Origin of the sequence: Nocardiopsis eucommiae (genome assembly GCF_965344335.1) — a bacterium.
Classification (GTDB): Bacteria; Actinomycetota; Actinomycetes; order Streptosporangiales; family Streptosporangiaceae; genus Nocardiopsis; species Nocardiopsis eucommiae.
Genome location: NZ_CBDRIY010000043.1, coordinates 1 through 47,832 on the forward strand (window position 1 = coordinate 1; position 47,832 = coordinate 47,832).

Here is a 47,832-nt window from a genome sequence, read left to right on the forward strand (position 1 = left end):
CTCACCGAGGAGGAGAGCGACAGCGTCCGGCGGCTCCTCGCCGTCTGACCCGTGGAACGGGTGGCTGACGCGAACTGCCCCGGTCGGCGCGCGTGCGCCGACCGGGGCCGTTCCCGGCCGCGTGGACTCAGGTGATGTCGGTGGTGATGCTCTGCCCGAGACCGAACATCTCGTCCATCTCGACGGAGGCGACGTCGACGTCGTCACCGACCACCGCGATCTGGCCCTCGACGCGCTGGCCGGGGCTCAGGGTGACGGCGGAGAGCGGGTTGATGTCCGCGAAGATCGCGTCCGCCCAGTCCGACCGGACGGTCCCGTCGGCCAGGATCACGTTGAAGTAGATCGGGTTGACCTCCAGCGGCTCGTCGCCGTTGTTCTCGACGGTGACGTCGATGACGGTGTACACGGTGTCGTCGATCGTGTCACCGGCCGTGCCCGCGTGGGAGGCGGTCAGGACGATGTCGGAGACCTCCTCGGCGGGCTCCTCCTCGGCGGCCTCCTCGGACTCCTCGCCCTCCTCGACCGCGGCCTCCTCGGTGTCCGAGGAGCTGGCACCCGTGGAGGAGGAGGTGTCCTCGTCCCCGCTCAGCGCGACCACGCAGCCGACCATGAGCAGCAGGATCAGGATGACGCCGAGGCACCCACCGCACCCGAGACCGATCTTCTTGCCCGTCGACATGCCGGACTTCGGCGGCACCGGCGGGGCGCCGTAGGGCGGCTGCCCGCCGTACGGCTGGTTCGGGTCGTACGGGGCCTGGTTGGGGTCATAGGGGCCCTGGTTGGGGTCGTACGGACCCTGCTGCGCCCCGTACGGCTGCTGGTTGGGGTCGTACGGGGGCTGCTGGCCGTACGGCTGGTTGGGGTCGTACGGAGGGGGTTGGTTCGGGTCGTACGGCGGCTGCTGGCCGTAGGGCTGCTCGGAGCCGTAGGGCTGGTTCGGGTCGTGGGGGTGGGACATGGGGCTCCCTCTCTGGGGACAGGGCGGCGGAGCGGGAGCCCGCCGGGGGACGTGTACGTCGTTCAGACGTGCGGGCCCGGTCGCGGGTTCCCGCTCACGGCGCGTCTGGGGACCGACGTTAACCGGCTTCGGCGACACTTCGTCACGAAATCGGGACCAGTTCGGTCACAGGGGGCGAAGCCGGTCGAACGCGGGTCGACGCGCGGACCGGCCCGGAACGTGAGAGGGGGCCGCCGACCCGTGGTCGGCGGCCCCCTCGGTCCCGGGTCAGTACTCGACCGGGATCTCCTCGAACTCACCGAACGGACCCGCGCGCAGGGTCAGTTCCTCCACGTCCACGGGGGGCGCGGGGTAGACCGCGACCAGCTCGTGGGTGTTGCCGGGCTGGATCATGTGGACCTCCTCGGCGAAGCTGCTGTAGCGCCCGTCCCCGAAGTCCATCTGGGCCACGTAGCGGACCAGGCCGTTCTCCGGCTCGAAGAGCTGGAAGCCGCCGAGGGTTCCCTTGTTGAACTGCTCGGGTCCGCCCGCGACCGTCTCGGAGCCCCCGAGTTCGGGGGTGAGCGGCTCGTCCGTGGTGTTGGTCATCGCCACCGTGCCGATGACGTACGCACCGTCGCGGCGGAGCGCGTGGATCTCCAGGCGGATGCCGTCCTTCTCCCCCTCGGCGACCACGGAGCCCGGGTCGTCGCTGTACGGCGCGGGCCACGTGACGTTGCGCTGGGCCACGCCCAGGCCGTCGTCGTCGTACTCCTCGTCCTCGGTGGCCTCGACGGTGGGGTTGAAGACGTACGAGAACTCGACGCGGCGGTTGCGGGCGCGGGCCTCCTCGTCGTCGGGACCGCCCTCACGGGCGATCGGCTCGCGCTTGCCCCGGCCCTCGACCTCCAGCTGGTAGTCGGTGCCGAGTTCCTCCGCGAGGAGGTTGCGCACGGTCTCGGCGCGCTCCACGGACAGGTTGTCGTTGTACGAGGCGTCCCCGATGCCGTCGGTGTGGCCGATGACGGTGATGGTGGGGTCGTCGGGGTCGACGTTGTTGGCCAGCGTGGTCGCGGCCCGGCGCACGACGTCGGCGGCGGTGTCGGTCAGGTCCGAGCGGTCGAACTCGAACATGACGTCCGAGTGCAGCGAGATGATCTCGCGGTCGCCGTCACGCGTGGTGGAGGCGATCTCGGAGTCCACGAAGCTCTGCACCCAGCCCTCGTCGGCCACCGCGTCCTCGTCGGGACGGCGGTTGGCGAAGGTCAGGTTCTCGCCGCGCCCGGGCGGGTCGTCGAGGCTGAGGTGGTCCGGCCCGTTCGGGTTCTCGGGGTCCGCCCTCTCCTCGTCCACGTCCTGGACGGGGATGCCGGTCATCGCGCCCAGACCGCTGCCGACGAAGGTCACCTGGGACACCTCGTCGGGGATCCGGGGGAAGTACCGGGTGTACTCGTTGGTCACACCGTCGTGCACGGGGTAGAGGCCGTCCTCGTTCGGGCTCTCGGATCCGTACTTGAGTCCCCCCTCGTCGAGGAACTGCCGGTACACGCGACCGGTCAGGGGGTCGACGAGCGTGTGGGCCATGCTCAGGTTCCGGTTGGGTCCGGCGAAGTCGTCCAGGTAGGTGACCTCGTAGTGCATGACCGTGTACTCGTCGGTGCGCTCCAGGCCGGTGATCGAGAAGCGCATCTCGGCGTCCTGCCCGGTGTCCTGGAAGATCCGGCCCTCGCGGACGTAGGGGAACTCCTCCTTCACCTCCGGCGGGCCCGACGCGTCGCCGAAGGTCTCCGACCACCAGTCGGACACGGGGGTACAGCCGCTGAGCAGGAGGCTGCCAGAGACCATGAGCGCGACCACGGTGAGGGGCGTCTTCCGCGCCATGTGGGGGAACTCCGATCGTTGAGGAGACGTACGGGCAACATCCTCCAGCACTCACGGGGTCGAACCGACCACTGCGTCCCCCTAGGGGCGCCGTCAACCTCCCTGGCCAGGGGTGACCCGTATGGGGGATTCTTCCGCCGTGGCACCGGGCCGCCGCCTCCACCGGGGTGGTCCGCCGGGCGGAGGCGCGGTGTGTTCGTGCCCGTGGAGCGTGAGTCGGGGGCCTCTCGACAACCTACCGACACGTAGCGTCGTATCTCGGTGACGGAAGGGCATCATTCGAAGGAGTGACGCATGCTCAGTTCCACTCTCGCCGCGACGACGACCGCCGTGGCGCTCACCCTCACCCTGGGAGCCTGTGGCTCCGGGGGCGACGACGAGGAGCCCCGGGCGGAGCGGGAGACCGGGAGGGGCACGGCCGGTGTCGGGAGCGCGGCCGAGCACTTCGGCCCCGGATGCTCCGACTTCCCCTCCAAGGGCGGGGCCAGCCTCGACGCGATGGCCGACCAGCCCTTCGCCACCGCCATCACCGGAAGTCCGGTGCTGGGCCGCCTGTCCGACGCCCTGAAGCGGGCCGGACTCGACGGGGAACTGGACGCGGTGGAGGACATGACCGTGTTCGCCCCCACCAACGAGGCCTTCGACATGTACCCGGACCAGGAGATCGACGACCTCCTGGCCAACCCCGACGGCCTGGCGTACCTGCTCACCTACCACGTCGTCGCGGGCAGGGTGGGCAGCTCGGAGCTGGAGGGAGGCGTGTTCGACGCCCTCAACGGCGGCCGGGTGCGCACCTCCGGCACGACCGGCGAGTACACCGTGGACGACTACTCGCCCGTGGTCTGCGCGGACGTGCGGACCGCCAACGCCACCGTGCACGTGGTGGACATGCTCCTCCTGCCCTCCTGACCGGGGCTGGCGGGGGGGAGCGCACCGGGAGCACGGAGAACGCACCGGGGGCGCGGAGAAGAGGTCCCGAAAAACCCGCCCGTCGACCAATCCGGTTCCCTACCGGCCCCGAATGCCCCATGTGACTACCGGGACACGCGGGGAACAGCCCCCGCCACACGACGGGCGGCGCCGGGGCGCCGGGGCGGCTCTCGGCCTGCTCGTCGTGGGGGCCGCGCTCGGCTTCGGCGAACTCGCCGCCGGGCTCCTTCGCGTGACCTCCCCGGTGGTGACGGTCGGCGACGCGCTCGTCGACAACAGTCCCCCGTTCCTCATGTCATGGGCGATCGCGCTCTTCGGCACGGCCGACAAGGCCGTGCTGGTCACCGGAGTGCTGCTCGTGCTGGTCCTGTCCGGGACGGCCCTGGGTGTCGTGGCTTCGCGCCGCCCCGTCGCGGGATACGTGGGACTGGGGCTGTTCACGGCGGCGGGGCTGACCGCCGTGGCCCTGCGCCGCGCCGACGACCTGGGGGCGGCCGCGGCCGTGGTCGTCGGCGGGGTCGCGGGCGCCGTCGCCCTCGCCCTGCTGCTGCGGCGCCTGGACCCGGCTCCGTCCCGTGCGCAGGGACCGGCCGCCGAGCCGGAGCACGGGACGGACGCCGAGCGGGCGCCCGGGGAGGGCGCTGAGGTCGACGATCAGGACCGGGAGCCGCACGCAAGGGATGACGCCCCCGGCGTCCCCCAGGCGGGTCCCGACCGGGGACCGGGCCGGAGGGGCTTCGTGCTCACCGCGGCCGGGGTCCTGGCCGCCTCCGGCACCGCCGGTGCCCTCGGACGCGCGCTGCCGACCCTCCTGGGAGGTTCGGGCTCGGGACCCCAGCTGTCCCTGCCCGCCCCGGCCGCCCCGCTGCCCGCCCTGCCGTCCGGCGCCGACCTCGGCGTTCCGGGACTGGCACCCTTCACCACCCCCAACACGGACTTCTACCGGATCGACACCGCCCTGACGGTCCCCCGGCCGGACCCCGCCCAGTGGACACTGCGCGTGCACGGCAGGGTGGACCGCCCGTTCGAGATCACCATGGACGAGCTGCTCTCCCGCGACCTCGTCGAGGCCGACATCACCCTGGCGTGCGTGTCCAACCAGGTCGGCGGGGACCTGGTCGGCAACGCCCGCTGGCTCGGCTTCCCCCTGGCCGACCTCCTGCGCGAGGCCGGGGTGCACTCGGGAGCGGACCAGATCCTCAGCACCTCCAGCGACGGCTGGACCTGTGGCACCCCCACCGAGGTGGTCATGGACGGCCGCGACGCCCTCCTGGCCGTGGGCATGAACGGGGAGCCGCTCCCCCACGAACACGGCCACCCCGCCCGCCTGGTGGTCCCCGGCCTGTACGGGTTCGTCAGCGCCACCAAGTGGGTCACCGACATCCGGCTGACCCGCTTCGCCGACGACGAGGCCTACTGGGCCCGGCGCGGCTGGGGCGTGCGGGCTCCGATCAAGACCATGTCCCGGATCGACGTGCCCGCCCCGCTGGGCCGGGTCGGGTCCGGCGAGGTGGTGCTGGCCGGGGTCGCCTGGGCCCAGCACACCGGGATCGCCGGAGTGGAGGTGCGCGTGGACGACGGCGACTGGTGGGAGGCCGAGCTCGCCGCCGTCCCCGGGATCGACACCTGGGTCCAGTGGGTCACCGAGACCACCGTCGACCCCGGCACCCACTCGGTGGAGGTCAGGGCCACCGACGCCACCGGCTTCACCCAACCCTCCGAACGCGTGGACCCGATCCCCGACGGTGCCACCGGCTGGCACCGGATCCGGTTCACGGCCACCTGAGGCGAACGGCTCCGAGCCGCCGCCCCCCGCAGACCGACGTCCCTCCGACCGACAAGAACGCAGTCACCGACAAGGGAGTTCACGATGAACCGCATGACCGCCACCGCCCGCAGGAACACGCTCGCCGCCACCGCCGCGGCCGCCGCGCTCGCCTTCGGCCTGTCCGCCTGTGGCGGCATGGACGACTCCGGTGAGAACACGGACGCCGGGGCGGCCGAGGAGACCGAGGGCACCGGCATGGAGGAGGAGACGGACGAGGGCACCGCCACCGCCGGGGAGAACTTCGGTCCGGGCTGCGCCGAGGTCCCCGAGGACGGCGACGGCAGCTTCGAGGGCATGGCTCAGGACCCGGTCGCCACGGCCGCGTCCAACAACCCGCTGCTGTCCACCCTGGTCACGGCGGTGGGCGAGGCCGACCTCGTCGACACGCTCAACTCGGCTGAGGACATCACCGTGTTCGCGCCCACCAACGAGGCCTTCGACAAGATCCCCGAGGAGGACCTCAACGCCCTGCTGGACGACCAGGAGCAGCTCACCGAGGTGCTGACCTACCACGTGGTCGAGGGCGAGCAGGCTCCCGAGGCCCTGGAGGACGGTACCTTCACCTCCCTCCAGGGCGACGACGTCACCGCCGAGGGCTCCGGCGAGGACTTCACCGTCAACGGCGACTCGCGCGTGGTCTGCGGCAACGTGCAGACCTCCAACGCGACCGTCTACATCGTCGACACGGTGCTGATGCCCTCCTGATGAGAGGCTTTCCCGAAGGACACCCGGGCGGTCCGCGCGCTGAGGCCGGGCCGTCCGGGTCCCACGGGGGACCCGACCGGGCCTCCTCCCGGAGCCCGGTCGAGCAGTGAACGAGCACCACATCCCCGAGACGAGAAGGGTCCGGATGGACAGGGCAGCCGCTGTACCGCACGACGCGGCGCACGACGCCGACCCGCCCGGGTTGGAGGAGCTGCTGGGCCTCGTGGCGCGCGGCGACGAGCAGGCCTTCGGCCGGGTCTACGACCTCATCAGCCCCACCGTGTACGGGCTGGTGCGGCGCATCCTGCGTGATCCCGCCCAGTCGGAGGAGGTCACGCAGGAGGTGCTCGTGGAGGTGTGGCGCAGCGCCTGCCGCTACGACGCCCGCCGGGGCAGCCCCCAGGCCTGGGTGATGACCCTCGCCCACCGCAGGGCCGTGGACCGGGTGCGGTCTGAGCAGGCCAGCAGCGACCGGGAGGCCCGTGCGGCGGCGGCCGACACCCAGCGGCCCTACGACGAGGTGGCCGAGGAGGCCACCGACCGGCTCGAACGAGAACGGGTGCGCCGGTGTCTGGACACGCTGACCGAGCTCCAGGAGCAGTCGGTGCGGCTGGCCTTCTACGGTGGCTACTCCTACCGTGAGGTGGCCGGGCTGCTGTCGGCGCCCCTGGGCACCATCAAGACGCGCATGCGCGACGGGCTGATCAGGCTCAGGGACTGTCTGGGGGTGGACTGGTGAGGGGAACGATGGGTCAGGACACGCACACGTTGACGGGGGCCTACGCCCTCAACGCCCTCTCCCCGACCGAGAGCGTCCGGTTCGAGGACCATCTGGCCGACTGCGACTCCTGCGTCCAGGAGGTGCGGGGATTCGCCGAGACCTCCGCAAGGCTGGCCGCCGCGACCGTGCAGGCCCCGCCCGCCGAGCTCAGGGCACGGGTGCTGGAGGAGGTCGCCCGGACCCGGCAGCTCGCCCCGGCGCCCGAACGCCTCCCCGAGCCGCGTGCCCGTCGGACCTGGCCGTGGCTGCTGGGGCTGGCCCTGGCGGCGTGCGTGGCCACGATCATCGCGCTGGGCGCGGTGGTGCTGGACCAGGGCCGCCAGGTGGACGAGCTCCACGCCAACGAGCAGCGGATCGCCGCGGTGATCTCGGCTCCGGACGCGGTCTCCACCAGCGCCGAGCCCATGGAGGGCGTGAGCGTGACGGTGGTGAGCTCCGAGACCCTGGGCGACCTGGTGTTCAGTGCGCACGGCCTGGAGGACCTGCACGAGGAGGACTACCAGCTCTGGCTGACCCGCGACGACGGCAGCGTGTACTCGGCGGGCGTGCTCTCCGTGGACGAGGCAGGGTTCGTGCTGCCGGTCCTGGCGGAGCCGGACGAGGGCACCGAGGGTGTGGCGGTGACCGTCGAGCCTGAGGGCGGTTCGGACCAGCCCACGTCCGATCCGGTGATGGCGATGCCGGTCACCGGCTGACCGGAGTGGCCCCGCCGCCGTGCGGGGTCCGGAGACCGCGGCCCCCGTCCCCCCCGGCGGGGGCCGCACCGTGCCCGGGGAGCGTCGCGGCGTGCGGGCGCCCTGCGCGGCGGCCGGGACCCCACACCGGACTGCCTCCACGGGCGGGCAGGACACGCACGGCGGGGGCCGAGCGTGCACTGTCCGGTCCCGAGGAGCGGGCCGAGGACCTCACCACCGGGCGACGTCCTCCGGGCGGGGCAGGTCGCGCATGGTGGAGCCGAGCGTGAACAGGGCGGCCAGCGCCGACACCACCGCCATCATCAGGAACACCAGGGTGGGTCCGGCGAGGTCGAAGAGCAGCCCGACCATGAGGATCCCGATCGGCTGGGAGAGCAGCGACATGAACGTCACCGCGCCCAGGGCCCGCCCCTGGTAGCGGTCGGGGACCGACGTCGCGACGTAGCTGTAGAACACGGCGTTCACACAGGGCACGGCGGCGAACACGCACCCCACGATCAGTCCGAGCGGCAGCACCCCCGGGGCGACCAGGAGCGCGAGCGCGCACACGGGGGCCGCCCACGCCGTGCAGAGGAAGATCGTGCTGGGCCGCACCTGGCGCACGACCACCCCGGCGGCCAGGGCGCCGAGCAGCCCGCCGGTGCCCGCGAGCGAGACGGTGAGGCCGACCACCAGGTGCGAGGCGCCCCGGTCGTCGGCGGTGGCGATCAGCGCCAGGAACGCTCCCGTCTGTGTGAAGGCGAGGTTGAAGCAGACGATCCACGCGAGCATCGGCCGCAGGATCGGGTGCCGGGCGAGCAGCACGAAACCCAGCACCGCGCCGCGCGGGCTCATCCGCTCGGTCCCCTCGTGGCGGGCCTGCATGGGGCGCCGGATGCGCAGGATCAGCGCCCCCGACACCAGGTACAGGAGCGCCTCCGCCAGGAAGGGGTAGGCGCGGCCCAGGCTGAACAGGAACCCGGCGAGGGGCGCTCCCAGGGCGGTCGTGGTGAAGAAGCGGATCTGGTTCTGCGCGGCGGCGTCGGCCATCTGGGCGGGCGGCACCAGCTGTTTGATCGCGGCCATGGCGACCGGGTTGGACACACCCATGAACGCCGACGACACCACCGCCGTGCCGATCACCGTCGGCGCCGTGGCGTGCCCGCTGAGCAGGGTTCCGGCGAAGGCGAGCAGGAGCAGCAGGCGGCCGAGGTCGCACACCAACAGCACGGCGCGGCGGTTGACGCGGTCGGCGAGGGAGCCCCCGACGACCGCCGCGACCATGGTGGTGGCCACCTGCGCGGCGCCGACGAGCCCGGCCTCGGCGGCCGAACCGGCCAGCGTCAGCATGAGCAGGGGGTAGGCGACCTCGCCGCTCTCCTTGCCCAGCCCGGCGAGGAACCGGCTGGACCACAGGGACTGGAAGTCCTGGTTGCGCAGGAGCGGGGTCGTCGCGGCCGGTCCCGCCACTGCCGTGTCCGGTGGCAGGAGGGGGCGCCGGTGTTCGATCGTCATGGTGTCGGACCACCCGTCGTGATACCCGGTGGGTCCCGGGATGCCCCGAGGCCCCGCTCCGAGCGTCGCCTCGGGCACCCCCGTCGCGGAGTGCGTGCGGGTCGCGGGCGTCAGGAGGGGAAGGCGGGGATCACGAAGGAGGGTCTTTCGGGGGGTGGGTTGCTCAGATCGACATTATGCACCCGTTGGGGGCATTGCGAGCTTCTGAGGCACATCAGTCACATATCCGACTATGTGGCCACTACCGGCCGCACCGCTCACGCGTGGACGCGCGGGAGAGCGGACGGCGCGACCGGGCCCTGACGCTGGGCCGCAGCCTCGATCGTCCAGGGGGTGCGTTCCACGTAGGCGACCACGAGGGCCACCGCCAGCGAACCGCCCGCGATCACCGCGTAGGAGAGGGTCCAGCCGCCGGTCAGCTCGTTGAACAGGCCGAACAGCAGCGGGCCGCCCAGGGCGATCCCGCTGCCCGCGCCCTGCACGAAGCCGGACAGGGCCGCCGCGCCCTGCGGTGTGGAGCTGCGGGCGTTGATCATGGTCATGACGACCACGAACAGGCTGGTGCCGAGCCCGAGGAAGAGCACCCACAGCACGGCGTACCCGGGGGCCACGGCCACGCCGAGGTACCCCACGCCGTAGCCGGCCAGCCCGAGGGCGACGATCGGGAAGGTGTTGGCCGCGCGCAGGGTGACGACCGGCGCGACCAGGCCGAACATCAGGCTGGCGCCGACCATCAGGGAGACCAGGCTCCCGGCCAGGGCGGGGCTGTGACCGGCGTCGTCCAGCAGGGCGGGCAGCCACGTGAACAGCGTGAAGACGTTCCAGGTGACCATGCCGAACAGCAGCGCCATCCGCCAGGCCATGCCCACGCGCCAGATCGGGCGGGCCAGAGCGGGCCCTCCGGAGGGCACCACGGCGCGCGGGGCGCCGCCGGAGCGCCGCCACTGGACGGTCCACAGGAGCGCGGCGACCAGGGCCAGGACGGACCAGGTGCCGAGGGCCACCCGCCATCCGGCGACCTCGGCCAGGGGGATGGCGACCAGCGGCGGGAAGAGGGCGCCCAGGTGGATGGCGACCATCTGCACGGTGCTGAGGGCGGCGAGGCGGTCCGGGAAGTACTGCTTGATCAGCGGCGGCACCACGACGTTGCCCAGGGCGGCGCCGACGAGCGCGACCCCGGTGAGCGCCAGCAGGGTTCCGGTGTCGGGCGCGAAGGAGCGCATCACCTGGCCCGCTCCGGCGAGCAGCATGCTGAGCGCGGCCGTGGCCTCGGGGCCCAGACGGCGCATGACGGCCGGGGTGATCAGGCCGAACACGGCGAAGGCGACCAGCGGCAGGGTGCCGAAAACCCCCACGACAGTGGCGGTGAAGCCGAACTCCGCGCCGATGGTGGTCAGGAGCGGGGAGAGCGCGGTGACCACGAGGCGCAGGTTGAGCGCCGCGCAGACGATGGCGAGCAGGGCCAGGGTGCGGCCCCGCGCTTGCGGGCCCACCGACGGTCGGTCGGTGACGGCCACGACGGAGGAAGGTCTCACGGTGACGGACGTCCCTTGTGTTGCGGTGGTGCGACGGTGCACCAGTGCTGGGCCGACCGGCGGGCGACACTGCCGACCGGGAAAGGATCACTTCCCGGCGAGCCAAATACGACCTTTTCGCTCAGATGTTACGCATGCTCCGGAGTCAAACACAACAACCCGTATTAAGTACGGGTAAACTCCGGTCATGGCTGATCTTGACGAACTAGATACGGCGATCCTGGCCGAACTCCAGTCAGACGCACGAAAAACCAACCGGGACGTGGCCGCGGCGGTCGGCGCGTCGCCCACGACGACGCTGGATCGGACCCGCGCGCTGCGAGAAAGGGGTGTGATTCGTGGCTCACTGCTGGACGTGGACCTCGAACTCATCGGCCGCCCCGTCCAGGCGCTCATCACCGTCAGCGTCGTGAAGCCCTCGCGCCACAACATCGAGGCCTTCCGCGACTGGGTGCGTGCGCTGCCGGACACCCTGTCGGTCTTCGTCACCTCGGGGAACGAGGACTTCCTGGTGCACGTGGCGCTGCCGGACAACAACAGCCTGTACGCCTTCGTGGTGGACAAGCTGACCGAACGCCCGGAGGTGGCCGACGTGCGCGCGTCGATCGTCTACGAGCACCTGCGCAACAGCCGCATCGCCCCGACCAACGTCCGGGCGGACCGCCCCTGACCTCCGACGCCGCGCGCAGGTGAGGGCAGGGGTGACCTGCCCGACCGAGCGGGGGTCGGGGCACCCCGACCCCCGGCGCCGCGTCCTGGTGGGAGCGGGACCACCGCCCCGACCGCCAGTGGTGCGTACCGGTGGAAGCGGGACCACCGCCCCCGCTCCTCGACACCGCGTCCTGGCGGGAGCGGGGGCACCCCGACCCCCGGCACCGCGTCCTGACCGCAACGGGACCACCGCCCCTGATTCCGGCGCGGCGAACGGGTGGGGCCAGGGGCGCCCCCGACCGCCGGAGGGGGTGGGGGCTAGCCTTGCGGGGTTCCCCATCCCCTCTCCGAGACATCCAATGACCACACCAATCGTCGTCGCGGTGCTGGTGGCGGCCCTGCTGCACGCGGCGTGGAACGCGATCGCGCACGCGATCACCGACCGCCTGCTCGGCTTCGCGCTCATCGGGCTCGGCGGGATGTTCGTGACCCTCCCGCTGCTGCTCGTGGTCGGGATGCCCCCGCCCGAGGCCTGGCCCCTCCTCCTGGGCTCCCTGGCCACCCACCTGCTCTACCTGACCCTGCTGATGGTGTCCTACCGGACCGGCGACTTCGGTCAGGTCTACCCCCTCGCGCGCGGCACCGCCCCCTGGGTGGTCGCCCTCATCGGGGCGCTCCTGCTCGGTGAGCACCTACCACCCCGGGAACTCGTCGGGGTCCTGGTCATCTCGGCCGGGCTGATGATCCTGGTGTTCGCGGGCGGCCTGCCGAAGCGGCACCACGTGCCCGCGCTCCTGGCCGCCTTCGCGACCGGCCTGGCGATCGCCTCCTACACCGTGGTGGACGCCTACGGCGTGCGCCTGACCCAGGACCCGCTCGGGTACATCACGTGGATCATGATGCTCCAGGGGCCCGTGTTCTTCCTCGTGGCCCTGGCCACCCGGCGGGGGAGGCTGGTCGAGCAGCTGCGGCCGATCTGGAAGGTCGGCCTGTTCGGCGGCGCGGTCAGCGCGGGCGCCTACGGGTTGGTCCTGTGGGCCCAGCTGTCCGGCGCGGTCGCCGGGATCGCCGCCCTGCGGGAGACCAGCATCGTCTTCGCGGCGCTGATCGGGCTGGTGTTCTTCAAGGAGCGCGTGGGACCGATCCGGATCGTCGCCTCGACGGTGGTCGTGGCTGGCGTCCTCCTCCTGACCCTCTGACACTCCCCTGCGGCGGCCCCGACCAGTGGGCCCGCCCCGGTCCCGAGCCCGGTTCGGATCGGTCGTAGGCTGGCGGATGTGACTGGAATCTCACCGCCCTCCGAGGGCGACGAGGAGGCCGAGCTCCGCCGGATCCTGGGCGGGCTCGGGCTCCCCGGCCTCGTGGACGTGCACACCCACTTCATGCCGGACAACGTGCTGCGCAAGGTCCAGGCCTACTTCGACGCCCTGGGCCCGGGGGTCTGGCCCCTGCACCCCCGTTACCGGGTGTCCGAGGAGGAACGGGTCGCCCTCCTGCGCGGGTTCGGCGTCCTGGCCTTCACCGCGCTCTCCTACCCCCACCGTCCGGCCATGGCCACCTGGCTCAACGGGTGGGCGGCCGACTTCGCGGAGCGGCACCCCGACTCCCTGCGCAGTTCCACGTTCTTCGCCGAGCCCGAGGCGGCCGAGTACGTGGCCGAGGCGATCCGTTCCGGCGCCCGCGTCTTCAAGGCCCACCTCCAGGTCGGCGCCTACGACCCGCGCGACCCCCTGCTCTCCGGCGTCTGGGGCGCCCTCGCGGACTCCGGGACACCCGTGGTCGTCCACTGCGGCTCCGGCCCGACACCCGGGAACTTCACCGGGCCCGGGCCGTTCTCCGAGGTGCTCCGCCAGCACCCGCGACTCACCGCCGTGATCGCCCACGCGGGCGCACCCGAGTACACGGCCTTCCTGGACCTCGTCGAACGGTACGAGCGCGTCCACCTGGACACCACCATGACGTTCACCCCGTTCACGGAACGGCAGTCGCCCTTCCCCCGCGCCGAACTGCCGCGCCTCCGGGAGTTCGGACACCGCGTGCTCCTGGGTACCGACTTCCCGAACATCCCGTACCGCTACCTCGACCAGATCCGGAGTCTGGTCGGGCTGGACCTGGGCGACGACTGGCTGCGCGGGGTGCTGCACGACAACGCGGCCGCGCTGTTCGGCCTCCGCACCGGTTCCGACCAGGCCCCCGTCACCAGGCAGCACCACACAGAGAGGGCACGATGGAACTCACCCTGACTCCCCTGGAGTTCGCCCGCCGGACCCGCAGACTGCACCCGCACCGGGAGGCGGTGGTCGACCGGGAGCTCCGGCTCACCTACGAGCAGTTCTTCGACCGCTGCGACCGCTGGTCGACCGCGCTCCAGGGCATGGGGGTGGAGCAGGGCGACCGGGTCGCCTACATCGCGCCCAACACCCACGCGCAGCTGGAGTCCTTCTACGCCGTCCCGCAGCTGGGCGCGGTCCTGGTCCCGGTGAACTTCCGGCTGACCGCCGAGGACTTCGTGTACATCGTCAACCACTCCGGCGCCAGGGTGCTGTGCGTGCACGCCGACCAGCTCGACGCCGTCGACGGGGTGCGCGACCGCATGCCCGGCGTGGAGCGGTTCGTGGCCCTGGAGGGCGCCCGCGACGGGTGGGAGGACTACGAGTCCCTGGTCGCGGCCTCCTCCCCCGACTTCGCGCGCCCGGAGATCGCGGAGACGGACCTGCTCACGATCAACTACACCTCCGGGACCACCGCGCGCCCCAAGGGGGTGATGATCACCCACCGCAACGCGTACATGAACTCGGTGGGCACCCTGCTGCACCTGCGGATCGGGCTCGGTGAGCGGTACCTGTGGACGCTGCCGATGTTCCACGCCAACGGCTGGACCTACACGTGGACGGTCACGGCGGCCGGGGGCACCCACGTGTGCCTGCCCGCCATGGACCCCGAGCGGGTGTTCGAGCTCATCCGCACCGAGGAGGTCACCTGGCTGTGCGCGGCACCCACGGTGCTGATCATGCTCTCCAACACGCCCGAGGCCGTGCGCGGGGCGGTCCCGCCGGGGGTGCACGTGGTCACGGCCGGGGCCTCTCCCGCCGCCGAGACCATCGAGCGGCTGGAGGAGGACTTCGGCTGGACCGTCACGCACGTCTACGGCCTGACCGAGACCACGCCCTTCATCACGGTCTGCGAGCCCCGGCCCGAGCACCGGGACCTGTCCGTGCGTGAACGGGGCGCCCTCAAGGCCCGCCAGGGGGTCGAGCTCATCACCTCCGGCGAACTACGGGTGGTCGACGCGACCGGCGCCGAGGTGCCCTGGGACGGGGCCACCGTCGGGCAGATCACCGTGCGCGGCAACGTGGTGATGAAGGGCTACTACAACGACCCCGAGGCCACCGAACAGGCCATGGGCGACGGCTGGTTCCGGACCGGGGACGCCGCAGTCACCCACCCGGACGGCTACGTGGAGATCCAGGACCGCATCAAGGACGTGATCATCTCCGGCGGCGAGAACATCTCCTCCGTCGAGGTGGAGGGGGTGCTGCTCCGGCATCCGGCCGTGCTGGAGGTGGCGATCGTGGGCGTGCCGCACGAGCGCTGGGGCGAGACCCCGCGCGCCTCCGTGGTGCTACGGGAAGGGGCCTCCGCCACCGAGGAGGAGATCATCGCCTTCGCCCGCGAGCACCTGGCGCACTTCAAGGCGCCGACCCAGGTGGAGTTCGTGGAGCAGCTGCCCAAGACCGCGACCGGCAAGATCCAGAAGTTCGTGCTGCGCGGCGGGGCCTCGGCCGTCTCACGCCAGTAGGAGCCGGTCCCCGCTCCGTGTGCCCCACGGAGCGGGGGCGCGGCCTACCCCGGGTTCGGGGTGAGCAGGACGTACCCGGCGCCGAACGGGTCGGCGCCCACGGCCAGGCGTCCCACGCCCGGGACGTCGTCCGGACCCATGTGGATGTGGCCGCCGGCGGCGGTCATCTCCGCCACGGTCGCGTCGCAGTCGGTGACGTGGAAGACGGGGTGCCAGTCGGCCGCGCCACGGGTGGCGGGCAGGTCGGCGGCGTCGACCCCCATGATCCCGCCGAAGGCGCGGTCGTCCCCCAGGCCCGCCGGGCGGGCCACGGCGTACACGCCCCCGTCGCCGGGGAGTTCGAAGTCGGCGAACTCCCATCCGAAGAGGCCGCCGTAGAAGTCCCTGGCGCCCTGTGCCGAGGGGGTCCACAGTTCGGCCCACACGAGGGTGTTCGGGTCGTCGGTGCGTTCCATGCCCGGGAGGGTTCCGGCCTCCCAGAGCGAGACCGAGCCGCCCTGCGGGTCGGCCACGTAGGCCATCCTGCCCAGGCCCATGACGTCCGTGGGTTCCACGTAGGGTGTGGCGCCCAGTTCCCGCGCGCGGTTGAACGTCGCGTCCAGGTCAGGGGTGTTGAAGTAGAGGGACCAGCTGACGGGCTGGTCCTCGGACATCTTCGGCCCGAGGCCGCCGATCAGGGATCCTTCGTATCTGATCAGCATGTAGCCGCCGGTGTCCGGGCCCGCGGACTCCGTCGTCCAGCCGAACACGCGGCTGTAGAAGTCGGTCGCACGGTCCACGTCGGAGGTGGTCAGTTCGATCCAGCAGGGCGAACCGATCACGTAGTCGGTGGTGATCATGGTGCCTCCCGTCGTGACTCCACATTCGAGTCTGCTCCCGGGCGCTGCCATACCGGGGCTGAGCAGGGCAAAGTCTTGACAACAAGCCTAAGGAAGGGCCCAGGAATGACCGTTCGCCTGCACCATGTGGGACCGGTGATCGTCGACGTCGTCATGACCGTCGACCACCTGCCGGAGCGGGGTGGGGGTGTGCTCGCCAGCAGTGCGCGGTCCCTTCCCGGTGGGGGGTTCAACGTGATCGCGGCGGCGACGCGGGCGGGGATGGAGGTGGTCTACGGGGGTGCGCACGGGACGGGTCCGCACGGTGACCTGGTCCGGTCGGCCCTGAATGACGCGGGGGTCGCGTGCGCGCACCCGCCTCGTCCCGAGGACACGGGGTTCTGTGTGGCGCTGGTGGACGCCTCCGCTGAACGGAGCTTCGTCACTCGTCTGGGTGCCGAGACTGATCTGCCGCTGGCGGACCTGCGTACCCTGCGTCCGGAGCCGGGGGACTTCGTCTACACGGTGGGGTACTCGCTGTTGCCCGGGGCTCGCGCCGACGAGCTGGTCACCTGGATCAGTGAGCTTCCTCCCGGGGTGCGGCTGGTGCTGGACCCGGCGCCGGTGGTGGGCGATGTTCCGGCCGCGACGCTGGCGACGGTGCTGGGACGGACGGACGTGCTCAGCCTGAGCGCCGCCGAGGCCGTCACGGTCACCGGGACTGCTGACCTGCACGCCGCAGCGGCGATGCTGGTGGAGCGTGTGGCCCCTGGTGGCGTGGTGGTGCTGCGTGATTCGGCCGAGGGCTGCCTCGTCGCCACAGGGGAAGCGGAGCCCGTCCGGGTCCCGGGGTTCGCTGTGGCCGCGGTGGACACCACCGGCGCGGGCGACGCGCACGTGGGGGTGTTCACCGCCGCTCTGGCCTCGGGGAGTTCGGTGCGGGAGGCCGCCCGCCGGGCCAACGCGGCTGCGGCGCTCGCTGTCACCCGCCCCGGCCCCGCGACGTCCCCCGATCGGGAGGAGTTGGAGAAGTTCCTCAGTGCTCGGGGTTGAGGAAGGCCCCGGACACTCAGGTCGGGGCCTTCGGTGCCTGGCTACTCGGAGGCACGAAGCAGCGCGGACCACTCGTGGGAGGGGAAGGTCAGCGTGCCGAGTTCCCTGTTCTGGGTGTCGCGGACAGCAGACATCCCAGGAGCGTCAGCTACCTCCACGCAGTTCTCGGTGCGCGCGCCGCTAAAACTCGACTTGCGGAAACGGGCGACTTCGACGCAGTTGCCGTTACCGCCGCTGTAGCTGGACTTGTTGAAGACGAGTTCGTCGGTGTGGGGGTGCATCTCGGGGACCTCCGCTGGGGGTGAGGGTACTGACTGACTCATACACAGGCCTGCCCGCTGTTTCACCCCGCGCCCAGGAGAGAACGTCCCGATCCCCTGTCCACCTGTGGACAGGGGATCCTGGACAAGGTCCCCGACTCAGTTAAGTCGGGGACCTTCCTCAATACTCAGCTATGGCTGGGTGGTGGACCGCAGCATCGCGGTCCACTCCTTCCCGGGGAAGACCAAGCAGGCCAATTCCCGGTTTTGAGTGTCGCGCACAGCGGCGCCAGACGGTAGATCAGCGACCTCGACACAGTTCTGCGGGGTGCTGTAGCTCGACTTGCGGAAGGCCAGCTGGTCAACGGGTGTGGGAGCTAGACGCATGGGATTTCGGCTTTCTTCTATGTGGTGAGACCGTGCATCAGTTGGACTGAGTCCTGAGGCCCCAAGGCGACGGACTGAGCCTGCTCAAAGAGCCTCCGATACCTGCTGACCTCTTCCTCGCGCTCCAGGTACAGCCCATCGGTGTCAGTCTCAAGGAACACGAACGGCGCAATGTCCTCATCGGCGTACTCCAGGATGACAAACGGCCCTACAAGTCCGCTGTGGAAGGACGTTGCGACCGGTAGGACTTGAACGGTGATCGCGTTGGTGAGGTCTTCGGAGACCGTGATCAGATGATCGATCTGACCCCGCATGACCTCCTGGTCAACCACCATGCGGCGAAGAGCGTTCTCATCGATGATCATCCACAGCTCTGGCGCTGAGCCCTGGAGTACTTCCTCTTGTCGCTGCACCCGTGCTTCGACGGTTCGGTCGATCTCGCTATCGACACGCGGAGCGGATGCCGACTGCATGTGCAGTCGCGCGTACTCCGGAGTCTGGAGAAGTCCAGGGATGACAATCGGCTCGTAGCTGGAGATCCGCGAGGCTTCCTCTTCAAGACCGGCGTACTCACCCGTAAGGACATCTCCGTACTGAGCCCAGCGGCCCCGCTGACGTGACTGCCTCACGAGAGCAAGGATCGTCAGATGGGCGACAACCCCCGGGTGGCGTACATGCTGCACCACGGGCCCCTCCCGCACTGGGTCAAGGTGGCCCGCCACCACCGCGAACACAAGGCCCAAGAGGCCCGGCGCGCAGCCGCCGCCGCTCGGGCCGAACCAGAACCCGCCCGCCCCCGGGGCCGCCACCGGGCACTCCGCCGATGGTGGGGATGGCCCGCCACCGCCATCAGCTCCACCCTCCTCCTGGGCCTGTCCACCCTGGACGCCCTCGGCCGAACCCTCGCCCACGAGATCGGCATCCCGACCTGAACCACCCAGAGGCTGGGGCCCGGAACTTTCCGGGCCCCAGCCACCCCCACAAGCGCACGGAGCAGTGGGCGAAGGCATCCCGGATCGCACCGGCCCCGGGCTCACCCCCGCCCTGGGGAACAGACCCACGAGCACGGACGAACTCACCCGAACAGGCCGATAGCGCTCCTTCGCAGCTCGGGCAGACCAACCCTGTCGCGACCGTGAGCAATCGCGTTGGTCAACAGCACCAGATACCGACCCGTGTCCGGAGCGAGGTACAGGCTCGTACCGGTGAAACCGTGGTGGTACACCACGCCGTTCTTCGAGAGCAGCCACGCCAGTCCCCGGCTGGTCGACTCATCGACACGCACCACTGGGCTCCAGGACTCCGCGACGAACTCAGCCCACGTCCCCGTCTCCCCGTTCACTGCGAGGAGGCGACGGGCCAGCGCGGCGAGCGCCTCGGCGGAGGCGAACACTCCAGCGTGCCCGGCCACCCCACCCAGGGTGTGGGCGTTCTCGTCGTGCACGACCCCGTGCAGCGGTTCCCCGCCCACCAGGCGGCGCTCGGTCGGAGCCACGCTCGGGCTCCTGGGGAGAGGTCCGTACTGAAGACCTGACACACCCAGTTCTCCTGCGAATCCGTCGAGGAGATCGGCCAAGGGTCGACCGTTGACCCGTGCGAGCAGCAGACCCAGAAGGATGAACCCACGGTTGATGTATCTGTGAGCACCCTGGTTGTCGAGGGGCTCGGACAGGATCGCCTCGGCCACGTCACGGTGGTCACCCACGTAGCGGTCGAGCCGGGTCGATGGCATGAGCCCGCTGGTGTGGGTGAGGATCTGACGCACCGTGACCGACATCCCGGCACCGGCCGTGAACTCCGGGAAGTAGGCGGCCACCGGGGCGTCGAGGTCAAGCAGGTTCCGGGTCACGGCGTCACCGACCAGGGGCCACGTCGCGACGACCTTGGTCAGGCTCGCCACGTCGTACATCGTCGAGGGCTCCGGAGCCGCGGGGCCGCTCGGTGTGACGGTCCCCGAGACGGAGAAGCCGACGGTGTCGACGGTCCCGGCCGCGATGACGCCTCCCGGGGTCCGACCTGCCTCCACCATGTGGTCGAGCGCGGCACGCATGGTCGCGAGGGCCGTATCCGCCCACGCGGACGATTGACGGGTGGGCGTTTCGGTCAAGGGTCCTCCTCGGTGATGTCGGCGCCCAACGCGCCGAGGACGCCAGCCAGGTCCTCGTATCCGCGACGCAGGTGTGAGACGCCATGGAGCGTGGTCGTCCCCTCTGCGGCCACTGCCGCGAGGAGCAGGGCGGTGGCTGCCCGGATGTCCTCACCGTGCACCGTAGTACCCCGCAGCCTCGACGGCCCCGAGATCCTCAGTTCCGGTCCGCTGAGGGAGATGTCGGCTCCCAAAGCCACCAGACCGGGCAAGTGGGAGTCGCGCCGCGTGTAGACCCGCTCGACCACACGCGACGTTCCCGATGCCTGCGTCAACAGTGCGACGAGCTGGGGTTGCAGGTCGGTCGGGAAACCCGGGTGAACTCCGGTCTCAACGATGACCGGGCACAGAGCCGAGGGTTCGACACGCACTCTGTCATGACCTGAGGCGACCCTCGTGCGCGACCTGTCGAGAGCGTCGATGAACCCCCGAGGCAGAACGTGAAGGTCGACACCGGTCACCTCGACTTGGCCCTTGGTGATCGCTCCAGCCAGCAACAGGGTTCCAGCGGCCATGCGATCGGAGGGCACCCGTGCGGTCGCAGGGGAGAGTCGGTCGCGCCCTTCAACGAGAAGAGCAGCTCCGGCCTCCTCGATCTGGACCCCCATCCGACGCAGCAGCTCCACCGTCGCACGCACCTCGGGTTCTCCGCTCGGAGACGTCAACCTCGACTCGCCCCGGGCCGAGGCGGCCAAGAGCAGAGCAGTCACCGTCGCTCCCAAACTGGGGCCAAAGCCGCCGACAGTCGAGCAATCGAAGTCGAAGCCGCGTAGGACTCTGGCGTAAGCCGTGACCGTCCCGCCGATGACCCGAACCTCGGCACCGGCCGCGCGCATCGCCCGCAAGTGAAGGTCGACATGCCGCACGGCGAAGGCGTCCCCACCCGGGGTCGGCAGGATCACCTGCCCGGTGCGGGAGAGCAACGCGGCACCGAAACACAGGGTCGGTCGGATCTTGGAGCCGAGGCCGTGTGGGATGACGCTGGTCCTGATGTCGTCCGCGTGGACGATCAGGGTCGTGCCTTCGAGGAGGATCTGGGTGCCGACAGCGGTGAGGATGTCGGCCACGACACCCGTGTCGGAGATTCTCGGAACGTTGCAGAGCCGAACCGGTCGTGCGGACAGCAGCGCCGCCGCAGCCAGGTGCAGGAAAACGTTCTTCGACCCCTGCACGGGCACGGACCCGCTGAGTGGTCGTCCGCCCGCGATCCGTAGGTGGGTCATGACCTCACCCGCGCCTGGGAAGGGTAGAGCCCGCCGAGCTGATCGGTCGGGTAGATGGTCACGTCCGGGCCGATCAGCGTGCCCGGAGCCACGGAGGTCAGTGCGGGGAGTTGGACGCGGTCACCGAGTACCGAACCGAACTTGGTCTGCCCGGTCCCGATCCTGACGTCTCCGACCGTCACGGCCAGCTCATCCACCGCCGGTTCGACCACGGGGCGGTCGACGCGCAGGTTCGCCAGCACCGAGGAGGAACCGATGTTGACGCGGCTCCCGATGATCGAGTCACCGACGAACACGAAGTGCATCGCCCGAGTGTCAGCGAGGACCAGACTGCGAGTGATCTCGCAGGCGTAGCCCACCTTGCTGCCTGGCCCGATCACCGTGTGATCGCGCACCAAGCCGCGACCGACGTAGGCACCCTGACAGATCAGTGCCGGACCCAGGATGACGGCTCCGGCGTCGACGAAGGCGCCGGGCTCCACGATCACGGGCCCCTCCACCTCGGCACTGGGGTGAACGGAGCCCGAGAGGGACCGACGTGCACCGGAGAGCCAGTCGGTCATGGTGCCCTTGACGTCGAAGATGCTCGGTGGCAGTGAGAAGGGGAGGGGCACCCCCGCGCTGTCGCAGTAGTAGGCGAATTCGAGGAACTGTTTGCTGTCGTGGGGGTTCAGTGTTCCTCCAAGGGGAGGCGGACGCGGACCCGTGCTCGGAGACGGCCATCATGCGGGAGGGCCCTGGTGCGGCAGGTCGGGTTGAACGGCGCCTTGGTGAACAGGGCGATCGGCGCCCGGTGGTCCGTGAGCGCTCGGACCTTGTCCGTGGTGTTGGGGACCTGCTCGATGAGGAACGGGGCGCCGTAGGTGTCGTTGACGGAGACGGGGAACCGGTCGGGCCAGTCGCCCACTGTCATGCCGCTCTCCTTCCCTCCCCCGGGTTGGGCACCGGGGGACTGCTTCCAGGGAACGGCCAACACCGCGAGCGCATCAATGCCACCGTGAGTGAGCGAACATTGCCTTCGGAGGCAATGGCCCGAACACCGCACCCCGAGTTACCGTGCGGTCCCCCCACATTCCGACCTTCGGGAGCCGGATTGGTCACCGTCAGCCGCCAGACCCGTGCTCAACTCGCCCGTGACGCCTCCCGCATCCGCGCTGACCTCCAGCGCCGTGGCGCCCCCGTGGCCGCGATCCACGCCGAAATCACCAGGCACCTGCCCATCTCACCGTTGGAGGGCTGGAGACTCGCCTACGGATGGTCGCGCCCCCATGTCGTCGAAGCCGTCGGTGAGCTGTACCAGTCCGACGGGTTGGCCGTGCCCGGTCTGACCACCGCCATGCTCTGCCGGTGGGAGCACGGCAACTCCCGCCCCAGCTCGGAATACGGTCACGCGCTGGCCCGGATCTACGGCGTTCCCTCGGCACGCTTGGGTATCCCTCAGCTCAGAGGCCTCACCGGTTGGTACGGTCACCTCACACCGCACCCGCGACAGGAGGGCCCCATGCAGCCCGACGCCTACCCCGACCTCACCGCGGTCGCCGACAGCATCGCCCTGAACGGCCCCGGTGCCGGGACGGTCGATCTGGCTGAGCGCGCCGTGGAGTTCTACGCGGCCCGATACAGCGACTACCCACCACGGGTGCTCGCAGCAGAAGTCGCGCGCTGCCGCTCCCTGCTCATCAACGGCAACACCACCTCCATGGACATGCGACGGGTCGTCGGATGGTTGTCCGGCCTCCTGGGCAGTCTCGGCCACCACACCGGTGACGTCCCCGCGTCGCTCATCCACTTCGGAACCGCCGCGAGAGTCGGTGAGGAACTGGGAGAACGCCGCCTGGCCGCGTGGGCGCTCGGCGCCCAGTCCATGGTCACCATGTCCCAGGACCGTCGCACCGAGGCTCTGGAGCTCGCCCACCAGGCGGAGGCGTTCGCTGACGACGACCTCCAGCGTGCTCAGATCACCGCGTGGTGCCGACTTCGGCCGTTGGCTGCCCTCGGGGATCGGGCACGGCTCGACGACGCGATCACCACGGCGCGGCGTCACATGGACGCAGCCGACCGCGAGGAGCCAGGACGGTTCGGATTCGACCGCGCCGAGTTCCACCAACACCTGGCCGAGGCCCTCCTCGACCATGACTCCAGCGAGTCCGCCCGACACGCCGAGACGTCGATCCGGTTGAAACGCGTGGGCTCGCCGGGGTGGGCGGCGGCCACGACGATCCTCGCCCGCACCTACGCGACCAGGAGGGACCCGCGCAACGCCTCCGTTCTGGGGATGAGTGTCCTGGAGACGGTCCCGGCCGGGTCCCTGCGGGCGAACACACGCGCCCGGCTGTTCCACCTCGTGGATGACCTCGACGGACACCCCGCCGCAGGGGACCTCGTTGAGGCGCTGGGAGTCTGAGGAATCCGGACGCGATCCCCGCCGCATCTGGATCGAGGCTGGCACTGACGCGAACTCCGCCCCACCCCGGGTCCTCCTGGGGCGGGCCTCAGGTGGCGGGCGAGCCCTGGAAGGACAGTTCCAAGGCCAGTTCCATGCAGCGTTGGCGGGCCGGGGAGAAGTCGTAGGGCATCTTGCCGACAGCTTCGACCGCGCTCATGGAGCCTTCCTCCCGCCTGCCCGAGCCGGGGTCGTCCTCGTCCTCGCCGTCGTGAGCGGGATCGGGGTGCAGAGCGTCCCAGGCGTCGAAGAGGGCATCGTCGTCCTCGTCCAGGCCAGACTCCTCGATGACGGCGTGCAGGGCGCTTTCGAAGGCGTGCCGTTCGGCGGCCACCCGAGCCACCCGAGGATCATCGACGGCGACCCCGTCGTCGAGCGCCTCCTCGGCGGCGTCGACGCGGTCGGAGTCCTCCCGCAGAGGGGGATGCGTGGCCAGGGCGATGAAGCGGGTGGCCTGGACCGCCGCGCCGAGCGGGCCGAAGATCCGCTCCGTGACCAGCAGAGCGTCCAGGTCCGCCTGCCGCAGAGTGCCCTCGGGCAGGTTCCTGAGACGATCAGTGACGAAGTCGGAGAGCAGGCCCATCCGGCTGCCCTCGGTGCGCATCCGCTCCACGGCGGCCCGCTGCCGCCGCAGTTCGGCCTCCCGCTCGGTGAGGGTCTCCTCCAACCGCTCGAGGACGTCCGCGACCCCGCCGCCACCCTCGGCGCCGCCGGAGGTCGTACCGGTCTGGAAGGAGTCGCGGATGTCCTCCAGGGCGATCCCGGCGTCGGCCATCCTGCGAATCCACAGCAGGCGGATCATGTCCTCGTACCCGTAGCGGCGGCGGCCGTCGACGCCCCGCTCGGGCTCGGGGAGCAGGCCGATCTCGTGGTAGTGACGGATCGCCCGTGGAGTGGTGCCGACGAAGGCCGCCGCATCACCGATCCTGACCTGACGGGGTGGCACGAAGGACGCGTGCATGAGCGGGGACCTTTCTCCAGGGGTCGGGGCGTGAATCCACCAGACCACATGCCGCTACGGAAGGTGCAACCCCCTGCTCACCGCCGACTTGGTCCGGTTGGCCGCTCCGTTGGACCTCTCAGTGCTTGAAGTGGACGAACAGGCGACCGAAGTTCTTCGAGTCCTTCTCGACGCGGTGGTAACGAGCCTTGACGTCCTTGCGGTCGAGGAAGCGCAGCACCCGCTTCTTCAACTGTCCCGAGCCCTTGCCCGGGATGATCTCGATGGTCTTGGCCCGCTTCCGTTCGGCCTCGTCCATGATGTCGTTCAGGGCCTTGTCGATGCTCGTGCCCTTGTTGAAGATGTCGTGCAAATCGAGCTTGAGTCGCACTCCCGCCCCTTCTCCGCCAGCCCGGATGACGTGCGGGGAGACGGCTGTCCTGCCTACGCCGACTCCCACGCACATCGCCACCTTCACCAAGCAGCCGGAAATCGTCAAGGCCCCGCTCCCGAAGCGCGGCGCCCCCTGTGGCGGCACGACCCCGAGCCTAGAGCTGGAGCGCGAAGCACATCCGGTCGTCGCCGGGGCCGTCGTAGTCCGCGAACGGGCCGGTCACCGCGAACCCGAGCGACCGGTGGAACGCGATCGAGCGCTCGTTGGAAGGCGAGGTGACCGCGCGCACCAGGGAACGCCCGTCGGCCCGGGCGGCGTCGGTGAACAGGCGGTACATCTCCCGGCCCAGTCCCGAACGCCGATGCCTCGGGGCCACCCCGGTGAAGTGCACGTAGGCCTCCTCCGCCCGGTCGGGGCTGCGGAACCCCACCAGGAAGCCAGCGATCCCCTCGTCGTCCTCGACGGCCAGGGACGTCCCGCCGAAGTGGTCGAGGAACAGCCGGGGCAGGATGTGCGCGACCGGCCTCCCCCACCAGTCGTCGCACACGGCGATGATCCGCCCGTGGTCGTCGGGCACCGCGTTCCGCACCGTGACCCCGCCGGGTCCACGGCTCTCGAACTCACCGCTCCATGCGTTCATCGAAGGCCTCCTCGAAGGGTCTGCGTACCCCGGGGTCCCGGTCCAACACCGCGAAGACCACCCGATCGAACACCCCCGCGAACTCCCCCCTCAGGTGCTTGGCGAACGCCGCGGCCACCGCCTCGGGACGGTTGCCGAACACCCCGCAGCCCCACGCGCCCAGCACGAGCCGGGTGGTGCCGTGATGGGCCGCCACGGCCAGCACCGCGCGGGCCCGTACGTCCAGGGCGGGCGGCACCAGCGGCAGGAGCTCGGGCTGGTTGCGCTGGACCATGCGCCGGTTGGGCGCGGCCGCGGTGAGGAAGTCCACCAGCACCGGCTCCGGCAGCCATTCCGCGCGGTCGTCGCGGAACACCGGCACGCTCGGTGACCAGATCACCCGGTCGCTGTAGAGCAGACTCCGCTCCGCCACATGGTGGTCGTAGTACTCGGGGCAGCGGATCAGCGAGTCGTAGAGCGCGCTGGACCGGGCCAGGCTCTCCTCTTGGGCCTTCGCACCGTTGGCCACCCCGCCCCCGGGCCTGCGGGCCGAGGCGAAGTTCAGCGCCGCCACCCGGCCCGGCTCCGCCGCGACCAGCCTGCGCGCCGCCGCCAGGGTGCTCTCCCCGGTGACCTCGAAGCGGGTGTCACGCCCCGCCGCCGGGACGGGCAGCTCCGCGACCTCCTCGGGCAGGTGGAGCCGCGTGCCCGCGCGCATCGCAGCCAGGGGCCCGGACAGATCCACCCGAACGCCGTCGACCCGGTAGTCCTCCCGCTCGTAGGCGGCCCGGGTCTGGTTCCACACCTCACGCAGTCGCTGGGACACACGGCTCCTCTCGTAGAGCCCCGAAGCTACCGCCCGACCCCGACCGCCCCCAAGGGATTTCCGGGCCGGGCCACAGGAGATCTTCGAGACCACCACAGGAAGCGCCGCGTCCTCGGCCGGACGGCCCACGCCTACGCGACCCCTGGGACCGTTGTGCGGCTGTCAGGCGCAGGGCCCTTCGCTAACCTGCTCCGCGTGACTGTCTACGTGCGCTTCCAGAGCGTGGCCCCCAACCGCAGTGGCCGGTTTCCAGGGGTCTTCGCCCTCGCGAACGGTCTGGCCCGCAGCGGTGGTCTGTCACCGGAGGACGCCGCCTGGCACCGCGCGGCGAACGACCGCGCGAACTCGATGTACACCGATCCGACGACGGTCGAACCCGACTGCTAAGACCCTGTTCTGCACCCCGGAGCCCGGGCCTGGTTCAGATCCTCCTCGGTGGATCTCCTGGACATGACCAAGTCGTATCTGGACCTGCTCGACCGCTACGGCGTCGGCTGGATGGAACTGCGGACCACCTCGCCGGGGCGCATCACCTACTCGGACGAGGTCCAGTGCGTCGCCGTGCCCCCGACCTTCGATGAGGGCGGGCTCCTCGTCCCGGGGCCGAAGGTCCCCGGGTCCGCCCCGCCGGTGCACCCGCGCGGCTGAACGCGGGCGCGGCTACCCCGGCTTGACCGCCGAGAAGATCGCCGTCCCGGGGATCATCCGGCCGCGCTCCGGCCCCCAGCCGCCCCACACCTGGTCGTTCTCCTCCGGCCACTCCGGCTCGACCATGTCCCGGAGCTCCAGCCCGGCCGCCACGATCCCCCGCAGCCAGTCCCCCACGGTGTGGTGGTGCTCCACGTAGACCGCCCGGCCCTCGTCGTCCTCCTCCACGTAGGCGCGGCGGTCGAAGTAGGACTGCCGGACCGTCATCCCGTGCACGGTGGGGTCGTCCGGGAAGCACCACCGGATCGGGTGCGTCACCGAGAACACGAACCGCCCGCCGGGCCTGAGCACCCGCCCGGCCTCGGCCAGCGCGGTCTCGGCGGCGGGCACGAACGGGAACGCCCCGAACGAGGAGAAGACGACGTCGAAGGAGTCCGCGGCGAACGGCATGCGCTGCGCGTCGGCCTGCACGGCGGGCAGCCGGTACCCGGTCTGCTCGTCGATCCTCCGGGAGTGCTGGAGCTGCCGCCAGGCCAGGTCGAACCCCACGACCTCGCGCACGCCCCGGGCCCGCAGCCACCGGCCGCACTGCCCGGCGCCGCAACCGATCTCCAGGACCCGCTCGCCGTCCAGGTCCCCGAGCAGCCGCAAATCGGCCTCGTCCATGCCCTCGGGCGACCAGACGAACCCCACGTCACGCAGGAAGTCACCGTGTTCGGCCTGGTAGGCGTCGGCGGCGCCGTCCCACCAGAGCCGACCGGCCCGGGCGCTCTCGTCGCCCCGCACCGCGCGCCGCTCCACCCAGCCGGGAGCCGGGTAGTCCCTCTGATCGTCCACGTCGCTCCTCGGGCCGCTGTCGGGGCTCAGGTCCGGGACGGCCGACCGCTCTGGGCCGGTGCGACCGGGTCGCGGGGCCCCTCCGGGTCCTGGGCGCTTGCGTCACCAGTCTCCCCGTTCCCCGGGCCCCTCGCGTCGGCTTCGCGGGCGTCGCGCAGCTCACGGCGGATCAGGACGACCCACCCCACCACCGCGACGACGCTGAACACCCACCACTGGAAGGCGTAGGACGCGCTCATCCCGGTGTTCTCCTCGCGCAGGGCGATCCGCTCGGGGGCCACCTCGGGCACCGGGTCCTGGTCGGTGAGCTCCACGTACCCGCCGTAGATCGGGTACGGCAGCTCCTCGGCCAACCGGTCCACGTCCACGAACATGATCTGGCCCTCGGGCATGCCGCCGCGCTCGCGCAGCCCGGTGTTCTCCTCGGTCTCCCCGAACTGGAGGCGGCCGGTCACGTGGACCTCGCCCTCGGGGACGGCGGGCGCCTCGGGGGTGTCCTGGGCGTTCTCGCCGCGCTCGATCCACCCCCGGTTGACCAGGACGGCCGTGCCGTCCCCGGTGACCAGCGGGGTGAGGACGTGGAAGCCGACCCCCTGGGAGCCGTCCCGGTTGCGGAGCAGGAGCTCGTGCTCCTGGTCCCAGGTGCCGGTGGCCTCGACGGTGCGCCAGCGGTCCTCGGGTGGGACGTCCGCGCCCACGGAGGTGAGCTGGTCCACGGCCACGGGCTCGGCGGCGACGTTGTCCCGTTGGAGGTTGACCGCGGCGCTGCGGGTCTCGGCCCGGTCCAGCTGCCAGAACCCCAGCCAGACGAAGGCGGGCACCAGGACCACGACCAGCGCGTGGAAGGCCAGCATGCGTGAGGAGAACAGGACTTTGAGCACGTCTTCGAGGTTATGAGACGTTCCCGGCCGCCCCGCACCGGCCCCGCCCACGCGGACGGGGCCGCCTCAGGGCGGTCCACCCGTCCCGCCTCGTCCCCTCCGGCCCGCCCACGCGGACGGGGCCGCCGGTCTCCCGGCGACCCCGTGGGTCGGGCGCTGGATGCGCGCCCCCGGCCCGGTGCTCCGGGCCGGTGCTCGGAGCAGGTGCTCCGGCGGGTGGGCCTACTCGTCGTCGGCGGCGGCGGTGGCCTTGCGCCTGCGGGCGAAGTACAGACCGGCGCCACCGGCGCCGATCGCGGCCACAGCGGCGGCGACGAGACCACCCAGGGCACCGCCGGTCACCGCCAGCTCCTCACCGGCCTCCTGCTGGGGAGCGGGCTTCTCGTCCGTCTCCTCGTTCTTCTCCGGGACCTTGGGCTTCTCCGACTCCTCGGGGGTCTTCGGCTCCTCGGGCTTCTCCGACTCCTCGGGGGTCTTCGGCTCCTCGGGCTTCTCGGACTCCTCCGGCTCCTTCGGCTCCTCGGGCTTCTCGGAGATGGTCTCCACGCAGGAGGCCTCCGCGATGCCGAGCACGGACACCGCGTTGCCGCAGATGTCGACGGCCGCGTTGACCGGGACCGAGACCTGGTTGCCGCTGGCCACGCCGCCGGAACCGCTCGTGGCGGGCCCGGTGGAGGCGCCCTCGTTGTCCGGGGAGGCGTGGATGATGTTGATGATCGTGGTGCACTGCGCGCTGGAGGCGCCCAGGACGGCGATGGAGTTGCCGCAGATCTCGATGGCCGTGTCCACCGGGACGGTGATCTGGTTGCCGCTGGCCACGCCGCCGGAGCCGTCGGTGTTCATCGTGCTGGGCGCGTCCTCGGACTCCTTCTCCAGGACCTCGACCACCTCCACGCACTCGGCCTCGGAGATCCCGGCCACGGCGACGGAGTTGCCGCAGGCGTCCACGGCGGCGTCCACCGGGAGGACGATCTGGTTGCCGCTGGCCACACCACCGGAACCGTCGGTGGCGGCGCCCTGGCCGCTGCTCTCGTAGAGGACCTCGGAGACCTTGGTGCAGGTGGCCTGGGAGATGCCGAGCACCGCGAGCGAGTTGCCGCACAGGTTGGCCTCGACGTCGACGGGGACGACGACCTGGTTGCCGCTGAGCACACCGCCGGAGCCGTCGGTGGAGGTGTCGGCGAAGGCGGCGCTGAAGGGCGCCAGGACCAGCCCCGCGGTCAGTGCGGTGGCGAAGGAGTAACGGAACGTGTTTCGCATGGTGCGGCTTGGACCCTTTCACGAGGTGCTGCCAGGGGTTGCGCCGAGCGGCGCGGTGCCGTGAGCCCGAACCGGGCGGCCGTCGTCGCGGTCGCCCCGGGTCACACGGCCGGCGGACCCGTCCACGAAGACGTCGGGACGGCGGGGTGGCCCGCTTGCTCAAGACATGGGTGGCGGCCCGGTTATCACGGAGTTCTTTCCGACCGGAACTGCCAACGGACCGAAACGTTAGCAGTCGAAGAGGCCGCGCAGGCCTATTCCGGAAATGTTGCCGCGAATCATGAACACCCTACGCCCATAGGATATTACGTAGAGTCATTATGCCTGTTCAGAGATGCTTGTTCCAACACGCGGAGCGCAAACTCGATCACCATGCGCACCACATCTCCCAAGGAAGAACACGCGGAACCGCCCCGCAAAAGGGAACTAACCGACTTCGTAGATTCGTTTACGGACATCCATCCAACGCCGCATACCCTGCGCACCCAGATACGCAGTTCGCACTTTATGACCGAATAGTCCCGCCTTTTCGCGACCCTCCCGGAGACCCAGGGATCAGCTCACGTGCACCACGGGTCGGCGGTCGGCGTCCGGCTCGTTCTCCCGCAGGATCTCCCGCGTGAACCCGGCGGTGCCACCCGCGCCCAGCACCAGGAAGTGGAGGAACGCCCGCATCGGCGAGTACTCCGACCAGGCGAAGTAGCAGTGCGGAATGCTCCCCGTGGCGTCACGCACGCACAGGAGCACCGCCGCCAGCGCGTTGGGCACCGCCGGACTGCTCACCCTGAGCACGCGGTGCCCGTGGATCCAGGTCCCGTGCACGCCGAGCGTCCCCTCGAAGTCCGAGGGGTGGTGCACACGCACCTCCACGAACAGGGGGGAGACCCGCAGCGACACCGGGTTGAGCCGGTGCTGCTCCGCCTCGGTCGCCGCGTACTCGTCCGCCTCCCCCGAACGCGGCCGGTTCGCGAACATCAGGATCTTGCCGTGGCGGGCCGCCTCCCGGACGAACCGGAGCGCGGTCGGGTCCAGGTCCACCGAGTGCGCGCGCAGCTCGGTGCTGCGCAGGGTCCGGGAGACCAGCGACACCACGATGATCGCCAACACGAACAACAGGGCGATGGCCAGCCCGTCGGGGCGGCTCACGACGTTGTCCACCAGGGCGAAGCCGAACACGGCGGTCAGCACCGCGAACCCGGTCGTCGCCAGCCACGCCCGCCTGCGGTGCACGATGATGGTCACCGCCACGGCGGAGGTCACCAGCATCGCCAGGATGCCCGTGGCGTACGCACCGGCCTGCGAGTCGACGCTCGCGCCGAAGGCGACCGTGATCACCATCGTCACGACCGTGTACACCAGGACCACCGGCCGGACGGCGGTGCCCCAGGCCGGGGCCATCCCGAACCGGGGCAGGTAGCGCGGCACGATGTTGATCAGCCCGGCCATCGCGGAGGCCCCCGCGAACCAGAGGATGAGGATCGTGGAGACGTCGTAGACGGTGCCGAACCCCTGGCCCAGCAGGTCGTGCGCCAGGTAGGCCATCACCCGGTCGGCGGCCGGACCGCCGACCTCCACGTCCTCGCGGGGGACCAGCACGCCGGTGACGAACGTCGTCGCCAGCAGGTAGAAGCTCATGATGACGGCGGCGGTGGTGAGGAGCCTGCGGGTGCTGGCGACGCGCGAGCGCATCCGCTCCTCGGCCGTCTCCCCCTCCGAACGCACCAGCGGCATCATGCTCACACCGGTCTCGAACCCCGACAGCCCGAGGACCAGCAGCGGGAAGGCGAGCAGCACCACGGTGGTGGTCGGCCAGAAGCCGTCCCCGACCACGGACACCTCCCACTGGGCCAGGGTCTCCGGGTGCGCGGCGATGTGGGACAGAGCCGCCACCACGACCACCAGGTTCAACAGGAGGAACATCAGGACCAGGGGGATCGCCAGCCGGACCGCCTCCTTGAACCCCGCGAGGAACACCGCCCCCAGCAGCGCCAGGAGCACCAACGTGACCAGCACCGGGTGGTCGGCCAGCACCCGGGGCGTGTAGGGGTTGGCCCCCAGGTGCGCGGTGGCGTCGGCGGTGGACAGGGTGATGGTGACGATCCACGAGGTCGCCACGAAACCCAGGAGGCACAGGATCAGGAACTTGCCCCGCCACTCCGGCAGCAGGTGTGCCAGCATCGCCACCGAACCCTGGCCGTGCGGGCTGCGCTCGGCCACCCGACGATAGATGGGCAGCATGCCGAACAGGGTGAGCAGCACGATCAGCAGCGTGGCGACCGGCGACAGCGCCCCGGCCGCGAGGATGGCGATGCTGGGGAGGTAGCTCAGGGTGGAGAAGTAGTCCACGCCGGTCAGACACATCACCTGCCACCAGTGGTGCTGGCGTTCGGTGCGCGGACGGGACCCGGGACCGCCCACGTCGTCCACCTGGTGGGCCGTCATCCACCGCCCGAGGGACGCCGGCCAGCGCCCGCGCCGACGCCCCCGGCAGGGGACCTCCCAGTGGTAACCGTCCCGCGTGGCGTCCTGCTCCAACACGCCTCCCCCGACCGCACGTTCACCGCACAAGTCTGCGGGGGCGGACGGTCGAAGAGGGTCAGGTCACGGGTGTGTCGGACGGTCCGGACCAGCCCGGTTCGGGTTCGGGTCACGGGTGTGTCGGACGCTCGGACCAGCCCGGACGGTTCAGGTCGCGTCGGTACCCTCGATCCAGGGGGCGAGGCCGTCCAGGAGGCGCCGCATCCCGGACTCGAACATGCAGTCGACGTCGGGTGGACCGGAGACGCTCAACATGGTGGGGTAGCGCCCCTCCTCGGCGAACCGCTGGAACAGCGGCCCCCGGGAACGCCACCAGTGCTCGGCGTCCATGTCGTGTTCGTGCTCCTCCAGTGCCACCCGCGTGGCCTGGAGCGCCATGCCGGAGTTGTAGGCGGACACGATGGTGAGGATCTCCAGAGCCTCGTCGGGGGTGCGGCCCTGGGCGACGATCACCCGCATCATCCACTCACCGTTCCGCAGGAGCGCCGGGGTGACGACCCCGCCCGCCATCACTGTCAGCCGGGCGACCCAGGAGTGCCTGCGGTAGACCTCCCACTCGGCCACGAGGGCGACCTCCAGGGCCTCCCGCCAGTCCTCGGGCGGCGGTTCGGCCAGGGCGTGGACCGTGTAGAGGTGGTCGACCATCTCGGTGAGCAGCTCGCCCTTGCTCGCGACGTGCCGGTACAGGGCCATGGTGCTCACCCCGAGCTCGACCGAGACCCGGCGCATGGACAGGCCTTCGAGCCCCTCGGCGTCGGCCACGGCGATCGCGGCCAGGACGATGCCCTCGCGGGTCAGCGCCGACTCGGGCTGGGCCCGGCGTTCCACGGCGGGGGTGGACCGGGGGTGGTCGCGCGTGCCGGACTCCGACGCGGGTTCGGACGCCGGGTCGGGGTCAGGACCCGGTCCCCGCTCGGTCCTGGGCTCTGCGGCGGGAGCGGGCCCGGCGCCCCGCTCGGCACCTCGATCGACGCCCCGCCCGGCGGTGGGTGCGGACCCCGGGTCGGGCTCGGGCCCGAGGCCCCGGCCGCGCTCGGGCTCGGGCTCGGGCTCGGGTCCGTCGGGCCTCCGGACGATGGTGCCGACTCCGCGCACCACCTCCACCCGTCCCTCCCCGCGCAGTGTCGAGAGCGCCTTGGTGGCGGTGGCCATGGCCACGCCCCACTGCTGGGTGATCTCCCGGGTGGAGGGCACCCGGCTCCCCGGCGCGAGCTCGCCGGAATCGATGCACGCGCTGATGTCGGCGACGATCCGCCGGTAGGGCGCGAGCCCGTCTCCTGTGTCCATCGTCATCCTCTCCGAACCGGGCCAGGGGCGACCCAAGTGTACTAGTGCACCATCGCGACGAAGACGCCGCAGCCCACGGTGCACCAACGGCCGACACGCCTTCCACCACACCCAGGTGCACTAGTGCATCGTTGCCTTATTCCCTGACCAGTGGGGGTTTTGACAGGTCGGCTTTCTTGTTTATTGTGTACGCACGGGTGCACTACCCACCGATCCCCACACCCTCCCACCCCGGCGTGTACATCGTCCACACGAACGTGACGCCCCACCCCACCGGAGACCACCATGGCCCAGCCGTCCACGTCCGCCCCTCCCGCCCCGGACACCTCCGACCGCCCGCTGCCGCCGGACCGGCGCTCGCTGGCCCCGGACCTGGCGCGCGGGATCATGCTCCTGCTCATCGCGCTCGCCCACGCGCACCTGTTCACCCTGTTCATCGGTGGCACCGAGGTCACCACGACCCTGCTCGACCGGATCGCCACCGGCGGCACGGTCATGTTCGTGGACCTGCGCGCGTACCCGATGTTCGCGGCGCTGTTCGGCTACGGCCTCGCCCAGATCCACCGCCGACGGACCGAACAGGGCCACGAGTGGCGCCTCACACGGGGCCTGCTGCGCCGACGCGGTCTCTGGCTGGTCGTCTTCGGGGTGGCCCACGCCGCGCTGCTCTTCTTCGGGGACATCCTGGGCGTCTACGGGATCGTGGCGCTGCTCTTCGTCGGGGTGCTGCGGTTCCGGGACCGGACCCTGGTGATCCTGGCCCTGGTCTGGCTGCCGCTGGCCGCCGCCGCCCACGCCCTGCTGGCCGCCGGGGACGCCGTCACCGGGCAGAGCACCCTCCTGATGCCCGACGGCTTCGTGAACGAGCTCCTCTTCCGGCTGACCTTCTACTCCGTGCTCGTCGTGCTGATGTTCCTCAGCACCGTGGTCCCGTTCCTGGTCGGCGTCCTCGCCGCCCGGCACCGCGTCCTGGAGAGGCCGCAGGAGCACCTGCGCCTGCTCCGCGCGACCGCGTTCGTCGGCGTCCCGCTCGCCGTGCTGGGCGGGCTCCCCCTCGCCCTCACGAAGGTCGGCGTGTGGACCGACCCCACTCCGCTGGACGTCCTGATCATCTCGCCCCTGCACCAGGTGACCGGCTACGCGGGAGGCCTGGGCTACGCGGCGCTCATCGCACTGATCGCCACCCGCCTCAACGCCAGCCGCGGACCGGTGACCAACGCCCTGTCCGCCCTGGGCCAGCGCTCCATGACCTTCTACCTGGCGCAGTCGGTGGCGTGGACGGTGCTGTTCTCCTCGTACACCCTGCACCTCCAGCTCACGTCCCCGGCCGTCGCCGTCGGCATCGCCGTGGCCGTGTGGGCCGTCACCGTGGTCCTCGCGGACCTCATGCGCCGTCGGGGCCGGCGCGGCCCGGCCGAGACGGTACTGCGCCGCCTCACCTACGGCCCCACCCGCTGAGGGAGGTCCGGGCCCGGGAGCTCCCCGGGCCCGGACGCGGCTCAGGCCACCCCGTGCCGCTCGGCCACCGTGTCGATCTCCGCCAGCAGCGCGTGCCTGCGGGCCGCGCCCAGGTAGGAGGCGTGCACGCCGTTGCGGGCCAACCGCAGCAGCCCCTCGGCGCCCACCAGGTCGTGCGCGATCTCGTACTCACCGCTCAGGTCGCTGCCGAACAGGGTGGGGTCGTCGCTGTTGAGGGTCACCAGCAGGCCCGCGTCGAGCATGGCGGGCAGCGGGTGCTCCTCGATCCGGTCCACGACGCGGGTGCGGACGTTGGAGGTCGGGCTCACGTCCACCGGGATCTGGGCGTCCACCATCCGCTCCACGAGCGCCGGGTCCTTCATCGCGTCGATGCCGTGTCCGATCCGCTCGGCGCCCAGCAGGTCCAGCGCCTCCCGGACCCGCTCCGGACCTGCCTGCTCACCGGCGTGCGGAAGGCTGGCCAGACCGGCCGCGCGGGCCCGCCCGAACACGTCCGCGAACGGGCCGAGCGGGCCCTCCACACCGCCGACCCCGAACCCCACCACGCTGGGCGGCCCCTCCCTGAGCACCGCGTCCAGGGTGCGCTCCGCCGACTCCACCCCGAAGTCCACCGGGAAGTCCGGGATCCACCGCAGCCGGATGCCGTGCTCGCGTTCCGCCCGCGTCCGCGCGTGCTCGATCCCGTCGAACACCACCTTCGCCGGGACACCGCGCATGAGGTGCGTGTACAGGCTCACGTGCACCTCCGCGTAGCGGACGTTCTGCGCGGCCAGGCGCTCGGCCACCACCGACGCCAGCAGGTCGAAGTCGGCCTCCTCGCGCAGGGTGCGCACCGAGGCGAGGTACACCTCGATGAAGTGCGGGAAGTCGGTGAAGACGTACCACTCCCGGAGCTCCTCCAGGGTGGCCGGGAGGTCCTCCACCCGGTGTCTCCCGGCGAGCTCGAAAAGGGTCTCGGCGGGCATGGAACCCTCAAGGTGGACGTGCAGCTCGACCTTGGGCAGATCGCGGACGAGCGGTCGGAGGCGTGACGCGGAGTTCTGGTCCATGGCGCCAACCTAGGAGCCCGGCGCGACCAGTCGCCACCGGAGGCCGACAACCTGACGAAAGTTGGGGAACTCCACCTCCGAAGCCTGACCAAAGAGCATGGTGCCACCCGCCGCCACCTGCGTAGATTCTGGGACGCCACCCCGCAGCCCAGAAGGAGCAGACGATGAACGCGCGGCCCCCGGCCCTTCCCCGACCCACCGCCGCCCAGGTCCTCGGCGCCCGTGTCCGTATCCATGCCGCGCACCATCCGGCCGCCTTCGCGGGCGGCGGCGGACTCGTCGCCGGGGCCTTCGTCGCCCTCCTGGCCCTGCTCTCCGCCGCCCCCGGCCTGACCGACCCGACCGGCGCGCCGGGCTGGCTGCTGGCCGGGGTCGCGGGCGCGATGCTCGTGGGCGCCCTGGTGGTCGCCCTCCTCCTCGGCCTCTACGCCCGGAGCCTCCCGAAGGTGGCCGAGACCGACCCGGTCCGCTACGCCACGGCCCGGATCCAGGCGGCCTCGGGAGAGCTGGGGCCCGACCCGGAGACCAACCGCCTGGCCCACCGGATGTCCACCCACACGGGGTACGGGAGCGACCCCCGTCACCACCTCGCCCCGATGCTGGTGATCCTGGCCTTCGTGACGGTCCGGCCCCTCGCGGAGATCATCGGGCCGGACTTCGCGCCCTCGATGCTGTTCCAGCTCACACCCGCCGTCCTGCTGGTGCTGCTGGTGGTCCCCGCACACCGCCGCGCCATGGCCCGGTACTCCCGGATCACGGCCTTCCGCGACAGGTACGAGTCCGCCCACTCCTGACGTCCGGCGCGAGAGCAGGGGCGTCGCTCCCGAGCGTGACGTGCGGCCGAGCACCCGGGCGCCGCTCACGAACGGAAGCAGGGACGTCGCTCCTGACGGACCTGCGGCGCGCGAGCCGGGGGCCGCTCTCGAACAGACCTGGGCGCGGCACTCGGGGCGTCGCTCCCGAACGGGCGTGCCGCCCACCACCCGGGAGCGCCGCCCGGCACGTTCACCTGAGGGCGGGGGCGCTCACTCCGTCGGCAGAGCGCCGTTCACCCTCCGGGGGACGGACCTCGGGTTGCCGTCCCTCAGCTCCGGGGGCAGCAGCGGCTGCGGCACCGACTGGTAGGTGACCGGCCGCAGGAACCTGCGGATCGCGGTGCTGCCCACCGAGGTGTGCGCGGAGGCGGTCGTGGCCGGGTAGGGGCCGCCGTGGGTCATCGCGTGGGTGACCGCCACCCCGGTGGGCCAGCCGTTCCAGATCACCCGCCCGGCGACGGAGGCGCCCAGCGCCAGGAGCGCCGGCGCCATCGGATCGTCCTCCTCACCGTGGACGGTGACGGTGAGCTGGCCGTGCAGGGCCCCGCCCACCTCCAGCAGACGCCGTTCGTCGGGGTAGGTGACCACGAGGGTGGCGGGCCCGAAGCACTCGGTCAGAAGGTCCTCGGAGTGCTCCAGCAAGGAGTCCAGCCCGGTGCGCAGCAGCGTCGGGGACCATCCCTCGGCGCCCTCCCGGCCCCGGACCAGCACCTCCGTCGCCGGATGGGCGGACAGGGCGTCCACACCCCGCGCGAACCCCTCGGCCACCCGGTCGTTGAGCAGCGGGGCCGCGGCCCGGCCCTCGAAGTCGGCGACCAGGGCGCCCAGGTCGGCCCCCTCGGGGACGAACACCACCCCCGGCTTCGTGCAGAACTGGCCCGCGCCCAGCGTGGCCGAACCCGCGTACCCGTCGAGGATCTCCGCACCGCGGGCGGCCATCGCCGCGCGGGTCACGAAGACCGGGTTGACGCTGCCGAGCTCCCCGTAGAAGGGGATGGGCTCAGGACGTGAGACGGCGAGGTCGTACAGGGCGCGCCCGCCCGGGATGGACCCGGTGAAGCCGACCGCCCGCGTGAGCGGGTGCGTGACCGCGCGCCTGCCCGCCTCGAACCCGTTCACCAGGGCGAACACCCCCTCCGGCACCTCGGACTCGGCCAGCGCCGCCACGACCAGCTCCGTCGTGAGCCGGGCCAGCTCCGGGTGGCCGGGGTGCGCCTTGACCACCACCGGGCACCCGGCCGCCAGCGCGGAGGCGGTGTCGCCCCCGGCCGTGGAGAAGGCGAAGGGGAAGTTGCTGGCCCCGAACACCACCACCGGACCCAGCGGCACCAGCAGGCGCCGCACGTCCGGCCGGGGCGTGCCCCAGTCCGGGTCGGCCGGGTCGATCATCGCCTCCAGGTACTCGCCCTCCTCCAGGACGTCCGCGAACAGGCGGAGCTGGAAGGTGGTCCGGCCCAGCTCACCCCGGCAGCGTGCCTCGGGGTAGTGGGCCTCGGCCATCGCGACGGGGACCAGGGTGTCGGCCGCGCCGTCCAGGGCGTCGGCCACGGCCCGCAGAGCGCGGGCCCGTTCGGAGGCGGGCAGGGCGGCGAGGAGCGGTGCGGCGGCGGCCGCGCGCTCCAGCACGGCGTCGAGTTCCTCGGGCGTGGTGTCGGGGGCTGCGGTGGTCATGGCCAGAACCTCCTGGAGGGGTGCGTGCGCGGCGTCGGGCACGGGCCCCACGATGCCATGGGTGCCCGCGCGGGGCACGGCGGCGCCATTCGGGACGCGACAACCCGACTACCCAAAGCGACATCCGGGAACACAACCGACCAATGGGGCAACTCGGATCCCAGCTCCGCCCACCCGCCCCCACCTGGGAGGACACCGTCCCCACGACCCACCCGCACCCCCGCGCCAGGTTCCTCCGAACGAAACTGGAATTTCCCCGGAACCAGGTGATTCCGGAAAGGCATCATAGGTTTCGTGACGACTAATTCCCGAAGCTCAACGCCCCCTCGCGCACGGCGGGCTCCCGGTGCGACCAACGGGACCGCCGCGACGCGGGAGGGCCGTGGGCCCTCCAGCGTCGCCAACGACGAACTCGCGTTCGCGCAGGCACCCCTGCGCAGGCTCCCGGCCCAACAGCGCAGCATGGTCCGGGTCCAGCGCATGCTCGACTGCTGCGCCGACCTCCTCGACGAGGTCGGATACGACAACCTCTCCACCACCCGGATCGCCGAACGCGCCGGAGTGGCCATCGGCTCCGTCTACCAGTTCTTCCCGGACAAGAAGGCCATCACCCAGGCACTCGGGCTCCGCTTCCTCGACCAGTTCGGCGCCCGGGTCACCGAACGCCTGGCCGACACCTCGTTCACCCACTGGACCATCGCCGTCGACGCCATCATCGACGAGTACATCGACATGCACCGCAACGTGCCGGGCTTCCGCAGCCTGCACTTCGGTGACATCGTCGACCCCCGGCTCCTCAGCGGCGGCAGCGACAACAACCGCGTGATCTCGGTGCGCCTGCGCCGGATCATCGTCTCCGTCACCGGCATCCCCGACGACACCGAGCTCGACCGCGCCATCCACGTGGCCGTCGAGGCCGCCGACGCCGTCCTCAAGCTCGCCTTCCGCGACAACCCCGACGGCGACCCCGCCCTGGTCCACGAGGCCAAGCGCCTGGTCAGCAGCTACCTGTCCCACTTCTCCGAACCGGACGGAGGCAACCGTTCTTGGTAGTCGACACCACGACCGCACCCGTCACCGGCACCGTCGCGGGTGTCCCCTTCCTGGCCCTGCCCCCGGCCTGCGCCGCCCAGGCACCGGCCCCCCTCGTGGTCGGCCTGCACGCCTTCGAGCCGCCGCGCAGCCAGGCCGCCCTGGCCGGAGCGATCCCCATGGCGCCGCTCCCCGCCTGGCGGATCCACCTCGGGCTCCCCGAGTTCGGCGCCCGCCTGCCCGAGGGCGGCGTCGCGGAGATCAACCGGCGCGGAGAACAGGACTACCTCCTCGAACTCTTCGGCCCCATCGTGGAGGAGGCCGCCGCCGAACTGCCCCGCGTCACCGACGAACTCAGGGCCGTCTTCCCGGTGGCGGACACCCCCGTGGGCCTGGTCGGCGTGGGCGCCGGAGCGACCGCCGCCCTCCTGGCCCTGGCCGAGAACCGCCTCCCGGTGGGCGCCGCCGCGGTCATCAACCCCATCGTGGACCCCGCGCACCTGGTCGCCGCCCGCGAACACCGCACCGGCGTCCCCTACCACTGGAGCGCCCAGGCCCACCAGGCCCGCAGCTGGCTGGACCTGACCGCGCACGCCGAGACGCTCTCCCGCACCGGCGTCCCCGTCCTCATCGTCAACGGCGGCCTGGACGACGTCTCGCCGCCCGAGCACGGCCGCGCCCTGCACGACGCCCTCGCCCGTTCGGGCACCGACCGCGCCCCCGAACATGCGCTCCGTCACATCGTGGTCCCCGACCTCGCCCACGCGATCGGCCCCGAGCCCGGCCTTGAACCGGGCCCGCTCACCCCCGCCGGGGTCCTCACCGACCGCGCCCTCACCGAGTGGTTCCACCTGCACCTGACCGCTCCACGGCAGGTCCAGGCACCCACGCGCCCCTGACCGGGACCGACCCGCCCCCGGCCACACCCGTACGCACACGGTGACGGACGGCGTTCACCCGCACCACCCCGCGACCTTCCCCCGCGTCCGTCTCCCGGACGCCGCCGCGACAGTCGGTACGCGTTCCATGGGATCATCCAGTGGCGACCGCGTCCGCGGTCCCACCTGATCCGTTTCGACTCATCCATCAGGAGGGCGAACCACGTGACGGAACCGGCACCGGTCATGGCCAGCGGGGTCGACAACGAGCGGTTGAACGCGCAGCTGCGCTTCATCCTCGAAGTGGACAAACTCAAGCGCGTCCTGCGGCAGAACCTGCTGGTGGACGGGTCCCGGCGGGAGAACTCCGCAGAGCACTCCTGGCACCTGGCCCTGTCCGCCCGAACCTTCGCCGAGTACGCTCCCGAGGGCACCGACATCGACCGCGCCGCCGAGATGCTCCTCATCCACGACATCGTGGAGATCGACGCGGGCGACACCTTCCTCTTCGACCCGGTCAACACCGAGACGCAGGACGAGCGCGAACGCGCCGCCGCCGACCGTCTCTTCCCGCTCCTCCCCGAGGACCAGGCCGCGCGCGCCCGCGAACTGTGGGACGAGTTCGAGGCCCGCCTCACCCCGGAGGCGCGGTTCGCCCGCGCCGTCGACCGTCTGGCCCCCATGCTCGCCAACTGGCACAACGAGGGCGGCGCCTGGGTGCGCTTCGGCGTCACCAAGGCCCAGGTCCTGGAGAAGGTGAAGCTGGTCTCCGAGGGCTCCGAGGCCCTGGGCGCCTACGCCACCGCGCTGATCGACGACGCCGACCGGCGCGGCTACTTCAAGGGCTGAGCCACCTCAGGGGCTGACCGGCTTCGGAAGGCGCCCGGCCGGGATCAGATCCGGCCCATGAGCAGCTGGACGGCGGCCGTCAGGCCGACCACGACCAGAACCATCCGCAGCGCGGTCGGGCTGAGCTTCCGGCCCCAGTTGGCACCCAGGTAGCCGCCGACGATCGTCCCGGCCGCGATCAGGCCCACCACGGGCCAGGCGGGCGAGGCGAGGACGATGTAGAAGACCGCCGCCGTGCAGTTCGCGATGGTGGCGAGGGCGTTCTTCAGCGCGTTCAGCCGCTGGAGGTCGTCGTCCAGGGTCGCACCGAGCAGGCTGACCAGGATGATGCCCTGCGCGGCGGCGAAGTAGCCACCGTAGGTACCGGCCCCGTAGGCGCCCAGCGGCATGAGGACGCCGCCGTTCTTGGAGGCGGGCCTGCGGGCCCGGACCCACTTGGTGATCCGGGGCTGAAGGATGATCAGCACGCAGGCGCCGCCGATCATGAACGGCACCACGGACTCGAACACGCCCGAGGGCAGGTAAATGAGCAGCATCGCGCCGGTCATCGCGCCGAAGAAGGACATGGTGCCGAACCGGATCAGCCGCGACTTCTGCCCCGCCAGCTCGCGCCGGTAGGCGATGGTGCCGCTGAGCGTCCCGGGGGCCAGGCCGATGCTGTTGGACACGGTCGCGGTGATCGGCGGGTAGCCGAGCGCGAGCAGCACCGGGAACGTGAAGAGCGTCCCCGAACCCGCGATGGCGTTGATCCCGCCGGCGGCGACACCGGCGAGCAGGATGGCCAGTGCCTCCCAGAGTTCCATCGCGGCGTCCCCCGATCCGTCGCTCCCCGACCGTCGAGGGCCAGAACAGACTACGAGACCCCGTCGGACGGCCTTCGGACCGGGGCTGGAGAGCCGGGGTGACCGGGAACACACGCGGGCCCCGCCGAACGTGCGTCGGCGGGGCCCGCGTGGTCCGAACGGCTCAGTTCGGGAGCTTCACGACCTCGTTCTGGATGCGGTCGAAGGCGGTGCTGACGCCCTGGAGCGCCTTGCCCATCTCCGCCGGGACCACCCACACCTTGTTGGCGTCGCCCTTGGCGATCTCCGGGAGCTTCTGGAGGTACTGGTAGGCGAGCACGTCCGGGTCGACCCGGCTGGTGTGCAGCGCCTTGAACACCATGTGGATGGCGTCGGCCTCACCCCGGGCACGCAGGGTCTGCGCGTCCGCGTCGGCCTTGGCGGTGAGCATCTGCGCCTCGGCGCTACCCTGCGCCCGCAGCACGGACGAGGAGCGCTCACCCTCGGCCCGCAGGACGGCGGCCTGCTTCTCACCCTCGGCGCTGAGCAGCTGGGCGCGCTTCTCGCGGTCGGCGCGCATCTGCATCTCCATCGCCTCCTGCACGGAGGACGGCGGCTCGATGCCCTTGAGCTCGATCCGGCTGATCTCGATGCCCCAGTCGCGCGTGGCCTCGTCCAGGACGGTCTTGAGCTCGCGGTTGATCTGGTCCCGGGAGGTGAGCGTGCCCTCCAGGTTCATGCCACCGATCACGTTGCGCAGGGTCGCGAGCGTGAGCTGCTCGACGGCCTGGATGAAGTTGGCGACCTCGTAGGTGGCGCGGTAGGCGTCGACGACCCGGATGTAGACCGCGGAGTCGACCTCAACCGCGAGGTTGTCCTCGGTGATGGCGGACTGCGGCGGGAAGCTGACCACCTGGACTCGGCGGTCGATCCGTTCGCGGACCTGGTCCACACCGGGAATCACGATGTTGAAGCCGGAACTGAGCGTTCGGTGGAACTTACCGAAGCGCTCGACGACGTCCTCCATCGAGTGCGGCACGATACGCACGCTTCGCCAGAAGATGATCAGAAGTACGGCGACGAAGAGTACGACGATGATGATCGGGGCCATGGGTTAACCCACCCTCCCGACGTCGAACCGGGTAATGGTGTTCAACAGCGGCATCTGCGGCAGCTCCGGATCTCCTGACGGGGGTGGCAGGCAGCGTGGGAGCGGACCGCCGCACCCTCGCGGCTCGCCCCGGGGGAAGCTCCAAGCGCGCCGAAATAGAGCGATCCGCTCACTGAACGTTGACGCTACCCCATACCCCTCCGGGCCGACCACATCCGGACGGAAATAGGTTTTACGGACAATACATTCCGCGCATATAAACGTCCCCTATTTCCTAGGCGGCCTTCGCCGTCCACCGGTCGCCGTCCCGCTCCACCTTCAACGGCAGCCCGAAGGTCTCACTCAGGTTCTCCGCGCTCATGACCTCGTCCAGCGGACCGGCCTGCACGACCCGTCCGTCACGGAGCAGCAGCCCGTGCGTGAAGCTCGGCGGGATCTCCTCGACATGGTGGGAGACCACCACCAGCGCGGGCGCCGTCTCGTTGGCCGCCAGCTTGCTCAGCCGACGCACCAGGTCCTCACGGCCGCCCAGGTCCAGACCGGCCGCGGGCTCGTCCAGGAGCAGCAGCTCCGGGTCGGCCATCAGCGCCCGGGCGATCAGCACCCGTTTGCGCTCCCCCTCGGAGAGGGTGTGGAAGTCCCGTTCGGCCAGGTCGGCCACACCCCAGTGGCCGAGCAGGGCGCGCGCCCGCCCGTAGTCGGGGGTCCCGTACTCCTCACGGAACCGACCCAGGTAGCCGTAGGCGGCACTGACGACCAGGTCCAGGACCGGCGTCCCCCGCTCGATCCGGCCGGACACGGAGGCCCCCGCGTAGCCGATCAGCGGACGCAGCTCGAACACGTCCACCCCGCCGAGGCGCTCCCCCAGGATCTCCACCCGGCCCTCCGTGGGGAACAGCTGGCTGGAGGCCACGTTCAACAGGGTGGTCTTGCCCGCGCCGTTCGGGCCGAGCACCACCCAGCGCTCGCCCTCCAGCACCGACCAGTCGACGCCCTCGATGAGGCTCTCGCCGCCCCGTCGTACCGTGACCCCGTTCAGGCCCAGAACACGCCCGTCCATCATCCTCCTATCGTCACGTCCCACGCCGGTGCACGGGCCGCCCTACCCTGAAGTAATGCATCTGACGTCCGCACCGCTCGTCGCCTGGGGCAACGCCTGGCTGTCCGGCCACGTCGGGTTGGACGACGCCGTCGACGCCGTCGAGCGCCGGAGCGGCCCCAACCTGATCGGGACAGTACCCCCAGGCGACCTGCCGTTCGACGGCGGCGTACCGCTCCGGACGACACTGGTCCACCTGCGTGGACTGGGACTGTCCGGGTTCCGGCTGGCGCTGCCCACCTGGGGTGACCCGTTCGGTCTGGTGGGACCGGCCGAACTCAACCGGGCCGCCATCGAGGCACAGGAGGGGGTGCTGGTGCGGCTCGCCGAACGCCAGGTGGGACTGGTGCCCACCATCGATCGGCGTGGTTCATCCTACGTGGGGGTCTCGTGGACCCCGTATCCGGCGAACGCGACCGATCCCCAGGTACCCGGCCTGGCCGAGGCCGAGCAGCAGATGAAGCTGACCCTGCTCCGGGTCGTCCAGGAGATGGAGTCCGTGAACGACGTGGTCGGGTTCTCGCCCACCGTGCACGGGGAGCTGGGCGACACGGGAGCCCCGCTCCTCGCCCACGGCTACCCGGCGCGGGCGCACCGGGTCGCCGCGCAGGCGGTACGGCTCTCGAAGATCGTGGAACTGGCCGAGCCGGGATCGGGGCGCGGCCTCAACGCCCACCAGGCCGACGCACGGGCCCGTGCCCTGCGCGACCTCGACGCCGCGGCCCGCCGCGCACTCGTGGCCGCCCACGCCGCCCTCGACCACGGGCGGGGCCGACCGTAGACGGGCCGTGCCGGAAGACACGCGCCAGGCCCCGGCGGATGGACCCTGGGGGGTGCGCCGGGTTTTCTCGGGGTGAAGCCAGGGGATTCACCTGATCCACCGCGGGACCGTTCGGACCGATACTGGAGGGGAGAGGCCGTTCGTGGCCGACCCACCGAGGAGGAGAGCCGTCATCATGCAACCCGAGCACATCCGAGCTTCGGACGCGGACCGGGACCAGGTTGCCGAACGGCTCCGCGAGGCCCTCGCCGAGGGGCGGCTCTCGCCCGTGGAACACGAGGAACGGCTGGACACCCTGTACCGGGCCAAGACCATCGGGGAGCTGGCCCCGATCACCTCCGACCTGCCCGGACCCGGAGGCGTCGCCCACCCCGGCTTCACCTCCCTGGACCGCAGCGACCCGGACAGCGGCATGGAGATCCTCGGCAGCGAGGCCCGCGACCTGGCCGGACAGAGCAAGGGCTCGGAGAACCTCGTGGCGGTCTTCGGCGGCTGCGAGCGACGCGGCCGGTGGCTGGTGGAGCCCCGGACCAACGTGTCGGTACTCTGCGGCGGGGTGGAACTGGACCTGCGCGAGGCGGTGCTGAGCCAGCACGAGGTCACCATCCAGGTCGCCGTCATCATGGGCGGAGTGGACATCACGGTGCCCCACGGGGTCCGGGTGATCAACAACACCTCAGCGATCCTGGGCGGCACGGACCTCCACGGAACGGACCAGGTGACGGATCCGAACGCGCCGGTCGTGCGTCTGACCGGGACCTGCATGCTCGGCGGGGTGGACGTGAAGGCCAAAAAGGTCAAGAAGAAGCGCAAGGGCCGCCGCGACAAGTGAGCGCGGGGTGTCCACATAGTGAACTAGCTGCGAAAACCCCGGACCCTGCCCGTCACTTCCGCCCCACGGCCGAGTACCGTGGGTGGTGCCATGAGTGATGAATCCACGTTGTTGGTCACGATGACCGGGCGCGATCGCCCTGGCATCAGCGCACGCCTTCTGAGCACCCTCTCCGTCTTTCCCGTCACCCTCGTCGACCTGGAGCAGGTCGTCCTGGGCGGCCGCCTCGTCCTGGGTGCGGTCCTGGAGGTCGACCAGCGGGTCGCCCCCGGGGTCAGCGGACAGCGGGTCTTCGAGGAGATCCGCTCCGCCCTGGACAAGACCGCGATCGACCTCGACATGGAGGTCGAGTACGGCGGCGGCAACGGGCGCGTGAACGAGTTCGCCTCGGAGCGGCTCCACGTCACCGTACTCGCCGCGCCCCTGCGCCCCGGGGCCCTCGGCGCCATCACCTCGTGCGTGGCCCGGTCCGGCGCCAACATCGACCGGATCGAACGGCTCTCCGGGTACCCGGTGACCTCCGTGGAGATGGAGATCTCCGGAGGCAACCCGGACCAGCTCCGCGCGGAGCTGGCCATGGAGTCCGCCACCCAGGGCGTGGACGTCGCCGTGCAGTCCAGCGGGCTGCACCGCCGCGGCAAGCACCTCATCGTCATGGACGTCGACTCGACCCTCATCCAGGGCGAGGTCATCGAGCTCCTCGCGGCCCACGCCGGCTGTGAGGAGGAGGTGGCCCGGGTGACGGAGGAGGCGATGCGCGGAGAGCTCGACTTCGAGGAGTCGCTCCGCCGCCGCGTGGCCCTCCTCAAGGGGCTGGACGCCTCCGCCATCGACCTGGTCCGGGACGAGATCCAGCTGACCCCGGGTGCCCGCACCCTGGTCCGGACCCTGAAGCGCCTCGGCTACGAGTGCGGCATCGTGAGCGGCGGCTTCACCCAGATCACCGACGTGCTGGTGGAACGGCTCGGCCTGGACTACTCGGCCGCCAACACCCTGGAGATCGTCGACGGCGAGCTCACCGGCGAACTCCTCGGCCCCATCATCGACCGCAAGGGCAAGGCCACCACGCTCCAGCGCTTCGCCGAGGAGGCGGGCGTCCCCCTGGAGCAGACCGTCGCCGTAGGCGACGGCGCCAACGACCTGGACATGCTCCAGACCGCCGGTCTGGGCGTGGCCTTCAACGCGAAGCCGGTGGTGCGCCAGCAGGCGGACACCTCGGTGAACGTGCCCTATCTGGACACCATCGCCTTCATCCTGGGCATCACACGCGAGGAGATCGAGGCCGCCGACCTCCACGGCTGACCTCTGCAAGGACCCCCGGGACGCCCGACCAAGGGCCCCGGGGGTCCTTGATCCCCAGAGCAACCCCACCGCACCGCCACAACCCCGGTGCTTGAGGTCCTCCTACCTGGAGGCAGGGCTTCGCACACACCCCAGCGCGCTCGTCAAGCCGCGCGAACGCTCAGACTCCCGGGCCAGGTGTCGAGTTGTCCACAGCCCTCCCGTGGCCGCCCCTGACAGCCCCCACCCCAAGCGCCTAACCTCAATACCGGGGGAACCCACGCCTGCGCCCACAGACGGCTGCCCACACCAACATTCACAAACGCACAAACACAGGCAACAAAAAGAGGGAAGAGGAAGAACCCACCAAGTGGACC

At 71.1% G+C, this 47,832-nt stretch carries 48 protein-coding genes; 22 read left to right on the plus strand and 26 right to left on the minus strand.

Annotated elements, in window-relative coordinates; all coding sequences use genetic code 11:
- Positions 1-127 precede the first annotated feature (127 nt).
- On the minus strand, positions 128-958 hold the full coding sequence (locus ACRWK8_RS22560) for a DUF4352 domain-containing protein (RefSeq protein ID WP_378748254.1): 831 nt from the start codon (positions 956-958) through the stop codon (positions 128-130).
- 267 nt (positions 959-1,225) lie between these two features.
- On the minus strand, positions 1,226-2,818 hold the full coding sequence (locus ACRWK8_RS22565) for an OmpA family protein (protein ID WP_378747810.1): 1,593 nt from the start codon (positions 2,816-2,818) through the stop codon (positions 1,226-1,228).
- A gap of 294 nt (positions 2,819-3,112) precedes the next feature.
- Here ACRWK8_RS22565 and ACRWK8_RS22570 point away from each other — a divergent pair, with 294 nt between their 5' ends.
- The 5 genes from ACRWK8_RS22570 to ACRWK8_RS22590 all read left to right on the plus strand — a co-directional run bounded on the left by ACRWK8_RS22570 (position 3,113) and on the right by ACRWK8_RS22590 (position 7,757).
- Positions 3,113-3,727: a fasciclin domain-containing protein gene (locus tag ACRWK8_RS22570; RefSeq protein ID WP_431872728.1), complete on the plus strand. Its 615-nt coding sequence runs from the start codon at positions 3,113-3,115 to the stop codon at positions 3,725-3,727.
- A gap of 112 nt (positions 3,728-3,839) precedes the next feature.
- Positions 3,840-5,534: a molybdopterin-dependent oxidoreductase gene (locus ACRWK8_RS22575; RefSeq protein ID WP_431872730.1), complete on the plus strand. Its 1,695-nt coding sequence runs from the start codon at positions 3,840-3,842 to the stop codon at positions 5,532-5,534.
- Between the two features lie 84 nt (positions 5,535-5,618).
- Positions 5,619-6,281, plus strand: a complete 663-nt coding sequence (locus ACRWK8_RS22580; protein ID WP_378747797.1) for a fasciclin domain-containing protein — start codon at positions 5,619-5,621, stop codon at positions 6,279-6,281.
- Positions 6,282-6,426: 145 nt separating this feature from the next.
- Complete coding sequence (locus ACRWK8_RS22585) at positions 6,427-7,020, plus strand: sigma-70 family RNA polymerase sigma factor (protein WP_378747794.1); 594 nt, start codon at positions 6,427-6,429, stop codon at positions 7,018-7,020.
- Between the two features lie 8 nt (positions 7,021-7,028).
- Positions 7,029-7,757, plus strand: a complete 729-nt coding sequence (locus ACRWK8_RS22590) for an anti-sigma factor (RefSeq protein ID WP_352388059.1) — start codon at positions 7,029-7,031, stop codon at positions 7,755-7,757.
- A 210-nt stretch (positions 7,758-7,967) separates the two neighbouring features.
- Here the strand turns inward: ACRWK8_RS22590 and ACRWK8_RS22595 are convergent, their stop codons facing one another.
- Together ACRWK8_RS22595 and ACRWK8_RS22600 are read right to left on the minus strand one after the other, a co-directional pair.
- On the minus strand, positions 7,968-9,251 hold the full coding sequence (locus ACRWK8_RS22595) for an MFS transporter (protein WP_431872733.1): 1,284 nt from the start codon (positions 9,249-9,251) through the stop codon (positions 7,968-7,970).
- 257 nt (positions 9,252-9,508) lie between these two features.
- Complete coding sequence (locus tag ACRWK8_RS22600; RefSeq protein WP_378747727.1) at positions 9,509-10,786, minus strand: MFS transporter; 1,278 nt, start codon at positions 10,784-10,786, stop codon at positions 9,509-9,511.
- A 187-nt stretch (positions 10,787-10,973) separates the two neighbouring features.
- On the opposite strand from ACRWK8_RS22600, the gene ACRWK8_RS22605 reads away from it, so the two are divergent.
- The 4 genes from ACRWK8_RS22605 (at position 10,974) to ACRWK8_RS22620 (ending at position 15,236) form a co-directional block, all read left to right on the plus strand.
- The gene (locus tag ACRWK8_RS22605; RefSeq protein ID WP_378747701.1) at positions 10,974-11,456 is read left to right on the plus strand and encodes an Lrp/AsnC family transcriptional regulator; all 483 of its coding nucleotides are present in this window, start codon (positions 10,974-10,976) and stop codon (positions 11,454-11,456) included.
- Positions 11,457-11,796: 340 nt separating this feature from the next.
- Positions 11,797-12,636 carry an EamA family transporter gene (locus ACRWK8_RS22610; RefSeq protein ID WP_378747693.1) on the plus strand — a complete coding sequence of 280 codons (840 nt, stop codon included), beginning with the start codon at positions 11,797-11,799 and terminating at the stop codon, positions 12,634-12,636.
- 78 nt (positions 12,637-12,714) lie between these two features.
- Complete coding sequence (locus ACRWK8_RS22615) at positions 12,715-13,680, plus strand: amidohydrolase family protein (protein ID WP_431872736.1); 966 nt, start codon at positions 12,715-12,717, stop codon at positions 13,678-13,680.
- Positions 13,665-15,236 (plus strand): long-chain-fatty-acid--CoA ligase, encoded by a 1,572-nt coding sequence (locus tag ACRWK8_RS22620; RefSeq protein WP_431872738.1) that lies wholly within the window; start codon positions 13,665-13,667, stop codon positions 15,234-15,236. The genes ACRWK8_RS22615 and ACRWK8_RS22620 overlap by 16 nt, the downstream gene beginning before the upstream one ends.
- Positions 15,237-15,280: 44 nt before the next feature.
- Here ACRWK8_RS22620 and ACRWK8_RS22625 read toward each other — a convergent pair whose 3' ends face one another.
- Positions 15,281-16,075: a VOC family protein gene (locus ACRWK8_RS22625; protein ID WP_431872740.1), complete on the minus strand. Its 795-nt coding sequence runs from the start codon at positions 16,073-16,075 to the stop codon at positions 15,281-15,283.
- Between the two features lie 105 nt (positions 16,076-16,180).
- Here ACRWK8_RS22625 and ACRWK8_RS22630 point away from each other — a divergent pair, with 105 nt between their 5' ends.
- Positions 16,181-17,107, plus strand: coding sequence for a PfkB family carbohydrate kinase (locus tag ACRWK8_RS22630; RefSeq protein ID WP_431872742.1), 927 nt, complete (start codon positions 16,181-16,183; stop codon positions 17,105-17,107).
- Positions 17,108-17,148: 41 nt separating this feature from the next.
- Here ACRWK8_RS22630 and ACRWK8_RS22635 read toward each other — a convergent pair whose 3' ends face one another.
- The 3 genes from ACRWK8_RS22635 to ACRWK8_RS22645 all read right to left on the minus strand — a co-directional run bounded on the left by ACRWK8_RS22635 (position 17,149) and on the right by ACRWK8_RS22645 (position 18,383).
- The gene (locus ACRWK8_RS22635) at positions 17,149-17,388 is read right to left on the minus strand and encodes a DUF397 domain-containing protein (RefSeq protein WP_431872744.1); all 240 of its coding nucleotides are present in this window, start codon (positions 17,386-17,388) and stop codon (positions 17,149-17,151) included.
- Between the two features lie 171 nt (positions 17,389-17,559).
- Positions 17,560-17,754, minus strand: a complete 195-nt coding sequence (locus ACRWK8_RS22640; protein ID WP_378747669.1) for a DUF397 domain-containing protein — start codon at positions 17,752-17,754, stop codon at positions 17,560-17,562.
- 17 nt (positions 17,755-17,771) lie between these two features.
- Complete coding sequence (locus ACRWK8_RS22645; protein WP_431872746.1) at positions 17,772-18,383, minus strand: DUF5753 domain-containing protein; 612 nt, start codon at positions 18,381-18,383, stop codon at positions 17,772-17,774.
- Between the two features lie 18 nt (positions 18,384-18,401).
- Here ACRWK8_RS22645 and ACRWK8_RS22650 point away from each other — a divergent pair, with 18 nt between their 5' ends.
- Entirely contained in the window at positions 18,402-18,686 is a 285-nt protein-coding gene (locus ACRWK8_RS22650; protein ID WP_431872748.1) for a hypothetical protein, read from the plus strand.
- Between the two features lie 143 nt (positions 18,687-18,829).
- Here ACRWK8_RS22650 and ACRWK8_RS22655 read toward each other — a convergent pair whose 3' ends face one another.
- The 4 genes from ACRWK8_RS22655 to ACRWK8_RS22670 are packed head-to-tail and all read right to left on the minus strand — an operon-like array spanning position 18,830 to position 22,036.
- On the minus strand, positions 18,830-19,861 hold the full coding sequence (locus ACRWK8_RS22655; protein WP_431872750.1) for a serine hydrolase domain-containing protein: 1,032 nt from the start codon (positions 19,859-19,861) through the stop codon (positions 18,830-18,832).
- Positions 19,858-21,123, minus strand: coding sequence for a UDP-N-acetylglucosamine 1-carboxyvinyltransferase (locus ACRWK8_RS22660; protein WP_431872752.1), 1,266 nt, complete (start codon positions 21,121-21,123; stop codon positions 19,858-19,860). The genes ACRWK8_RS22655 and ACRWK8_RS22660 overlap by 4 nt, the downstream gene beginning before the upstream one ends.
- The gene (locus tag ACRWK8_RS22665; RefSeq protein ID WP_431872754.1) at positions 21,120-21,737 is read right to left on the minus strand and encodes a hypothetical protein; all 618 of its coding nucleotides are present in this window, start codon (positions 21,735-21,737) and stop codon (positions 21,120-21,122) included. The genes ACRWK8_RS22660 and ACRWK8_RS22665 overlap by 4 nt, the downstream gene beginning before the upstream one ends.
- 56 nt (positions 21,738-21,793) lie before the next feature.
- Positions 21,794-22,036: a hypothetical protein gene (locus ACRWK8_RS22670; RefSeq protein ID WP_431872756.1), complete on the minus strand. Its 243-nt coding sequence runs from the start codon at positions 22,034-22,036 to the stop codon at positions 21,794-21,796.
- A 180-nt stretch (positions 22,037-22,216) separates the two neighbouring features.
- On the opposite strand from ACRWK8_RS22670, the gene ACRWK8_RS22675 reads away from it, so the two are divergent.
- Positions 22,217-23,527, plus strand: coding sequence for a tetratricopeptide repeat protein (locus ACRWK8_RS22675; RefSeq protein WP_431872758.1), 1,311 nt, complete (start codon positions 22,217-22,219; stop codon positions 23,525-23,527).
- Between the two features lie 88 nt (positions 23,528-23,615).
- Here ACRWK8_RS22675 and ACRWK8_RS22680 read toward each other — a convergent pair whose 3' ends face one another.
- The 4 genes from ACRWK8_RS22680 to ACRWK8_RS22695 form a co-directional block, all read right to left on the minus strand.
- Positions 23,616-24,527: a MerR family transcriptional regulator gene (locus tag ACRWK8_RS22680; protein ID WP_431872760.1), complete on the minus strand. Its 912-nt coding sequence runs from the start codon at positions 24,525-24,527 to the stop codon at positions 23,616-23,618.
- A 118-nt stretch (positions 24,528-24,645) separates the two neighbouring features.
- The gene (locus ACRWK8_RS22685) at positions 24,646-24,897 is read right to left on the minus strand and encodes a Smr/MutS family protein (protein WP_049577193.1); all 252 of its coding nucleotides are present in this window, start codon (positions 24,895-24,897) and stop codon (positions 24,646-24,648) included.
- Between the two features lie 157 nt (positions 24,898-25,054).
- Positions 25,055-25,540, minus strand: coding sequence for a GNAT family N-acetyltransferase (locus tag ACRWK8_RS22690; RefSeq protein ID WP_352388698.1), 486 nt, complete (start codon positions 25,538-25,540; stop codon positions 25,055-25,057).
- Positions 25,521-26,345 (minus strand): TIGR02452 family protein, encoded by an 825-nt coding sequence (locus ACRWK8_RS22695; RefSeq protein WP_431872763.1) that lies wholly within the window; start codon positions 26,343-26,345, stop codon positions 25,521-25,523. The genes ACRWK8_RS22690 and ACRWK8_RS22695 overlap by 20 nt, the downstream gene beginning before the upstream one ends.
- Positions 26,346-26,540: 195 nt before the next feature.
- On the opposite strand from ACRWK8_RS22695, the gene ACRWK8_RS22700 reads away from it, so the two are divergent.
- Both ACRWK8_RS22700 and ACRWK8_RS22705 read left to right on the plus strand, forming a co-directional pair.
- The gene (locus tag ACRWK8_RS22700; RefSeq protein ID WP_431872765.1) at positions 26,541-26,732 is read left to right on the plus strand and encodes a hypothetical protein; all 192 of its coding nucleotides are present in this window, start codon (positions 26,541-26,543) and stop codon (positions 26,730-26,732) included.
- A gap of 63 nt (positions 26,733-26,795) precedes the next feature.
- Complete coding sequence (locus ACRWK8_RS22705; protein ID WP_431872767.1) at positions 26,796-26,993, plus strand: hypothetical protein; 198 nt, start codon at positions 26,796-26,798, stop codon at positions 26,991-26,993.
- A gap of 12 nt (positions 26,994-27,005) precedes the next feature.
- Here the strand turns inward: ACRWK8_RS22705 and ACRWK8_RS22710 are convergent, their stop codons facing one another.
- From ACRWK8_RS22710 to ACRWK8_RS22730, 5 genes are all read right to left on the minus strand, one after another.
- Positions 27,006-27,830 (minus strand): class I SAM-dependent methyltransferase, encoded by an 825-nt coding sequence (locus ACRWK8_RS22710; RefSeq protein ID WP_431872769.1) that lies wholly within the window; start codon positions 27,828-27,830, stop codon positions 27,006-27,008.
- A gap of 26 nt (positions 27,831-27,856) precedes the next feature.
- Positions 27,857-28,711, minus strand: a complete 855-nt coding sequence (locus ACRWK8_RS22715; RefSeq protein WP_378747604.1) for an SURF1 family cytochrome oxidase biogenesis protein — start codon at positions 28,709-28,711, stop codon at positions 27,857-27,859.
- 222 nt (positions 28,712-28,933) lie between these two features.
- Positions 28,934-29,971, minus strand: coding sequence for a chaplin family protein (locus tag ACRWK8_RS22720; RefSeq protein ID WP_431872771.1), 1,038 nt, complete (start codon positions 29,969-29,971; stop codon positions 28,934-28,936).
- A gap of 555 nt (positions 29,972-30,526) precedes the next feature.
- Positions 30,527-32,509: an APC family permease gene (locus ACRWK8_RS22725; RefSeq protein WP_378747594.1), complete on the minus strand. Its 1,983-nt coding sequence runs from the start codon at positions 32,507-32,509 to the stop codon at positions 30,527-30,529.
- Between the two features lie 147 nt (positions 32,510-32,656).
- Positions 32,657-33,802: a GntR family transcriptional regulator gene (locus ACRWK8_RS22730; RefSeq protein WP_378747590.1), complete on the minus strand. Its 1,146-nt coding sequence runs from the start codon at positions 33,800-33,802 to the stop codon at positions 32,657-32,659.
- A gap of 279 nt (positions 33,803-34,081) precedes the next feature.
- On the opposite strand from ACRWK8_RS22730, the gene ACRWK8_RS22735 reads away from it, so the two are divergent.
- A complete protein-coding gene (locus ACRWK8_RS22735) occupies positions 34,082-35,254 on the plus strand; it encodes a DUF418 domain-containing protein (RefSeq protein ID WP_431872774.1) in 1,173 nt (390 codons plus the stop codon).
- Positions 35,255-35,295: 41 nt separating this feature from the next.
- On the opposite strand, the gene add is transcribed toward ACRWK8_RS22735, so the two are convergent.
- Complete coding sequence (gene add, locus ACRWK8_RS22740) at positions 35,296-36,324, minus strand: adenosine deaminase (protein WP_378747576.1); 1,029 nt, start codon at positions 36,322-36,324, stop codon at positions 35,296-35,298.
- A gap of 164 nt (positions 36,325-36,488) precedes the next feature.
- On the opposite strand from add, the gene ACRWK8_RS22745 reads away from it, so the two are divergent.
- Positions 36,489-37,118 (plus strand): hypothetical protein, encoded by a 630-nt coding sequence (locus ACRWK8_RS22745; RefSeq protein WP_431872776.1) that lies wholly within the window; start codon positions 36,489-36,491, stop codon positions 37,116-37,118.
- Positions 37,119-37,349: 231 nt separating this feature from the next.
- Here the strand turns inward: ACRWK8_RS22745 and ACRWK8_RS22750 are convergent, their stop codons facing one another.
- Complete coding sequence (locus ACRWK8_RS22750) at positions 37,350-38,810, minus strand: aldehyde dehydrogenase (NADP(+)) (RefSeq protein WP_431872778.1); 1,461 nt, start codon at positions 38,808-38,810, stop codon at positions 37,350-37,352.
- A 462-nt stretch (positions 38,811-39,272) separates the two neighbouring features.
- Here ACRWK8_RS22750 and ACRWK8_RS22755 point away from each other — a divergent pair, with 462 nt between their 5' ends.
- The 3 genes from ACRWK8_RS22755 to ACRWK8_RS22765 all read left to right on the plus strand — a co-directional run bounded on the left by ACRWK8_RS22755 (position 39,273) and on the right by ACRWK8_RS22765 (position 41,569).
- Positions 39,273-39,863 (plus strand): TetR/AcrR family transcriptional regulator, encoded by a 591-nt coding sequence (locus ACRWK8_RS22755; RefSeq protein ID WP_378747827.1) that lies wholly within the window; start codon positions 39,273-39,275, stop codon positions 39,861-39,863.
- On the plus strand, positions 39,857-40,741 hold the full coding sequence (locus ACRWK8_RS22760; RefSeq protein WP_431872780.1) for an alpha/beta hydrolase family protein: 885 nt from the start codon (positions 39,857-39,859) through the stop codon (positions 40,739-40,741). Before ACRWK8_RS22755 ends, ACRWK8_RS22760 begins: the two co-directional genes overlap by 7 nt.
- A 204-nt stretch (positions 40,742-40,945) precedes the next feature.
- The gene (locus ACRWK8_RS22765; RefSeq protein WP_431872782.1) at positions 40,946-41,569 is read left to right on the plus strand and encodes an HD domain-containing protein; all 624 of its coding nucleotides are present in this window, start codon (positions 40,946-40,948) and stop codon (positions 41,567-41,569) included.
- Between the two features lie 44 nt (positions 41,570-41,613).
- On the opposite strand, the gene ACRWK8_RS22770 is transcribed toward ACRWK8_RS22765, so the two are convergent.
- The 3 genes from ACRWK8_RS22770 to ACRWK8_RS22780 form a co-directional block, all read right to left on the minus strand.
- The gene (locus ACRWK8_RS22770; protein ID WP_378747555.1) at positions 41,614-42,372 is read right to left on the minus strand and encodes a sulfite exporter TauE/SafE family protein; all 759 of its coding nucleotides are present in this window, start codon (positions 42,370-42,372) and stop codon (positions 41,614-41,616) included.
- A 163-nt stretch (positions 42,373-42,535) separates the two neighbouring features.
- A complete protein-coding gene (locus ACRWK8_RS22775) occupies positions 42,536-43,462 on the minus strand; it encodes an SPFH domain-containing protein (RefSeq protein WP_378747552.1) in 927 nt (308 codons plus the stop codon).
- Positions 43,463-43,736: 274 nt separating this feature from the next.
- The gene (locus ACRWK8_RS22780) at positions 43,737-44,522 is read right to left on the minus strand and encodes an ABC transporter ATP-binding protein (RefSeq protein WP_378747820.1); all 786 of its coding nucleotides are present in this window, start codon (positions 44,520-44,522) and stop codon (positions 43,737-43,739) included.
- 55 nt (positions 44,523-44,577) lie between these two features.
- Between ACRWK8_RS22780 and ACRWK8_RS22785 the strand changes: the two genes are divergently transcribed.
- The 3 genes from ACRWK8_RS22785 to serB all read left to right on the plus strand — a co-directional run bounded on the left by ACRWK8_RS22785 (position 44,578) and on the right by serB (position 47,476).
- Positions 44,578-45,342 (plus strand): Rv1486c family protein, encoded by a 765-nt coding sequence (locus ACRWK8_RS22785; RefSeq protein WP_431872785.1) that lies wholly within the window; start codon positions 44,578-44,580, stop codon positions 45,340-45,342.
- A 175-nt stretch (positions 45,343-45,517) separates the two neighbouring features.
- Positions 45,518-46,174: a DUF1707 SHOCT-like domain-containing protein gene (locus ACRWK8_RS22790; RefSeq protein ID WP_431872787.1), complete on the plus strand. Its 657-nt coding sequence runs from the start codon at positions 45,518-45,520 to the stop codon at positions 46,172-46,174.
- A gap of 90 nt (positions 46,175-46,264) precedes the next feature.
- Entirely contained in the window at positions 46,265-47,476 is a 1,212-nt protein-coding gene (gene serB, locus ACRWK8_RS22795) for a phosphoserine phosphatase SerB (RefSeq protein WP_378747538.1), read from the plus strand.
- The last annotated feature ends 356 nt before the right edge of the window (positions 47,477-47,832 follow it).

What these genes read in the sequence shown, in the direction of transcription:
- ACRWK8_RS22560 (WP_378748254.1), bottom strand. Translation starts at nt 958, where the DNA reads ATGTCCCACCCCCACGACCCGAACCAGCCCTACGGCTCCGAGCAGCCC.
- ACRWK8_RS22565 (WP_378747810.1), bottom strand. Translation starts at nt 2,818, where the DNA reads ATGGCGCGGAAGACGCCCCTCACCGTGGTCGCGCTCATGGTCTCTGGC.
- ACRWK8_RS22570 (WP_431872728.1), top strand. Translation starts at nt 3,113, where the DNA reads ATGCTCAGTTCCACTCTCGCCGCGACGACGACCGCCGTGGCGCTCACC.
- ACRWK8_RS22575 (WP_431872730.1), top strand. Translation starts at nt 3,840, where the DNA reads ATGCCCCATGTGACTACCGGGACACGCGGGGAACAGCCCCCGCCACAC.
- ACRWK8_RS22580 (WP_378747797.1), top strand. Translation starts at nt 5,619, where the DNA reads ATGAACCGCATGACCGCCACCGCCCGCAGGAACACGCTCGCCGCCACC.
- ACRWK8_RS22585 (WP_378747794.1), top strand. Translation starts at nt 6,427, where the DNA reads ATGGACAGGGCAGCCGCTGTACCGCACGACGCGGCGCACGACGCCGAC.
- ACRWK8_RS22590 (WP_352388059.1), top strand. Translation starts at nt 7,029, where the DNA reads ATGGGTCAGGACACGCACACGTTGACGGGGGCCTACGCCCTCAACGCC.
- ACRWK8_RS22595 (WP_431872733.1), bottom strand. Translation starts at nt 9,251, where the DNA reads ATGACGATCGAACACCGGCGCCCCCTCCTGCCACCGGACACGGCAGTG.
- ACRWK8_RS22605 (WP_378747701.1), top strand. Translation starts at nt 10,974, where the DNA reads ATGGCTGATCTTGACGAACTAGATACGGCGATCCTGGCCGAACTCCAG.
- ACRWK8_RS22610 (WP_378747693.1), top strand. Translation starts at nt 11,797, where the DNA reads ATGACCACACCAATCGTCGTCGCGGTGCTGGTGGCGGCCCTGCTGCAC.
- ACRWK8_RS22620 (WP_431872738.1), top strand. Translation starts at nt 13,665, where the DNA reads ATGGAACTCACCCTGACTCCCCTGGAGTTCGCCCGCCGGACCCGCAGA.
- ACRWK8_RS22625 (WP_431872740.1), bottom strand. Translation starts at nt 16,075, where the DNA reads ATGATCACCACCGACTACGTGATCGGTTCGCCCTGCTGGATCGAACTG.
- ACRWK8_RS22630 (WP_431872742.1), top strand. Translation starts at nt 16,181, where the DNA reads ATGACCGTTCGCCTGCACCATGTGGGACCGGTGATCGTCGACGTCGTC.
- ACRWK8_RS22635 (WP_431872744.1), bottom strand. Translation starts at nt 17,388, where the DNA reads ATGCACCCCCACACCGACGAACTCGTCTTCAACAAGTCCAGCTACAGC.
- ACRWK8_RS22640 (WP_378747669.1), bottom strand. Translation starts at nt 17,754, where the DNA reads ATGCGTCTAGCTCCCACACCCGTTGACCAGCTGGCCTTCCGCAAGTCG.
- ACRWK8_RS22650 (WP_431872748.1), top strand. Translation starts at nt 18,402, where the DNA reads ATGGGCGACAACCCCCGGGTGGCGTACATGCTGCACCACGGGCCCCTC.
- ACRWK8_RS22660 (WP_431872752.1), bottom strand. Translation starts at nt 21,123, where the DNA reads ATGACCCACCTACGGATCGCGGGCGGACGACCACTCAGCGGGTCCGTG.
- ACRWK8_RS22670 (WP_431872756.1), bottom strand. Translation starts at nt 22,036, where the DNA reads ATGACAGTGGGCGACTGGCCCGACCGGTTCCCCGTCTCCGTCAACGAC.
- ACRWK8_RS22680 (WP_431872760.1), bottom strand. Translation starts at nt 24,527, where the DNA reads ATGCACGCGTCCTTCGTGCCACCCCGTCAGGTCAGGATCGGTGATGCG.
- ACRWK8_RS22690 (WP_352388698.1), bottom strand. Translation starts at nt 25,540, where the DNA reads ATGAACGCATGGAGCGGTGAGTTCGAGAGCCGTGGACCCGGCGGGGTC.
- ACRWK8_RS22705 (WP_431872767.1), top strand. Translation starts at nt 26,796, where the DNA reads ATGACCAAGTCGTATCTGGACCTGCTCGACCGCTACGGCGTCGGCTGG.
- ACRWK8_RS22720 (WP_431872771.1), bottom strand. Translation starts at nt 29,971, where the DNA reads ATGCGAAACACGTTCCGTTACTCCTTCGCCACCGCACTGACCGCGGGG.
- ACRWK8_RS22730 (WP_378747590.1), bottom strand. Translation starts at nt 33,802, where the DNA reads ATGACGATGGACACAGGAGACGGGCTCGCGCCCTACCGGCGGATCGTC.
- ACRWK8_RS22735 (WP_431872774.1), top strand. Translation starts at nt 34,082, where the DNA reads ATGGCCCAGCCGTCCACGTCCGCCCCTCCCGCCCCGGACACCTCCGAC.
- add (WP_378747576.1), bottom strand. Translation starts at nt 36,324, where the DNA reads ATGGACCAGAACTCCGCGTCACGCCTCCGACCGCTCGTCCGCGATCTG.
- ACRWK8_RS22745 (WP_431872776.1), top strand. Translation starts at nt 36,489, where the DNA reads ATGAACGCGCGGCCCCCGGCCCTTCCCCGACCCACCGCCGCCCAGGTC.
- ACRWK8_RS22750 (WP_431872778.1), bottom strand. Translation starts at nt 38,810, where the DNA reads ATGACCACCGCAGCCCCCGACACCACGCCCGAGGAACTCGACGCCGTG.
- ACRWK8_RS22755 (WP_378747827.1), top strand. Translation starts at nt 39,273, where the DNA reads ATGGTCCGGGTCCAGCGCATGCTCGACTGCTGCGCCGACCTCCTCGAC.
- ACRWK8_RS22770 (WP_378747555.1), bottom strand. Translation starts at nt 42,372, where the DNA reads ATGGAACTCTGGGAGGCACTGGCCATCCTGCTCGCCGGTGTCGCCGCC.
- ACRWK8_RS22775 (WP_378747552.1), bottom strand. Translation starts at nt 43,462, where the DNA reads ATGGCCCCGATCATCATCGTCGTACTCTTCGTCGCCGTACTTCTGATC.
- ACRWK8_RS22780 (WP_378747820.1), bottom strand. Translation starts at nt 44,522, where the DNA reads ATGGACGGGCGTGTTCTGGGCCTGAACGGGGTCACGGTACGACGGGGC.
- ACRWK8_RS22785 (WP_431872785.1), top strand. Translation starts at nt 44,578, where the DNA reads ATGCATCTGACGTCCGCACCGCTCGTCGCCTGGGGCAACGCCTGGCTG.
- ACRWK8_RS22790 (WP_431872787.1), top strand. Translation starts at nt 45,518, where the DNA reads ATGCAACCCGAGCACATCCGAGCTTCGGACGCGGACCGGGACCAGGTT.
- serB (WP_378747538.1), top strand. Translation starts at nt 46,265, where the DNA reads ATGAGTGATGAATCCACGTTGTTGGTCACGATGACCGGGCGCGATCGC.